The sequence below is a fragment of the Mycobacterium hippophais genome, assembly GCF_027529605.1.
Classification (GTDB): Bacteria; Actinomycetota; Actinomycetes; order Mycobacteriales; family Mycobacteriaceae; genus Mycobacterium; species Mycobacterium arseniciresistens.
This window is the reverse complement of the sequence record NZ_JAPZPY010000015.1, coordinates 1-55956: the sequence shown is the minus strand read 5'-3', so window position 1 is coordinate 55956 and position 55956 is coordinate 1. Positions and strand designations below refer to the sequence as shown.

The window sequence follows — 55956 nt, the reverse complement described above, 5'->3', positions numbered from 1 at the left end:
TGTCGCGGCGGACGATCGTCTGCTCACGCCCCGGGCCGACGCCGATACACGAAACATGGGCTCCGGCAAGCTCTTCGAGCCGAAGCACGTAGTCGCGAGCCTTGGCGGGCAGGTCGTCGAATTCGCGCGCCGTGGAGATGTCCTCCCACCAGCCCGGCAGTTCCTCGTAGATCGGTTCGGCGATCGCGATGTCGGACTGCGTCATCGGCATGTCGTCGGTGCGCTTGCCGTTCACCCGGTAGCCCACGCACACCGGCACGGTCTCCAGGCTGGACAGCACGTCCAGCTTGGTCAGGAAGTAGTCGGTGATGCCGTTGACGCGGGTGGCGTACCGGGCGATCACCGCGTCGAACCACCCGCAGCGCCGTGGCCGCCCGGTGGTGACTCCGACCTCGCCGCCGGTCTTGGCCAGATAGGCGCCGTACTCGTCGAACAGCTCGGTGGGGAACGGGCCCGATCCCACGCGCGTGGTGTAGGCCTTGAGGATGCCGAGCACCGTGGTGATGCGGGTCGGCCCGATACCCGATCCGACCGATGCGCCACCGGCCGTCGGATTCGAGGACGTGACAAAGGGATACGTGCCGTGGTCGACGTCGAGCAGCGTGCCCTGCGAACCCTCGAGCAGCACCGTCTCGCCGCGTTCGAGGGCCGCGTTGAGCAGCAGCCGGGCGTCGGCGATGCGGTGGGTGAACCCCTCGGCCTGGGCCAGCAGGTTGTCCACCACCTCGGCGGCGTCGAGGGCCTTGCGGTTGTAGATCTTCACCAGCATCTGGTTTTTGAGTTCCAGTGCCGCCTCGATCTTCTCGGTCAGCTGGTTGGGGTCGAGCACGTCGGCCACCCGGATGCCGATGCGCGCGATCTTGTCCTGGTAGCAGGGTCCGATGCCGCGGCCGGTGGTGCCGATCTTCTTGCTGCCCGCGTATCGCTCGACCACCTTGTCGATCGCCACGTGGTAGGGCATCAGCAGGTGGGCGTCGGCCGAGATGAGCAGCCGGTCGGTGTCGACGCCGCGGTCCTCGAGCCCGCGCAGCTCGGTGAGGAGCACCCCGGGGTCGACGACGACGCCGTTGCCGATCACGTTGGTCACCCCGGGCGTCAGGATGCCCGACGGGATCAGGTGCAGCGCGAAGTTCTCGCCCGTGGGCAGCACCACGGTGTGCCCGGCGTTGTTGCCGCCCTGGTACCGCACGACCCACTGGACGCGCCCACCGAGCAGATCGGTGGCCTTTCCTTTGCCCTCGTCGCCCCATTGGGCGCCGATGAGCACGATTGCCGGCATGGCTTCTCCGCTTCAGTGCGTGAAAATGACGTGTGCAGCCGGTGAGCTACCTTATCCGACCGGACACATACCCGTTTGCGAGGAGCTTCCTTGACCACCACCGACGTCGCGGTGCTGCGCTGCGGCGATCGCGCGGCGCCACGGCCGCTGCGGATGCTGCCGACGGTCGAACTCGACGAGGTCGACCGGTGCAGGCGCGTGGTCGTGAGTGGGGACGATGCGCAGCTGGCCGCCGTGCTGACCCGGCTGCTGCGCGCCGACCGGCTCGACGTCGAAGTCGCCGTCGCCGGCCGGTTCGGGGCGAGGCGCGCACTGACCGCGCCCGCGACGCTGGTGCCGCTGATCCGCGACGACACCGGTACCGCGCTGGTCGCAACGGCGTCGTGGACGGGTTCCCCCGAAGGCACAGTGCTCTTCGGCGAGGCCGTCGTCGACGACACCGTGCTGTTCGACGGCGACGTCCACGGGGTGCGGATCGAACCGACGGCGGCGCTGCCGGGTCTGCGCGCCGCGGTGCTCTCGCCGCGCGGGCGGCCGCGCGGCTGGGTGTCGGGGCGCGCCGTACAGCTCGGTACCCCGGGGGCGCTGCTGACCCGCGACGGCGTCGCGGCGCCGCGGCCGGTGAAACGCTCGACGTTCTACCGGCACACCACGGGCTGGCTGCGGGTCGGCTGACCCGCCGGCCTCAGCGCGACCTGGGCACCGCGGTCGACCACAGCGCCCAGGCCACCAGCACCGGCTGGAACACCAGCCGGACCAGGCGCTTGCGGTCGGAGTCCAACCCGAAGGCGTCGCGCTTGCCGAGGTACTGCGCGATGTTCCCGGGGAACACCGCGACGAAGAACGCCGCCAGCAGCCGCCCGACGAGCACCCGGTCGCGTCGCAGGACGGCCAGGCCGGCGCCCAGCATGATCTCCACGGCGCCGGACGCCACGACCACGCCGTCGGCGTCGATCGGCGCGGCCCTGGTCACCCAGCTGGGCACCTGGGCCTGGAAGTCTTTGCGTGCCCAGAACAGGTGGCTCACCCCGGCGAACACCATCGCGCCGGCGAGCAGCAGCCGGGCCGCCGTACGCATGGGCGTCGACGGCGGGGGGCCGGCCGGGACCGGCGGCGGCAGCGCAGGGGGCGGCGCGGGAGGCGCGATCGTCGTCATGGCTCCTTCTTACCGAAGATCGGTAGCGTCGAATCGTGAGCATCCGTACGCCGCGCCAGTCGGTGCGGCCGAGCCCGGTCTTCCTCGCCATCGTCGCCCTCACCGCGGCGGGCGGTGTGCTGGCGTGGCTGGCCGCCGACGCCGTAGAGCCGCTGGCCTATGCCGGCGTGTTCGTGTTCGTCATCTCCGGCTGGCTGGTGTCGCTGTGCCTGCACGAGTTCGGGCACGCCTTCACGGCGTGGCGGTTCGGCGACAAGAGCGTCGAGATGCGCGGGTACCTGACGCTGAATCCGCTCAAGTACACCCATCCGCTGCTGTCGCTGGGCCTACCGGTGCTGTTCATCGCCCTCGGCGGCATCGGGCTTCCGGGCGGCGCGGTCTATCTGCACACGTCATGGATGACCGCCCGGCAGAAGACGCTGGTCAGCCTGGCCGGGCCCGCGGCCAACGTGGCGCTCGCCATCGTGCTGCTCACGGTGACCCGGCTGCTGTACGACCCGGCGCACGCGGTGTTCTGGGCGGGCATGGCGTTCCTGGGCTTCCTGCAGGTGACGGGCGCGCTGCTCAACCTGCTGCCGGTACCGGGGCTCGACGGCTACGGCGCACTCGAACCGCACCTGAGCCCCGACACCCAGCGCTCGCTCGAGCCGGTCAAGGGGTGGGGCTTCCTCGTCCTGCTGGTGCTGTTGTTCGTGCCCGAACTGAACCAGTGGTTCTTCGGCGCGGTGTACTGGCTCTTCGAGCTCTCGGGCGTGCCCTCGGGGCTGAGTGCGGTCGGCAACCAGCTGACCCGGTTCTGGTCTGCCTGGCTCTAGGCAGGCCCTTGCGATATATGCGTCTTTACGCATAGATTGCTGGAATGGGCGCCGGACACGACCACAGTCACGGCGGCGGAGACACCCGGGTCAGCCGGATGATCATCGCCGCCGCGATCCTGTCCGCGTTCTTCGTCCTCGAACTGGTCACCGCGCTGTGGATCGACTCGATCGCGCTGCTCGCCGACGCCGGCCACATGCTGACCGACCTCGTCGCGATGTTCATGGGGCTGACCGCGGTGCTGCTCGCCCGGCACGGCAGCGCCTCGCCGGCCCGCACCTACGGCTGGCACCGCGCCGAGGTCTTCACCGCCGTCGCCAACGCGGTGCTGCTGCTCGGCGTGGCCGCGTTCATCCTGTACGAGGCGTTCGAGCGGCTCGGTGACGCGCCCGAGGTGCCCGGTGTCCCGCTGATCGTGGTCGCCCTGGCCGGCCTGCTCGCCAATGCGATCGTGGTGCTGCTGCTGCGCTCCCAGTCCGAGCAGAGCCTTGCCGTCAAGGGCGCCTACATGGAGGTCGTGGCGGACACCGTCGGCAGTATCGGCGTGCTGATCGCCGGCATCGTCACGGTCACCACGGCTTGGCCGTACGCCGACGTGGTGGTCGCCGTGTTCGTCGCGCTGTGGGTGCTACCACGGGCGTTCGCACTGGCCCGCGCGGCACTGCGGATCCTGTCGGAGTCCTCGCCCCAGCACATCGACGTCGAGGAACTGCGCTCGGCGCTGTGCGCGGTCGACGGCGTCACTGAGGTGCACGACCTGCACGTGTGGACCCTGGTGCCGGGGAAGGACATGGTCACCGCGCACCTCACGTCGGAGGCCGACTCTGCCCGGGTGCTCGACGACGCCCGCGCGGTGCTGACCGCCCGTGGACTCGACCATGCGACCGTGCAGGTGGAGCCGCCTGCGGGCGCCGCCGACTGCAACTGCGAGAACAGCAACTGGTAGCCCGGCCGCGCGGTTGCGGTCAGGCCAGACCGAACTCGCCGCGCGCCGACGGATCGCAGTCGTCGAGCAGGTCCAGGCAACGGGCGTACTCGTCGGTCTCGCCGATGGTGTCGGCGGCCTTGGCCAGCGCCGCCACACACCGCAGGAATCCGCGGTTGGGCTCATGGCGGAACGGCACCGGGCCGAAGCCCTTCCAGCCGTTGCGGCGCAGCTGGTCCAGACCCCGGTGATAGCCGGTCCTGGCGTAGGCGTAGGCCGCGACCGCCTGATCGCCGGCAAGCGCCTGTTCGGCCAGCGTCGCCCACGCCACCGATGCCGAGGGATGCGCAGCGGCCACGATGGACGGATTCTCGCCGGCCGCCAGTTCGGCCTCGGCGTCGATGTCGCCGGGCAGCAGCACCGGCTCCGGTCCCAGGAGGTCGCCCATCCGTGTCATGAGGCCATTGTGCCGTGTGGCCCCCGGGTGGCACTCCACGGCATCACCCCCCGCCGGGTCGATAAGCTTCCGGCGTAGGACGCGCGGAGGAGGAAAGCAGCAGGGATGTCGAACCCACCAGGGCCGCAACGAGGCGAAGAGCCGACCGAGCCGACGGCCGACGCGCAGGAGCAGACCCCGCCGGCCGAGCACGACGACCCGCCGGGCGCTGACGAGGCGACCACCGAGTCCGCCGCCGAGACCGAGATCATCGACGTCCAGCAGGCGGACGGCGGACACGAGCCGGCCACCGAGGTGATCGCGTCGACGCCGAGGGAGCCGGAACCACACGACGCCGAACCCGAGGACGCGGTCCTGGTGCCGGTGGAGCACGATCACGAGCCGGCGACCGAGGTCTTCGCGTCCACCCCGCAGTCCGCCGAATCGCAGACCGACCCGCAAGCCGGTGAGCGGCGGTTCACCGCGCCGTCCGGTTTCGACGCCGGCACCACGCAGAAGATCGACAGCCCGCAGGAACCGGCCACCGAGGTGTTCGCGACGTCCGCAGCCCCGGCAGGCGGCGAGGCGGCGGGTCAGCCGAAAGTCGCCACGCCGCAACTGATCCCGCCTCGCGGCGAGCAGCCTCGGCCGCCGCAGCCGACGAAGAAGCGCAGCTGGGGCTGGGTCGCGGCCGTCGTGCTCGTGATCGCCGCGCTGGCGGCCATCGCGATCCTCGGCACGTTGCTGCTCACCCGCGGGTCCGACGGTGGGGTGTCGCAGGAGGACCAGGTCCGCGCGACCATCCAGAACTACGACGCCGCCATGCAGAAGGGCGACCTCGCGATGCTGCGCAGCATCACCTGCGGCGCCACCCGCGACAGCTACGTCAAGTACAACGACCGGACCTGGGCCGACACCCACGCCCGGGTGTCGGCGGCCAAGCAGTATCCCGTCGTCGCCAGCATCGACCAGGTGGTGGTCAACGGCGATCACGCCGAGGCGAACGTCACCACCTTCATGGCCTTCGCGCCGCAAACGCGCTCCACGCGGAGTTTCGACCTGCAGTTCCGCGACGACCAGTGGAAGATCTGCCAGGCGCCCGCCAACTAGCCGGCGGTGACCGACTTGCCGTCGCTGTGCAGGTCCCGGCACGCCTCGACGACGCGCTCCGACATCGACGCCTCGGCCTTCTTCAGGTAGCTGCGGGGGTCGTAGACCTTCTTGTTGCCCACCTCGCCGTCGATCTTGAGGACGCCGTCGTAATTGGTGAACATGTGCGCGGCCACCGAGCGGGTGAACGCGTACTGCATGTCGGTGTCGACGTTCATCTTCACCACGCCGTACTTCAGCGAGTCCTCGATCTCCGACTTCAGCGATCCCGAGCCGCCGTGGAACACGAAGTCGAAAGGCCTTGCCTGCGAATCGAGTCCGAGCTTCGCAGCGGCCACCCGCTGCCCCTCGGCTAGCACCTCCGGCTTGAGCTTGACGTTGCCCGGCTTGTAGACGCCGTGCACGTTGCCGAACGTGGCGGCCAGCAGGTACTTGCCGTGCTCGCCGGCTCCGAGTGCGTCGACGGTCTTCTCGAAGTCCTCGGCCGAGGTGTAGAGCTTGTCGTTGATCTCGGCCTCGACGCCGTCCTCCTCGCCGCCGACGACGCCGATCTCTATCTCCAGCACGATCTTCGCGGCGACGGCCTGGGCGAGCAGCTCGCGCGCGATCGACAGGTTCTCGTCGATCGGCACCGCCGACCCGTCCCACATGTGCGACTGGAACAGCGGGTTGCGGCCGGCCGTCACCCGTTCGGCGGAGATCGCCAGCAGCGGACGGACGTAGGTGTCCAGCTTGTCCTTCGGACAGTGGTCGGTGTGCAGGGCGACGGTCACCGGGTAGCGCTCGGCGATCACGTGCGCGAACTCCGCGAGCGCAACGGCACCGGTGACCATGTCCTTGACGCCCAGGCCGGAAGCGAATTCCGCTCCGCCCGTTGACAACTGGATGATGCCGTCACTGCCTGCGTCGGCGAAGCCCTTGATCGCCGCGTTGACGGTCTCCGACGACGTGCAGTTGATGGCGGGAAAAGCGAACGAGTTCTCCTTGGCGCGGCCGAGCATCTCGGCGTACACCTCGGGCGTGGCGATCGGCATACGGGCCAGTATGCGCCGATCCGGCCGGCGTCACATCGCGAGTCGTCACATGGTGAGGACCATGCGGTAGCGCGCGCGGCCGGAGTCCATCGCCGCGTAGGCCTCGGCGGCCTCGGCCAGCGGCCGCTCCTCGATCATCGCCCGCACACCGGACTGCACCGCGAAGCGCATCGTCTCCTCGACGTCGCGCGACGTGCCCGACGGATGGCCGGTGACGCTGAGGCCGGGAGTTATCAGCTGCATCGGGCTGATCGGCAACGGGTCGGCGGTGACGCCGACGATGACCAGCTCGCCCTGTGCGGCGAGTCCACCGACGGTGTCGGCCATGGCCTGCGAATTGGCCGCCGTCGCGAGCACCACCGCCGCCCCGCCCAGCTTCTGCAGCGCCTCGCCGACGTCGCCGGCCGTGGAGTCGACGTAGTGGTGCGCGCCGAGGGCCTTGGCGTCGTCGGCCTTGCCTGCGCCGCGGGCGATCGCGACGGTCTCGAAGCCCATCGCCCTGGCCCATTGCACACCGAGGTGGCCGAGCCCGCCGATGCCGAGCACCGCGACCAGGTCGCCGGCCACGGCACGGGTCTGCCGCAGCGCGTTGAAGGTGGTCACCCCGGCGCAGCCCATCGGCGCGGCCTCGGCGAACGACAACTCGTCGGGGATGCGAGCCAGCGCGGTCGCCGGCACGGTGATCGACTCGGCGTAGCCACCGGGATAGCTCAGGCTGGGAATCTGGCCACGCTCGCACTGCATGAAGAAGCCCTTGCGGCAGGGCACGCAGCGGTTGCAGTTGCCACCGAACCAGCCGACCGCGACCCGGTCACCGACCTCGAAGCCCTCCACGCCGTCGCCGAGTTCGGCGACGGTGCCCGCAACTTCGTGACCCGGCGTCAGCGGCCACGTCATCCCGGGGAAGGCGCCGTTGACGAAGGCGTGGTCGGTGCCGCAGACGCCGCACGCGGCGACGTCGATGCGGACGTGGTCACGCCCGGGGGCGGTGGTCTCGACGTCGACGAGGGTCAGCTCCTCGCCGACGGCAGCCAGTTGGACGGCGGTGTGGGTAGGCATGAATACAACCCTAGCTATGCGAATAGCCTGATGGATTCCCGTTAGCAGGAAGTTCACCGGTCCGGGCCGCGCGGCTGAATTTCGGGAGGCCGTGGCCGCGCCGGTATCTTGGGGTGCCATGACCACCCCGACCACCCATCTGGCGCTGATGCCCGAATTCCTGGACCCGATGACCCTGCTCGGGTACTTCGGCACCTGGGCGCTCGTCGGACTGCTGGTGGTGATCTTCGTCGAGTCCGGGGTGCTGTTCCCGATCCTGCCGGGTGACTCCCTGCTGTTCGTGGCAGGCATGCTCGCCGCGGGCACCGCCGCGGCCGCCGAACAGGGCAAAGAAGTGCCCGACTTCCAGCTCTGGCAGCTGCTGGTGTTCATCCCGATCGCGGCGATCCTGGGCGGTCAGGTCGGTTACTGGATCGGCCGCAACATCGGCACCGCGATGTTCAAGCCGGACGCGCGCTTCCTCAAGCAGCGCTACCTCGACGAGGCGCACCTGTTCTTCGAGCAGCGCGGACCCTTCGCGATCGTGATGGCCCGGTTCGTGCCCATCGTGCGGACGCTCGCCCCGCTGACGGCGGGCGCCGCCCGGATGAGCTACCCGGTGTTCGCGCTGTACAACATCCTCGGTGCGGTGGTGTGGGGCGTCGGTCTGACACTGCTGGGCTTCTGGCTCGGCCAGTTCGAGATCATCCAGAAGCTGCTCGAACCGATCTTCATCGCGATCGTGCTGGTGTCGGTGCTGCCGATGCTGATCGAGTGGATCAAGCGGCGCCGCGCGGCCCGCCGCGCGGGCATCCCGGCCCCGCCGATCGAGCCGGCCGCCGACTAGGTCGACCGCGGCCCCCATACCGGTGCACCACGACCCCGCTGACCTGCTGTGACAGCGGACCACGCCCGGCGACTGCTGACGGCCGTCGGGCCCATCACGCACCTCCGAGTCGTCGAGCTCGCCTGTGGCGATGGAGAGTTGAGCCAAGCGCTGGCCGATGCGGTGGGTGCCGGCGGTCGAGTGCTGGCCGGCGACATCGCTGACGAGGCGGTGCGCCGCGCACGTGCGAGGTTGATTCGGCACGCGAACGTGACGGTCGCCCGGTTCGATGCACACCAGATCCCCTGCGCCGACGGCTCGGTCGACGTCGTGATCGCGGGCATGCTGCTGATGCTGACCGATCGCCCGCGCTCCGTGCTCGAGGACGTGCGCAGGGTGCTCAGGAGCGGCGGGCGGGTCGGCGCCTCGGTCTGGGGGATGGCGCAGGACAATCCCTGGCTCTCGCTGATCGGGGCTGCCCTGACCCGATCGGAGTTGGCTGTGCGCGCGGCGCCTGCCGCGCGCCCGGGCGGCCCGTTCGCACTCGCACGCCCGGACACCCTGCGGCGCCTGGTGAGCAGCGCCGGCTTCGAAGACGTTCACATCGAGCGCGTCGACTCCGTGCTGTCCTGCGCTGACCACCATGCATACCTGGAGTACACGCGGGCACGGCTGCCGTCCGTCGCGGCGGCGCTCGACCGCGCCGACGAACGACGACGTGCCCGTCTTCTGGAGGTCCTCGAGTCGGCGACGAGGCGTTTCCGATCCGACGGCGAGCTCCGACTGCCCGTCAGTGCGCTCGTGTGCACCGGATCGGTGCGATGAGCTGACGTCAGGCGGCGAGCGCCAGGATCCGGTTTTCCACCATCACCGAGACGAGCGCGATCCGCTGGTCGTCGTCGAGGTCGCCGGGCAACTCCCGAACGAAGAAGTGCCTGACGTCGGCCATGAACTCCAGCGCGGCCCGGGCCACCGGGTCGACTGCGAAGATCGGTTCACCATGGGAATCCAACAGTTCCACCATCCCGTCGTCGCCGTCGCGAAGTGTCAGGTCGTCAGCCCGGCTGAAGAGAATGCGGCGGGCGAGCGTCACATTGCGGTCGTCGTACCAGACGTCGGGCAGCGACTCATCGAACAGTTGCGCATATCGCTGCGCGAACATTTCGAACGTCGAGGGTTCCCGGACCGCGGCCAGCCGGATCTTCGGGGCGTTGCTGGGCGCGTGCTGGATGTATCCGCGGAAGTGTGCCCGGCAGTAGTCGATGTACTGGCGGGTGAACAAGACGAACTGGTGCCACACCGCGTCGACCTCCAGAGAATACATCGACCACGTGACGCCGGCATCGCACTCAGTGACGACGAAATAGCGCTTGATCTCCCGAAAGAGCAACTCGGCGTGGTCAACCGACTCGGCGACATGGTCCTTGACCAGTTTCTCGATCAGGTACGGCGCCTCGAACGCGAGCGCGTCGGCGTACCCGTCCGCGCTCGCTCGGGCGGGCTCTGCCATCGCGGTCATTGCATGCGGACGCAGTTGCAGGTGCATGGGACGCATTGCGTGCCGTCGCAGTAGTACTCGCACGTGCAGGTGTCGCGGGCCTGCGATCGCGTCCGCATCGTCAATCCCGAACGCCTCGTGGTCACCTGCTGGCCTGCCCGCCATCGCGCAAGGAAGTCCTCAACCGGCACAGTCACGCCGTGATGAATCAGGGCACCTCTGCGGACCCACACCACGGACGCCCCGAGGTCGAAGGTGGACAGCTCCGCGATCTCGACCACGTCGTCGCGCGACACCTCGACGCTGGCCTGCTTCTCGTCCAGTCCGAACAGCAGACGCAGGAAGTTCTGCCGCGCCGACTCCACCACGAAGCCGGTGAGCGCGACAGCACCCCCGTCCCCCACCGCGGCGAGCACCCTCGAGAAAACAGGGTTCGGGGTGAAGGCCTTGCCTTCCGCCCCTTCGTCATTTCCGTCGCTCATGGCGTCTTCCTCTCGTCGTGTGATGACGATTCAAGGGTTCGACGTGAGCGGCGAAAAGGCGTGAGTAGTCGCCTACCTCAAAGGCGGCTGAGGTGGCGGGAATCCTCTTCCCACTTTCGCGTCCGGCCAGGGGTGACGACTTGCCGCCGATCAGGGTTCGTCGTTTGAACCGGTGCCTCATGCAGAGGCAAGGTTGGTGCGAAAGAAGGTGGCCAATGTCTCGAAGGGGATGAGGTCGACCCGGTCGTACAGGTCGACGTGCCCGGCTCCGGGAACGAGCACCAGCTGCTTGGGTTCGGCGGCCAGCCGGTAGGCGTCCTCGCTGAACTCGCGCGAATGGGCCTGGTCACCGGAGATGAACAGCATCGGCCGAGGCGAAATGGTCTCGATGTCGGAGAACGGGTAGAAGTTCATGAACTTGACGTTGCTGGTGAGCGTGGGATGGGTGCTGGTGTCAGGGCTGTGTCCGCGTGCGGTGCGATAGAAGTCGTAGAACTCGCGGTCGATCGGGGTTGACGCCGCGGACAGTTCCTCGGGTGTACCGCCGGTGAATTCTGTCGGCGCACCGGCGAATTCGGCGTCGCGCTGCTGTGCGGCTTGCGCGAGGACCTCCCGGCGCTGATCGAGGCTGACGGCGTTGCGCAGCCCGTCGCGGTTTGCGGCGCCCATGTCGTACATGCTGACCGTCGCGACGGCCTTGATCCGCGGATCGATCTTCGCCGCGCTGATGACGAAGCTGCCGCTGCCGCAGATGCCGAGGGCGCCGATGCGTTCGCGGTCGACGAACGGTTGAGTGCGCAGATAGTCGACGGCCGCGCTGAAGTCTTCGGCGTAGATGTCCGGCGACACGGCATTGCGTGGCAGGCCGTCGCTTTCACCCCAGAACGACAGATCCAACGACATCGTGACGAACCCCTGTTCGGCCATCTTGGTGGCGTACAGGTTGGCGCTCTGCTCCTTGACCGCTCCCATCGGATGACCGACGACCATCGCCGCAGCCCTGGAGTCGGGTGCCATGTCCTTGGGCACGAACAGGTTTCCCACGACATTCATCTGGTACTGGTTCTTGAAGGTGACCTTCTGAACCGTCACCTGGTCGCTGCTGTAGAAGTTGTCCGCGCCTCGACTGGTGTCACCGGGTGGCAGATCCGGTGTCGCGGCCGCGGGCACCGACGGTGCAGGTGTGCCGCTGGGCTTGGCGGCCGTGCAACCGGCAGCGGCCAGAATTGCCACCGCCGATGCGGCGGCTGTCAGTGTGCGTCGGCGAAAGGTGTTGCGATCGATTGTCTTACGGTTTCGGTTGACGTCAATCGTCATGTCCACTCCTATCGTTGGTATTCGAATTGCCGGTCAGGCATTGACTTCGGCGTGCGGTGGAGGCGCCGACCATGCCCGGCCCAGCGGTTGGCGACGGCCAGTAGCGTCAGCGGCATCAGGGCGGAACCGGTGAGCAGTGCACCGAGGACGGCCGGTCCGGTCAGCCCCAGCGGTGTCGAGAGCATGGCGCCCGCGAGTGCGGATCCGCCCGCGGTGCCCATGTTGAACGCGGCAGTCGCCATCGAGGACGCCAGGGTCGAACCACCGCCGGCGTGACGAAGGACCTGGGCGATCAACACCGGGTTGGCGCCGAGTCCGCACGCGCCGAGCAGCACCACGAGAGTGACCGCGATCGTCGTGTGGCCGGCTGCGGCCGCAAGTGCCAGCATCGCCGCTGCCGATGACGTCGTCGCCAGGGCGATGACGGCCAGCGGATGACGGTCTCCGAACCGACCCGCGACGGCGGTACCGATCAGTGCGCCGATCCCCAGCCCCGCCAGCACGACGGGCACAAGCGCTTCGGGGACACCGGAGCGACCGGTCAACAACGGGCTGATGAAGCTGTAGGTGCCGAGGAAGCCGGCCTGGGCCAACACGATCGCCGCCAGCATCGCCCACGCCCGCCAAGGGCGTATCGCCTCGACCTCACCCCGGACGGACAGCTCGGCGGATCGGTCGCCGTTGGTGGCGGGCGCGAGTCGATGCACGGCGACAGCCACGATCACTGACAGGCCGGCCAGCAGCCAGAACGGAACCCGCCACCCCGTGAGCAGGCCGGCGAAGGTGCCCAGCGGCACACCAGCCACCACGGCCAGGCTCAAGCCCCCCGACATCACTGCCAGCGCTCGCGCACCGGCTGCGGGACCGGCCGCCGCGGCGGCCACCACCGCACCGACCGCCCAGAACGTCCCGGTGGCCAGCGCAGTGATGACGCGCGCCACGGTCAGCACGGCGAAGGACTCGCTGACCGCTGCCACCGCATGCCCGGCGGCGAACACCGTCAGCGCGCCGACCAGGGTGGCGCGCGCGGGCATCCGCAGTGTGGCCAACGCCATGACCGGTGGGCCGACGATCATGCCGACCGCGAACGCGGTGATGAGCAGTCCTGCCTTCGCGACGCTGACGCCGAGGTCGGCGGCCACCTCGGGAAGTACGCCGGCAAGCATGAATTCGGTTGTGCCCATGAGGAAGATCCCTGCGGCCAGGACGTGGACCAACAGCGGCAGCCGGGTGCTGCTGTCGCTGCGAGATGGGTGCATGTTTGTTCGGCTCCTCGGTTACCGGGTGATGCCCTTCGGCTTCTTCCGGTGACCACGAAACCCGTTCTCGTAGGCCGGTAACAGGTTCGGCTGTGCCATGTACTGGCAGGGCACCCCTGACCGGGCGGAGACTGCCTACCCTGGGCTCATGGACAGGAGCGACATCCGGGAATTCTTCGTGACCCGGCGCGCCAGGATCTCCCCTGAGCGGGTCAACCTGCCGTCGTATGGCACCCGCCGCGTGCCCGGACTGCGCCGTGAAGAAGTGGCCGCGCTGGCTGGGGTGAGCGTGGACTATTACAACCGCCTCGAACGGGGCAACCTCGCCGGGGTGTCGGAGACGGTGCTGGAGGCGATCGCCAACGCCCTGCAGCTGGACGAGGCCGAACGGCTGCACCTGCACCGCTTGGCCCGTGCCGCCAACGCCTCCCCGCGCAGCCGGACGGCGAGCGTGAAACGACAACGCCTGAGCCCCAGCATCCAGCGGGTGCTCGACGGAATGACCGGGGTCGCCTCGATCGTGCGGAACGGCCGCATGGATCTGCTGGCCGCCAACATGCTCGGCCAGGCGCTCTACTCACCGGCCTACGACGCCGAACCCGAGGTCCCGAACCTCGCCCGTTTCGCATTCATGAATCCCGCGGCCCGCGATTTCTACCCCGACTGGGACGGCGCGGCCAACGTCGCGGTCGCTCTGCTCCGCACCGAGGCCGGCCGGACTCCGGGGAACGCCGCGTTGTCCGCCCTCGTCGGCGAGTTGTCGACCCAGTCGGACGAGTTCCGTCAACGCTGGGCGACACACAACGTCCGCACCCACTACAGCGGCACCAAGACCTTCCGCCACCCCGCCGTGGGCGAGCTCGAGCTGGCCTACGACGTCATGGACATCCCTGGGGCCGCGGGCCTTTCGCTGACCGCCTACACCGCCGAACCGGCATCGAAGTCCGCCGACAACCTCACGCTCCTGGCCAGCTGGGCGGCGACCGACAACAGCCACCTCGATGTCCCGTCGGGCCTCCGGTCGACGACAGCCCGACCCGAGGGTGAGCCACAGTAGGACTTTCGCGGCCGAGCCGCCGGGCCGAAACGCCTCTTCCCACTCTCACTTTAGGGCAGGGGTGGGGGCTTGCCGCAAGACCCCGTTCGTGCTGCACAATCCTCCGGCCAGCAACGATCTATGGGGGTTGAGAGTGACGAACACGCCGAAACCGTTCGAGGTGCACCCGACGGGTGCGTACCTGCACGGCACCAGGGCCGACCTGTCGGTGGGCGATCTCCTGGTGCCCGGACGGGAATCGAATTACCAAGCGGGCCGCATCATGAACCACGTCTACGTGACGCAGACGCTCGACGCCGCGGTGTGGGGGGCCGAGATGGCGGCCGGCGAAGGCCCGTGCCGCATCTACATCGTGGAACCGGAAGGCGAACTGGAGGACGACCCGAACGTCACCGACAAGAAGCTGCCCGGCAATCCGACCCGCTCCTACCGCACCCGCCAGCCCGTGAAGATCGCCGGCGAGCTGACGGACTGGGTGGGGCACTCGGCCGAGCAGCTCCAGGCCATGCGCGACGGCCTCGCCGACCTGAGGCGCAAGGGGCTCGACGTCATCTACGACTAGAGCTTCACCCCAGCGGAAGTGCCTTGGCCAGTTCCCGCAGCGCGGGCCGCGGGTCGGCCATCGGGTTGTCCCCGAGCACCTGCACCACGACGTGGTCGGCGCCGGCGTCCAGATGCGCGGTGATCGAGGCCGCCGCATCCTCGACCGAGCCCATGCCGACGACGCCACGGGCCAGCCGGTCCGAGCCGCCGCGCACCAGGTCGGATTCGTCGAAGCCCTGCCGCAGCCACGAGTTGCGGTAGTTCGGCAGCCCGCTGTACACGTCGAGGTGCTGGTGCGCGCGCTGCAACTGGTCCTCGTCGGTGCCGCCGAACGCGACGGCCTGCTCGGAGACGATCCACTTGTCCGGCCCGAGGATGTCGCGGGTGGTCTGCGTCTGCGCCGGAGTGACGAGATACGGGTGCGCGCCGTCGGCGTGGGTGCCGGAGAGTTCGATCATCTTCGGGCCGAGCGCGGCCAGCAGGCGGGTGGGGCGGGGAGCGCCCGGCTCGATCATCTCGGACACCGCCGCCATCTTGTCGAGGTAGGTGCGCATCGTCGCCAGCGGCTTCGCATACGTTCCGCCCATCCCGTGTTCGACGAGCGGCGCGTGGCTCACGCCGAGGCCCAGCACGAAGCGATGGGGATACTGCGCGTTGAGGGTGCGGCCACCGGTCTCGGCGGCGGACGGCAGCCGGATGTGGATGTTCGCGATGCCGGTGCCCACCACCAGGCGGTCGGTCGCCGAGAGGAAGGCCGCCGACTGCGTCAGGCATTCCTTGCCGGTCACCTCGGGGATGAACAGCGAGCCGTAGCCGAGTGCCTCGATCTCCCGCGCCACGTCCTGCGCGTCGGTGATCGACCAGGTCTCGCTGGCCCACCAGACGCCGACGCGGGACGGGAATGCGATCTCGGGCTTACCGGAATCAGTCACCCGCTCAACCTAATCGACGGCTGTCGAGTCAGGCGATCGGGTGGGCCGCGAACCACTCGAGCAGCAGGTCCGACAGCTCGTCGGCCTTCTCCTCGGGAATCCAGTGCGAGACGCCGGGCATCACCTCGAAGCGGTAGTCCGCCGCGACGTATCGCTCGGTCTCGTAGGCGGCCTTCGGCAGCAGCGCCGCGTCGTTGTCGCTCCACACGTACATCGTCGGCACGGTGATCTTGCCGCCCGCCCGCCGCAGGTCGGTCAACGGCATGGCCCGGTACCAGTTCAGGCCTGCGGTCATCGCGCCCGGCTCGAGCATGGCGCGGGTGTCGCGTTCGGCGGCTTCCCGGGTCTGACCGATGCGCTGCAGCGACTTCGTCGACATGGCGCCGCCGTTGCGGGTGAGCAGGAACTCCGGCAGCCACGGCAGCTGGAAGACGTACATGTACCAGGACGCCAGGCCCTGCTTGCTGGTCGGCATGGACTTGAGGAACGCCGCGGGGTGCGGCACCGACACCGGTGACACCGTGGCGAGCCGGTCGGGGTACTCCGATGCGACACCCCAGGCGACGGCGGCGCCCCAGTCGTGGCCGACCACGTGCACCTTGTCCGCACCGCTGGCGTCGATCAGCGCGCCGACGTCGGCGATCAGTTCGGTGGTCTTGTAGTCGCGCCGCCGCCGCGGCCGGGCGCCGGGCGAGTAGCCGCGCTGATTGGGCGCCAGGCAGCGGAAACCCTGCGCGCTCAGCCGGGCGATGACGGCGTCCCAGCTGTCGTTGTGCTGCGGGAAGCCGTGCAGCAGCACCACCACCGGCCCGTCGGCGGGACCCACGTCCTTGACGTCGAACACCAGGTCGCCGCGGCGGTACTGTTCCATACCGCTCAGTGTCGTCTCTGGCCGATCATGAAGGCAAGACGCTGGGCTCGTCGTGCTCGTGATGAATGGGGCCGCCGGTGGCGCCGAGCGGTCGCCCGGTGCCGCCCCAGCGCCGCGCGATGATCTCCGCCGCGATCGACACCGCGGTCTCCTCGGGGGTCCGTGCGCCGAGGTCGAGGCCGATCGGGCTGGCCAGCCGTGCCAGTTCGGCGTCGGTGAGCCCGGCCGCCCGCAGCCGGTCGAGCCGGTCGGTGTGCGTGCGCCGCGATCCCATCGCGCCGATGTAGCCGACCTGCGGCAGCCGCAGCGCCACCTCGAGCAGCGGCACGTCGAACTTGGGGTCGTGGGTGAGCACGCAGATCACGGTGCGGCCGTCGACGGCGCCCGCCTCTGCCTGCGCCGCCAGGTAGCGGTTCGGCCAGTCGACCACCACGTCGTCGGCGGTCGGGAAGCGCGCGGGAGTGGCGAACACCGCCCGGGCGTCGCACACCGTGACGCGGTAGCCGAGCAGCGACCCCTGCCAGGCCACCGCCGCGGCGAAGTCGATCGCCCCGAACACAAGCATCCGCGGCCGCGGTGCGTGGCCGGCGACGAACACCTCCATACCCACGCCGCGCCGCTCGCCGTCGGGTCCGAAGGTCAGCACCTCGCTGCGGCCTGCGTCGAGCAGCCCGCGGGCGTCGTCGGTGACCGCCGCGTCCGCCCGGGCCGACCCGAGCGTGCCGGTGACGGGAGTGTCTGCGGAGTCGGGCCGGACCACCAGCCGCCGTCCCACCCACGACGGGTCGGGATGGGTGACGACGGTCGCGGTCGCCACCGGGCGATGGGCCTCGATGTCCTCGACCACCGCGTCGAAATCGGGGAACGTGTGCTGCGAGACGGCCTCGACGAACACGTCGAGGATGCCGCCGCACGTCAGACCGACGGCGAAGGCGTCATCGTCGCTGACGCCATAGCGCTGCAGCCGCGGCGTGCCGTCGGCGACGACCTCACCGGCCAGCTCGTACACCGCGCCCTCGACGCAGCCGCCGGACACCGATCCGCTGACCGTGCCGTCGGGCGCCACCACCATCGACGCGCCGGGCGGGCGTGGCGCCGAGCGGAAGGTCCGGACCACCGTCGCGAGCCCCGCGGTGCCGCCGTCGCGCCAGACCGCGAGCAGGTCGGCGAACACGTCCCTCACGCCGACCACGGTACTGGGCGGGTGCTCAGCGCCGAGCCTCGGTCACATCGCCTCCGCGGCCGGCTTCCAGCGCGCGGATCAGGCTGGCCGCATCCCACGGGCCCTTGTGCCGCTTGCCGTTGACGAAGAATGTCGGGGTGGAGTTCAGGTCCATCACCTCGGCGTCCTGCGCGTCGTCCTGCACCCGGTGCAGCACCTTCGACGCGTGCACCCGCACGTCCTGGTCGAAACGCTCGATGTCGAGGCCGACGCCGACCGCGTAGCGGTACATGTCCGACCACTCCAGGTCGTCCTGGTGGGCGAACAGTTCCCGGCCCATCTCCCAGAACTTGCCCTGCAGGGCGGCGCCCTCCACGGCTCGGGCGGCGTCGAAGGCCCGCGGATGTGCCCGCTCCAGCGGCAGGTGCCGCCACACGTAGATGAGCCGGTCGCCGAAATGTGCCCGCACCTCGTCGATCGCCCCGGTGGCCCTGCTGCAGAACGGGCATTCGTAGTCGCCGTACTCGACGAGACTCAGCGGCGCGTCCGGCCGCCCCTTGACGTGGTCGCGGTCGGGGTCGATCGGGCGGACGAGCTTCATGCCGACCGCCTCCGGAGGGCTGATCAGGTCGGTGATCCGGAAGAACGCCCATCCCAGCACGAAGGCCAGCACCGAGGCGATCAGCACGCCGACCCGCGCCTCGTCCTGCTTCAGCGGGTCGTCGATCGCGAGGTCGACGATGAACAGCGAGATGGTGAACCCGATGCCGGAGAGCAGCGCGCCGCCGGCCACCCGTCGCAGCGACATCCCCGGCGAGAGCTGGCCCAGGCCGGTGGCCCGCATCAGGGCGGTGGCCGCGGTGATGCCGACGAACTTGCCGAGCACCAGGCCCGCGACGATGCCCCACATCAGAGTGGATTGCAGCGCGGCCATGACGGTCGCCTCGTCCAGTCGGACGCCCGCGTTGGCCAGCGCGAAGATCGGCAGCACCAGGAACGAGACGTACGGGCCGACGGCGGTCTGCAGGCGCTCGTTGATCGAGATCGACTCGCGCAGTCCGCGGGTGACCGCGCGGGCGTACTCGGGGTTGGGTGACTGGCGGAACGCGCGGATCAGGTCGACGGTCTGTTCCACCTGGCGCCGTTCCGGCGTGAAGACGGGGATCAGCAGCGCGACGGCGACGCCGGCGAGGGTGGGGTGCACGTGGGCGATGTACAGCGCGATCCACAGCGCGAAGCCCAGCGCGGCGTACGCCGGGCCGCGCAGCCGGGGCAGGAACCGCACCCCGGCAAGGGCGCCGATCAGGACGATGGCGACGATCAGCGGGGTCACCCGCAGGTCGTCGGTGTAGAAGAGCGCGATGGCGCCGAGCGCGCCGACGTCGTCGACCACCGCAAGGGTCAGCAGGAAGATGCGCAGCCGCGCGGGGAATTTCGGCTTGATCACCGCCAGTGCGCCGACCAGGAAGGCGGTGTCGGTGGAGATCACCACACCCCAGGCCTGGGCGTCGTCGCCGGAGGGGTTGAAGGCCAAGAAGATCACGGCGGGCAGGATCAGCCCGGCGACGGCGGCGACCACCGGCACCGCGGCGCGCGATCGGTCGGTCAGCTCGCCGATCGCGAACTCGGCCTTGACCTCGAGGCCGACGATGAAGAAGAAGAACGCCATAAGGCCGTCGTTGACCAGGTGCTTGACCGACATCTCGGTGTGGTATTCGCCGAAGCTCAACCCGACGTCGGTGTCCCAGAACGCCGAGTAGGTCTCGGCCCATGGCGAATTCGCCCAACCGATGGCCAGCAGGGTGAACAGCAGCAGCAGTGCGGCCGCGGTGTTCTCGGTGGATCGCGGCGTGCTGGGGTCCCGGCTGAACCGGGTCGGCAGCAGGCGGACGATCCTCGGGAAGGCCGTCGTCACTGCGTGGGGGCCGGCGATTCGGCGACGGTGTGCGCGGCCTCCATCAGCATCCAGCCCGACAGCTGCACGGACAGGTCGCGCTCGGGGATCTCGGAGGCGTTGACGGCGCCCTCGACGAACTGCGCCTCCTTGCCGGCGACCGTCGGCACCTCGGCGGTGCGCTCCCAGAACGCGCCGAACAGCGGCAGGCTGTCGACGGTCTGCCGGTTGTCCCACGCGGCCTGCGCCGAGGTCAGCACCAGATCGCGGGCGGTGTCGCGGGCGGCGGCGTCCTCCGGGGTGCGCTGCGGAAGATCGGTGGCGACCAGGGCCAGGTAGCGCGCCAGGATGCCGTGGAACAGGCCGCCGTCGCCGCCGCCGGCCCCCTTGAGCACCCCGTCGGGCGCCATATGCTCGCGGACGGCGTCGACGAGCCGGTGTACCCGGGGTGCGTGGTCGTCGTCCTGGGTGCGCGCCGCGAGTTCCACCTCGAGTCCGAGCACGACGCCCTGGCAGTAGGTGTACTGGGCGCGCACCAGCGAACCGGCCTTGATGCCATCGAAGACGAGGTGGCTGTCGGGGTCGATGAGCACCTCGTCGATCCAGTCCGCCATCTGCTGGGCGCGGCGCAACCGGTCGTCGTAGCGCGCCAGGAAGATCGCGGCCGGGCCGTTCGCCGGGGCGTTGAAGAACTGGTCCTGCTTGCGCCACGGGATGCCGCCGCCGTCCTCGGGTACCCAGGCGTTGACGAGCTGATCGGCCAGTTTCTTGAGCGCCCGCGGCTTCTCCACTCCGGCCAGCCGGCAGGCCCGTTCCAGGGAAAGGGCCAGCCAGGCCATGTCGTCGTAGTAGTCGTTGACCCAGGAGCCGTTGTTGCGCAGGCGATGTGACCGGATCTGGCGGGCGATCCGGGCCTGCCGCTCCGGTTGGGGGTCGCGCACCTGCGCGTCGACGAGGCAGTCCAGCAGATGGGCCTGCCACCAGTAGTGCCAGGTGCCGAACCACGAGTAGCGCCGCGCCGACGGCCAGGCCACCACCCCGAGCTGGGTGCCCGGCAGGCCCCACAGCCGCTTGAGATGGCGCTTGGTGATCGCGGCTTCGGCACTGGCCGCGCGATTGGCCCACAGCTGATCCATGGCATTGATCCTGCCTCACCGGGCGGCCCGCGGGAGGGTCGCTCGGCGTAATGCCGTGAGACAAATTCGTCTCATTCGCGCTATAGTCGTCTCATGGCCGTTGATCGCGAGAACCTGCTGCGGGCGGCCGCGGACTTCCTCGGACGTCGGCCCAACGCCACCCAGGACGAGATCGCCGCGGCCGTCGGCGTCAGCCGCGCCACGCTGCACCGGCACTTCGCCGGCAAGCCCGCGCTCCTCGCCGCGCTGGACGACCTCGCCATCGCCGAGATGCGCGGTGCCCTGGACACCGCACGGCTGCAGGAGGATTCGGCCACCGACGCGCTGCGCAGGCTGGTGGCCGCGTGCGAGCCGGTGTCTCCGTATCTCGCGCTGCTATACAGCCAGAGCCAGGACGTCGACATGGACGCCTCGCTCGAGGGCTGGGCCGAGGTCGACGCCGAGATGACCCGGCTGTTCGAGCGAGGCCAGCGCGCCGGGGAGTTCCGTCCCGACCTCACCGCCGCGTGGCTGACCGAGGCTCTCTACAGCCTGGTCGCCGGCTACGGCTGGGCCAGCCAGGTGGGCCGGGTGCCGGCCCGCGACTTCAACCGGATGATCACCGAGCTGCTACTGAACGGAGTGAAGACCCCATGAGCCGCCGCTGGTTCGCACTGGGCATCCTGACCCTGGCGGTGCTGCTGATCGGCATCGACGGCACGGTGCTGGCGCTGGCCACCCCCTTCATCAGCCGCGACCTCGGCGCCACCGCCACCGAGATCCTCTGGATCGGTGACATCTACTCCTTCGTCCTGGCCAGCCTCCTCATCACGATGGGCAGCCTCGGCGACCGGATCGGGCAGCGCAGGCTGCTGCTCTTCGGTGCGATCGGATTCGGCGCCGTATCGGCGCTGACCGCCTACGCGCCGACCGCCGAACTGCTGATCGCGGGCCGCGCGCTTCAGGGTGTCGCCGGCGCGACGCTGGCGCCTGCCACGCTGGCGCTCATCCGGACCATCTTCGCCGAACCTCGCGAACGTTCACTGGCCGTCGGCATCTGGGCGGCGACGTTCTCCGCGGGCGCGGCGCTCGGCCCCGTGCTGGGCGGTGTGCTGCTCGAGCACTTCTGGTGGGGCTCGGTCTTCCTGATCAACGTACCGGTGATGGTCATGCTGGTGGTTGGCGGCGTGCTGCTGCTCCCGGAGCACCGCAATCCGCATCCTGGTCCGTGGGACCTGCCGTCGGTCGGGCTGTCGATGGCGGGGATCCTCGCCGTCGTCTACGCCATCAAAGAGACTGCCGCACATGGCTTCCGGATCGACGGCGCCCTCGCGGCGGTGCTCGGCGCCGCGGCGCTGACGTGGTTCGTGCGGCGCCAGTTGCGGCTACCCAGCCCGCTGATCGACGTACGGCTGTTCGCCAACCGCGCCTTCTCCGGTGTGGTCGGCGCGAATCTGCTCTCCGTGCTGGGACTTTCGGGCCTGGTGTTCTTCCTCTCGCAGTTCTTTCAGCTGGTTAAGGGGTACGGCCCGCTGCAGGCCGGGCTGGCCGAGGTGCCTGCGGCGGTGGCGGCCACGGTGTTCGGCGTGCTGGCCGGTGTCGCGGTGCGGTACCTGAGCCGGCGGGCGGTGCTGACGGCGGGCCTGACGATGGTCGGGCTGGCGATGGCGACGCTGACGCTGATCCGTCCCGACACGCCGTATCCGCAACTGGGCGTGACGTTGTTCATCGTCGGTGTCGGGCTCGGGCTCGCCTTCACCGTCGCCAGCGACGTCATCCTGGCCAGCGTGCCCAAGGAACGCGCGGGCGCGGCGGCCGCGGTGTCCGAGACCGCCTACGAGCTCGGCATGGCGCTGGGCATCGCCGTCCTCGGGTCGATCGTCACCGGCGTCTACCGCGGGTTCATCGTGCCGCCCGGCATTCCGGCGGCCGCGGCCGCGCACGCCCAGGACTCGCTGGCCGCCGCGGTACAGGTCTCCGAAGGACTGCCCGCCGGCCAGGGTGATGCGCTGCGCACGGCCGCGCAGGAGGCGTTCACCTCCGGGCTGGCCTTCGCCTCCGGCGTCGGCGCGGTGCTGATGCTGGTGTCGGCGCTCGGCGTGTGGCTGTTGCTGCGCAGCGCGCCGCTACCAGGCCAGGCCGAGGTCGGCGTGCTCGACGACCCAAGCGTGCATGGCGATGCCGGCGGCCACCGCGGCGTTGATGCTGCGGGTCGAACCGAACTGTGCAATCGAGACAGTTGATGCCGCACCGGCTTTCGCATCCCCGGTGATGCCTGGGCCTTCCTGCCCGAAGATCAGCAGGCAGTGCCGCGGCAGGGTCGCCTGCTCGAGGCGGGTCGCGCCCGGGACGTTGTCGACCGCGACGACGGTCAGGCCGGCGTCCGCCGCGAACGCCAGCAGTTCGGCGGTGCTGTCGTGGTGGCGCAGCCGCTGGTAGCGGTCGGTCACCATGGCGCCGCGGCGGTTCCAGCGCCGGCGGCCGACGATGTGCACGGTGTCGACGGCGAACGCGTTGGCCGTGCGCACCACCGCGCCGATGTTGGCGTCGTTGCCGAAGTTCTCGATCGCGATGTGCAGCGGATGGCGACGCCGGTCGATGTCGGCGATGATCGCGTCGCGCGTCCAGTACCGGTAGGCGTCGACGACGTTGCGGGTGTCGCCGTCGCGCAACAGGTCCGGGTCGTAGCGCGGATCGGTGGGCGCGTGCCCGGGCCACGGCCCGACCCCGGGCGTCGCGTGCCACTCGGTGGGTCCCGGCGCGTCGGAGTCAGCCACGGGTGGTCCACAGCGCGGCGTGGGTACCGACCACCGAGACCGTGGCGTAGAGCAGCGCGGCGTTCATGTTGCCCTGCGTGCACAGCGACGCGTTGAGTGCGACCGCGTCCCGTGAGGAATCCGGCAGCACCAGCACCGAGGACCCGTATGTCGAGCACGCATAGCTCAGTCCCGGCGGCGGGAGCGTGGGTCCGACGACCACCATCAGCGGGCCGCCGCGCCGCACGGCGTCGTCGCGGTAGCGGGTCGAAACGCTGGTGATATCCAGTCCCATCAGCATGTAGCCGTCGCCTGTGAACGCGTCCGGCTCACCGATGGCGGTCGGAGCGATCTGCGCGCCGTCGGCGTCGAAGGCGTCGACGCTGGTGGTCTTCAGGCTCAGCCCGGTGTCCGTGCCGGGGGTGGGCACCAGCCCGACCGGGAACGCGGCGGGATAGGCGACGGTGGTGCCGGGCACCCGGTCCTTGGGCGAATAGACGTAGACACCGCGCACCTGGCTCTGGTCGCGCATCGGGCCCAGACAGACGGTGCCGCTGAGCCGGTCGGGGGTCGGGGCCGCGGCGGGCCGGATGTCCAGCGTCGCGGCGTCCCGGCAGCCGCCGACCGCGTTGGCCTCGATCGGGTGGTACAGCGCGCCGTAGAGACCGAAGCGCAGGCTGTCCGCGGGGGCGGCGTCGTCGGCGTTGCGGGCGGCGTCGACGTCGACCAGCACGAAGTCGCCGTCGAACCGCAGGTTCGCCACCGAGAGGTTCCAGCCCAGCACCGACTGCGACTCGCCGATGGCCGCGGCCTGTGCGCCGTAGTGGTTCTCGTGGGTCGCAGCGTCATCGGAGCAACCGGACACCGCGGTGAGGAGCACGGCGGCGACGAGCGCGATCAGCCTACGCACTGGTGTTCACGGTCGGGGTCAGGTCCTGCCACGGCCCTTGCCCACCACTTTCGTCATGGCGCGCACCAGGTTTCGCGGAACCACCCGGCCACCGGTGGTGAGCGCCTTGTACTGCACACCCGGCACGATGAGGACCTTGTCCTTGGCGACGGCGGCAAGGCAGTCCCGCACCACGTCGTCGACCTCGAGCCACAGGAACGACGGGGTGCCTGCCATCTCGATGCCTGCGCGGGCGTGGAATTCGGTGCGCACGAAGCCAGGACACAGCGCGTGCACGCCGACGCCGGTTCCGCCGAGGCCGTTGGCCAGCCCCTCGCTGAACGCGATCACCCAGGCCTTGGACGCCGAGTACGTCGATCCGCGGCCCGGCAGCAGTCCTGCGACGCTGGCGACGTTGATCACGGTGCCGCGGTGGTCGGCGAGCATCGGCGGCAGCGCCGCGTGCGTCAGCTGCATCACCGCGGTGACGTTGACGTCCAGCTGGGACTGCAGCAGCGTGAGGTCGGCGGTCCAGAATTCGCCCGCGGTGCCGAATCCGGCGTTGTTGACCAGCACCTGGACCCCGGCGGCGAGCCGGTCGGCGACCCTGGCGCGGTCGTCGGCGACGGCGAGGTCGGCCGGGATCACCTCGACGGTGGCGCCTGCCTCGGCGCGCAACTCCGACGCGAGCTGTTCGAGGCGGCCCGCGTCACGGGCGACGAGCACCAGGTCGTAGCCGTCGACGGCGTAGCGACGGGCGAATCCCGCACCCAGTCCGGACGTCGGTCCGGTGATCAGTGCGACGGGGCGGGTCATGCCGACAGGTTACTTGGCGGCGTATGCCGCCCGACAACCGCGGAAGGTCAGCGGTGGTAGTGCGGCGACTGCCTGGCGTTGCGGGCCTGCGGCGGACGGCGCGACGGCTCGGCACGCACCGGGGACGGACCGCCGGCGCGTCCCGCGGCGGGGCCTTCGGCGCGAGCGGCCTCGGGCCGCTGGGGGTAGCGGGTGACGTCGGCGCGGCCGGTCGGCACGTCGGCGCGGCCCGCGGCCATCTCGGCACGGGGCGCGGGGGCCGGCTTGAGCGGACGGCTCGGCGAGCCGCTGCGCCTGGGCGCCGGCTGACTGGCGGCGGGCTGCGGGACGGGCGGCAGGACGCGTAGCAGGTCGTTGAACTGCCGCACGGTCCGCAGGCCCTCGTCCCACTGGGCGCGGGTGCTGGTGACCGGCATGCTGACCAGCGTCCAGTTCTGCTCGTTCCACATGATCTCGGCGCAGTCCGGCGCGGTGTGGGCGAACGTCACCATCCGGCGATCGCAGGCGCGCCGGGCGGCGTCGAGGTTGGTGGAGTAGACCATCCGCGGCCCGATGGCGCCGAGCAGCCAGATGTCGTTCTCGCGCGGTTCCTTGATGTCCTTGAGGCGCACGTCGACGACCACGTTCGTGCCGACCTTGCGGTGCAGCGCGATCACCGTCGCGACGTCCTCAAGGTCGAAGATGAAAACGGCCTCGCCGCGGATCTGTCCGAGCACCACGTTGCGGGCGTTGACGTCGCCGACGGTCGACATCACCCCGCGCTTCCAGCGCTTGAGGATGTCGGCGGACTCGTGTTCGTAGTCGAAGCCGTGCGATTTCGCCCATGACTTGCGGCGGCGGCCGAGCCCGCGTCGACGGTCGATGTCGACGTACAACAGCACGGCCGCACCCACGAAGCAGAGCGCGGACAGCGTGAACCAGAGCGGGACCATTGGTCCTAGCCTACTTGCTGGTACCGCTTTCGCTCGAACTCAAGTTGGTCACAACCGCGTCTCGTCGACTGTCATGCGTCTCTCCAGTCACACGAGTATCGCCCCCGAACGCGAAACTGCGGCCAGATCGCCCCTGAGTGGGAATTCGCGATCTGACCGCAGTCTCGGCGCTTCAGATCAGCCGAGCACCAGCCCGTCGCCGTCGGCGCTCACGTTGACGGGCACCACGTCGCCGTCGTGCACGTCACCAGCCAGCAACAGCTTCGCCAGCTGGTCGCCGATCGCCTGCTGGATCAGCCTGCGCAGCGGGCGGGCGCCGTAGAGCGGATCGAATCCGCGCTGGCGAGCCACTTCTTCGCAGGCAGCGACACCTCGAGGGTGAGGCGGCGCTGCGCCAGCCGCTTGGCCAGCTGCTGAAGCTGGATGTCGACGATCGAAACCAGCTCCTCGGGGTTGAGCCCGTCGAAGATGATGACGTCGTCCAGGCGGTTGATGAACTCAGGCTTAAAGGCCGAGCGCACCGCCGCCATCACCATCTCCTCCGAACCACCGGCGCCCAGGTTGGACGTCAGGATCAGGATGGTGTTGCGGAAGTCGACCGTGCGGCCCTGGCCGTCGGTCAGCCTGCCCTCGTCGAGCACCTGCAGCAGCACGTCGAACACATCCGGGTGGGCCTTCTCGATCTCGTCGAACAGGATCACCGTGTACGGCCGACGCCGTACCGCCTCGGTCAGCTGACCGCCCTGGTCGTAACCGACGTAGCCGGGAGGCGCACCGACGAGGCGGGCCACCGAGTGCTTCTCGCCGTACTCGCTCATGTCGATGCGGACCATCGCGCGTTCGTCGTCGAACAGGAATTCGGCCAGCGCCTTCGCCAGCTCGGTCTTACCGACACCGGTGGGCCCAAGGAACATGAACGAGCCGGTGGGCCGGTTCGGGTCGGCGACCCCGGCGCGGCTGCGGCGGACGGCGTCGGAGACGGCCTGCACGGCCTTCTTCTGGCCGACGACGCGCCTGCCCAGCTCGTCCTCCATGCGCAGCAGCTTGGCGGTCTCGCCCTCGAGCATCCGGCCGGCGGGGATGCCGGTCCACGCCGACACCACCTCGGCGATGTCGTCGGGCCCGACCTCCTCCTTGAGCATCACGTCCTCACGCGCCTCGGCTTGGGGCACCGCCGCGTCGAGTTTCTTCTCGACCTCGGGGATGCGGCCGTAACGCAGCTCGGCGGCCTTGGCCAGGTCACCGTCGCGCTCGGCGCGCTCGGATTCCTGTCGCAGCGCGTCGAGCTGTTCCTTGAGCTCGCGGACCGCGTCGATGGCGTGCTTCTCGTTCTGCCAGCGGGTGGTCAGCTCGGTCAGCTGTTCCTTCTTGTCGGCCAGTTCGGACCGCAGCTTCACCAGCCGGTCCTTAGATGCGTCGTCCTCTTCCTTGGCCAGCGCCATCTCCTCGATCTCGAGTCGGCGAACCAGCCGCTCGACCTCGTCGACCTCGACGGGCCGGGAGTCGATCTCCATCCGCAGCCGCGACGCGGCCTCGTCGACCAGGTCGATGGCCTTGTCCGGCAGGAACCGGGCGGTGATGTAGCGATCAGAGAGGGTGGCAGCGGAGACGAGAGCAGAGTCGGTGATGCGCACGCCGTGGTGCACTTCGTAGCGCTCCTTGAGGCCACGCAGGATGCCGACGGTGTCCTCGACCGACGGCTCGCCGACGTAGACCTGCTGGAAGCGGCGCTCCAGCGCGGCGTCCTTCTCGATGTACTTGCGGTACTCGTCGAGCGTGGTGGCGCCGACCAGCCGCAGCTCGCCGCGGGCCAGCATCGGCTTGATCATGTTGCCCGCGTCCATCGACGAATCGCCGGTGGAGCCGGCGCCGACGATGGTGTGCAGCTCGTCGATGAACGTGATGATCTGACCGGCCGAGTTCTTGATGTCGTCGAGGACGGCCTTGAGCCGCTCCTCGAATTCACCGCGGTACTTCGAACCGGCCACCATCGAGCCGAGGTCGAGCGAGACGACGGTCTTGTCGCGCAGGCTCTCCGGCACATCGCCGGCGATGATGCGCTGGGCCAGGCCCTCGACGATCGCCGTCTTGCCGACGCCGGGCTCGCCGATCAGCACCGGGTTGTTCTTGGTGCGACGGCTCAGCACCTGCACGACGCGACGGATCTCGGTGTCGCGACCGATGACGGGGTCGAGCTTGCCTTCCCGCGCGCGGGCGGTGAGGTCGGTGGAGTACTTCTCCAGCGCCTGGTAGGTCGCTTCGGGATCGGGGCTGGTGACCCGGGCGCTGCCGCGGACCTTGGTGAACGCCTCGCGCAGGGCCTGCGGCGACGCGCCCGCGCCGGTCAGCAGCTTGGCGACGTCGGAGTCGCCGGTGGCGAGGCCGACGAGCAGGTGCTCGGTGGAGACGTATTCGTCGTCCATCTCGGTGGCCAGCTGCTGGGCGGCGGTGATCGCGGTCAGCGACTCCCGGCTCAGCTGGGGCTGGCTGTTGGCGCCGCTGGCGCGGGGCAGCCGGTCGACGAGCCGTTGGGCCTCGGCGCGGATCGTCGCGGGTTCGACGCCGACGGCCTCGAGCAGCGGGGCGGCGATGCCGTCGTTCTGCGTGAGCAGCGACATCAGCAGATGCGCGGGGGCGATCTGCGGGTTTCCTGCGGCGGTGGCCGCCTGCAGGGCCGACGTGAGCGCGGCCTGCGTCTTGGTCGTCGGGTTGAACGAATCCACCACAACCTCCGATTCAGTCTTCTACGGGGTGGTCAAAATGCTTCTCGGCATGTTCAACGTCGTCAAGGTTGAGTGTGTTCCGCTCAAGTCTATATATTTTCCGACAGGCCGCACGAGGGCACGGTCGATCACCCGCGCGGCATCTGGGAGGCCGACGAGTCCATCGGGAGGCTATGACAGCGCGGCTGCCGATCTCGGACTCGTCCACGCACCCTGATGGCGGACCCACCGGGAATTCACGGCATGGAAGGCCAATCCGAATCGAGCGGCGACCGCCACCATTGCCAGCGCGGCCAACGTCACCGAGAGATCGTCGTCGCGGGCGAAGGCCGACACTCCCAGTGCGACGACGGCGCACCATACGGCCGACACCAGCGGCCCCCATCCGCCTGCCGTCCTCATCCGAACGGCGGCCGGCGCGGCCCAGCTGGCCACCGCGAGCAGTAGGAACGCGGCGGGCCAGCATGCATCGAGCAACGTGCCCTCCAGATACGAGCCTTTCGCGGTCTGGAAGAGGTAGATGGTGTCCGCGACCACCCATAGGACGAACGCCCCGACGATGAGTGCCCACCGGTAGCCTCCGCGCCACCCGAGGACGGCTAGCGTCCCCGTCGCCAGCGCGAGTAGCAGCAGCCCGCCGGCGGGATAGGCCAATCCGACCAGAACGGTGGCGGGCGAGCCACTCATCGCGGCGGCAATCGGTCCGGCGGTCAATGCAGCGGCGAGCGCTGCAGCGGTCAATCCGACGACCAGGGCGTCGAGCCGGAGACCGGCAGGCACCCACCGCACCTGCGCGCGGATCAACAGCACCAGGCCGGTGTAGACCAGCGGGTAGAACGCAAGGTAAACCGCATCGGCTATCGACGGCAGCGTCCCCTCGGGCACCCAGACGCCATAGACGACGCTGCCCATCGCCGTGGCGGTCATCCCGGCGGCGATGCACAGCCATGCACGACGTTCGGCTGAGACGCGCCAGGCACGCAGGGCCACCAGCCCGGCCGCGAGGAGCTCGAGCCCCACTTCCCACCAGCTGTCCAGCACGGTGATGCGGCCCGGTCCCGGCCGAACAAGTGTCGACAGCGCGAACAGCGCGACACCGGCCAGCAGGACGCCGAGGGCCACACGCACCATGGGTGGCGCCGCGACCCGCGGTGGACGCACGTTCGGTGCGGCCGCGAGCGGTTCGCCGTCCGGCGCCGACGAAAGCGGCCGCTCAGCGGACTCGGGCGAGCCCGGCGAGAAGGTGCGCACACACCCTCCGCCGTCGCGCTTGGCGGCGTACATCGCCAGATCCGCGCGCCGCAGCAGCGCGTCGACGTCGACGTGCACCATGTCGGGCGTGGCCACAGTCACTCCGATGCTGGGCCGCACGAGGATCGCCGCACCGTCTACCACGATGGGGGTTTCGAATTCGCCGAGGATTCGATCGGCCAGCTTCAGCGAGTCGGCCGAAGATCCCTCGATCAACACCGCGAACTCGTCACCGCCGAGCCGTGCGACGGTGTCTTCAGCGCGAACGCATGCCAGCAGACTGACGGCCACGCGCACCAGCAAGTCGTCGCCTGCAGGATGACCCATCTCGTCGTTGACGGTCTTGAAGTCATCCAGGTCCAGACACAACACCGCCAGGGAGACGCCGTCACGCCGGTGACGCTCGACCGCTTGTCCCAGGCGATGGAGCATGAGCGCCCGGTTGGCCAAGCCGGTCAGCGGGTCACGGAAGGCGAGCCGGGAAACGTCGGACAGCAGCCGCTGGTTCTCGATGAGTACCACGGCCTGGCGCGCCAGCACCGTGATCACGAGGATCACCGCCATGATCAACAGCGCGTTCTCCACGCTGGCGATCACCTGCGCAAACCAGGCAAAGACCGCGAGCGGCAACGGCAGGTACGGAAGCCACAACCGGACCTTGGACGCCGTGGGCAGCGGCGACGCCGCGACCGACGGCTCCTGGATGGCGCGTAATGCGGCCAGCGCCAGCAGACCCAAGGCTGCGACTCGACCCGAATCGAAGAGCACGCCGAGCCGGCCGGCTTCGAACAGGTAGGGCACCGGTATCGCCGAGATCGCCGCCAGAGCGATCCCAGCCGCCAGCAGCCCGACGTTTCGTCGTTGGGCCGGGCAGTCGCCGACCCATATCAGCGCGGTGATGGCGACAAGAAGGACTTGGGCGATCAGGTACACCAGCATCAGACCTGCGGTCAGGCGGGAATCACTCGCATGAATCATCCGCTCCAGCACAATCACCCAACACATCACGAAAAGCGACGCCGCCACGATCGCTGCATCGAGGGTCAACCGTGTCGTCGAAGTCCAGCTCGTGCGGGGAGAGAAGTAGAACAGCGAAATACCCGCACCAACGGCGAAGAGTACGAATGCGCAGCAGGTGATGACGGACAGCGCGGAGGCGCCCACACCCCACGCCGGGTGGAGAGCCCACATGAAGGCGCCCAACAGCCAAGCCACCAGGCCGGCGGTCATGGCCACCCAGCCCCGTCTCATCCTCCCCAGCGCCGAGCGCGCCGCCCGGGCCGTGCATCCTGCTGCGAAGACGGCACTCGCCAGCGAAATGGCATCGGCGACACCTGTGCCTGCCATCCCCGTCGCTGAGCTTTGCCACCAAGCCAGCCCGACGACAAGTACGGCGGCGATGTAGCCGCCCGCCACCGCGAGCAGGGTTCGTCGGGGCAACGCGGTGTGTGGACCACGAGCACAACGCTCCGAAAGCCTCATCGCCGCCTCTGTCGCTGTTCGCGGGCCAATGTACCCATATTCGAGATCGGTGCGGACACAACGGGCATGCGTGTCGGCTTTGGCGGTGCTCGGTGCCCTTGCCCGGGCCCGGGCAGCCTCGGTCAGCAACACGAGGCCGGCGCCGGGCCGGGGGCGCGCAAGCGGCGGGCCTCAGTAGACGGGCCGGAAGCCCCCGATGACGCCGATGACGTTGCCGTCCGGGTCGGCGATCTGTGAGAACCGCACGCCCTTGTTGGCCTCGACGATCTCGCCGGGATCGATGCCCCGGCCACTCAATTCAGCGAGGTGAGCGTCGAGGTCGTCGACCGCGACGTTGAGCTGCCCCTTCCCCGCCCGCTCGGGATCCACGAACACCTGAACCCATGCGCCCGGGTTCACTTGCCACTCGGTGAGGCTGGGCATCGGGTCGTTGTCCGCCGGTCGCCCGAACAGCGTGGCGTACCACTGCCGGCTCTTCTCGAGGTCGGACACCGGGACCACGGCCAGTACGTGCTCGATCGACATGTCGGGACTCCCATCTCGTAATCGTCGTCTGTAGGTAGACCCCTCGACACTGCCGAACTCATCAGATCAAGTTACAGAGCAAGCGCTCTGTTATGGTTGAAGCCATGCCCCGGCCCCGCGTGCACGACCTCGACCGCGTGCTCGACGCCGCCGAGGAGCTCGCGGTCACCGCCGGGCCCGCCGCGGTGACGATCCGCGCCCTGTCCGAGGCGACTTCGGTGTCCAACGGCGCGCTGTATCACGCATTCGGATCACGGGCCGGGCTGCTCGGCCGGGCGTGGGTACGGGCCGCAGAGAGCTTCCTGCAGCTCCAGCGCGATGTCGTCGAGCAGGCGCTCACCGGCGGCGACGACGCAGCCGGCGACGCGAGCGCGGTGGAAGCCGTTGTCGTGGCGGCACTCTGCCCGGCGTTGTTCTTCGACCGGAAGCCGACCTCGACGCGGTTCCTGCTGAACGTTCCCCGCGACGAACTACTCCGGTCCGCAGAGGTGCCGGACGGCGTCGCCGATCAGCTGCGCCGACTCGACACGGCGCTCGGCGAGCTCTTCGTGCGGTTGTCGCGCAGCCTGTGGGGCCGCGCGGACAGACAGTCCGTCGCTGTCATCCGCGACTGCGTCGTCGAGCTCCCGACCGCACTGCTGCTGCACGGCGACCGCACCGCCGACCCCGCCGCGCGTGAACGGCTGGCCGCCGCCGTGCGGGCCGTCCTGACCATTCCGCCGCCCACCCCCTGAACCCCCATCTCCACCCCCACGAAAGGACAACCCCCTCAATGCCCTCGACACTCGAGTACCGCGACACCATCGCCGTGCTGACCCTCGGCGACGACGAGAACCGCTTTTCCATCGACTGGCTGGACACCGTGAACACCCAGCTCGACGAGGTCACGGCCAACGCACAGGCGCTGATCACCACCGGAATCGGCAAGTTCTACTCCAACGGCCTCGACCTCGACTGGCTCGGCGCGAACGGCGATCGGCTGGGCTGGTACGTCGGCCGGGTGCAGGAACTCCTCGACCGGCTGCTGACGTTCCCACTACCGACCGTCGCCGCGGTCAACGGCCATGCGTTCGGCGCAGGCTCCATGCTCGCGGTCGCCCACGACTACCGCGTCATGCGCGACGACCGCGGCTACTTCTGCTTCCCCGAGGTGGACATCCGCATCCCCTTCACCCCCGGCATGGCGGCGCTCATCCAGGCCAAGCTCCCCCCACAGACTGCCGTCACCGCCATGACCACCGGGCACCGCTACGGCGGCCCGGAAGCAGTCGCCGCCGCCCTCGTCGACGACACCGCGCCCGAAGACGGCATCGTCGAGGCCGCGGCGCAACGGCTGCAACCGATACTCGGCAAGGATCCCGGCACGCTCGGGGCGATCAAGACCACCATGTACGCCACGGTCTCCGCAGCGCTGCGGATTCCGGGGTGACGACGCGCCACGTCGATCCCCGGTCCGGCAGCCGCACTTGCTAGGTTTCACACCATGACCGGGCGTTGGGTGTCGACACTGGTCGAACTGATTCCCCTGGCGCTCGTGATCGCGCTGTCACCGCTGTCGATCATCCCGGCGGTGCTCGTGCTCCGCTCACCGCGGCCGAGGCCCGCCGGCCTGTCCTTCCTCGCCGGCTGGCTGCTCGGACTCTTCGGACTCGCCGCGGTCTTCCTGCTGGTGTCCGGCCTGGTCGGCAGCTTCGACAAGCCGCCGTCCTGGGCGTCGTGGCTGCGGATCGTCGTGGGCGTCGTCCTGATCGGTCTCGGGGTGTTCCGCTGGACGCGGCGCGGCGACACGCACACGCCGAAGTGGATGACCTCGCTGACCGGGTTGTCGCCGGCCCGCTCGTTCGTCACCGCGCTGACGCTGGTGGTCGTCAACCCGAAGGTGTTCTTCATCAGCGCCGCATCGGGCATGGCGATCGGCAGCAGCGGCCTCGGCGTCGCAGGCGCATGGTCGGCGGTCGTCTACTTCGCCCTCGTCGCCGGGTCGACGGTGCTGCTGCCCATCGTCGCGTACTCGCTCCTCACCCACCGTCTCGACGGGACGCTGCGCGGTGTCGGTGACTGGATGGAGCGCAGGCACGCCGTACTCGTCGCCGGAATCCTCGTCGTCATCGGTATCTTGGTGCTCTACAAGGGAATTCACGGCGTGATGTAGTCGTCGGTCACCGCCGGGCGAGCGTCTCGAAGAGCAACAGCGTGGCGGCGTAGAGCACCACAATCACCGCCGCACCGGCCAGATTGCTCCGCCAGCCGGTGCCCTCCACCGGGTCGAGCCACCGCCGGAACGGCCGCGACACCCACGGCATCAGCCACCACTGCATCAGCGACACACTGACCACCTGGCTCAGCCACAACGCCAGCCACGGCGGCGCGAAGAGCCGGTCCAGCACGGGCCCCAGATACCGCGACAGCGTCCACACGGTCGGGTACAGCACCAGCAGCAAAAGCATCGCCGACTTCCAGTTCGGCGTCATCACGATGCGGCCGTGCTCGGTGCGCACGGTGGTGCCCAGCGGCGTGGTGCTCGCCATCGGCACGAAGTCACGGCTCAGGCTCGAACGCAGGTCGGGCAGGTCGGCGCCGCGTTGCGGCGACGACGTCCACGCCGCGAGCTGCCGGTCGGTGCGGAAGCGCAGCACCGACAGTGACTCACCGCCCGCGTCGTCGAGGAAGAGCGACGTCCCCTCGTATCCGCTGAACCCGGCCGCCGCATCGGTGAGCAGGCGCTGGGCGCCGAGGAATTCGGCGCGTCTGCCCGCGGCGACCCGGTGCCGGAACGCCGCGACGCCCGGTGGCGGTGGCGCGTCGGCGGCCAGGATCAGCACCGGCGCCGACGGCCACCAGCCCTGTTCCCTGCCCTCCCTCAGCACCTCGGCCCGGGCGGCGCCGTCCAGCCACCGGTCCAGCTGTTCCGCATCGGTGAAGGTGACGGCGACCGCGGGTTCGAACGGCCCACCCTCGACGGCGATGCGCGTCGAGACGCACCCGTCGGCGTCGGCCGTGCACGCCGTCAGGGAACGGGCCCACTCGCCGAACGGCGCGCCGCCGCCCGGGTGGAACACCGACACCGCGGTCACCTGGTCCATGGGTTCTCGATACTCAGGCGACCACGCGCCGGCCCCGCACGTACACCTCGGCGATCGACGACTCCCGCAGACCCATCAGCAGCGCGAAGAGCGTCTGATCCCGGGCCAGGCCGGCGTCGTCGGCGCGGAATGCGTTACGCAGCAATCCTTTCAGGGCGCCTGCGGGCTGCACCACCACGAAGTCGGCCTCCTTGCCCTCGTCGAAATTGCCGAACCTGTCCTCCATGTCGAGGGCCCGCGCGCCGCCGAGCGTGCCGAGGAACAGCAGTTCGGCGGGATGCAGCGAGACGCCGGCCGCGCCGTCCTCACTGATGTGCTGCTTGAACGCGTCACCGAGCACCCGCGGCACCAGCCACTCGTCTCCCCCACCGAAATCCGTTCCCGCGGCGACATTCACCCCACTGGCGATGGTCCGCTTCCACGGCATGGTTCCCGAGCCGAGGAACAGCTGCGACACCGGGCAGTGCGCGATCGAGGTGCCGGTCTCCGCCATCCGCGCCAGTTCGACGTCCTGGCAGTGCACGCAGTGCGCGAGGATGGTCCGCGGGCCCAGCAGACTCTTGCCACCGACCTGCGAGCCCCGAAGGAACTTCCCGTCGTAGGTGTCGAGGTAGCTGTCCACCTGGTACTCCCGCTTGGTGGAGTCGACCTCGCCGGTGCCCGGGCGGTCGTTCTCGTTGAGGTGGGTGTGCACGTAGACGCCGCGATCGCGGACCTCGTCGTACAGCTCGCCGAGGTTCCTCAGGGTCTCGGTGGTCACCGACAGCGAGAACCTGGGCACGATCGCCACGTGCAGCAGCGCGGTGTCCACGTCGCCCGTGTCGGCCGCGTGCCACTTCTCGATCTCCTCGCGCGTCAGCCGGATCGCGTCCTCCTCGGAGGTGATCAGCGGCTCTGCGCTGGCCGGGCCGCGGGTCTGGATGCCCCGGCCCGACACGATCCGCAGGCCCGCCTTCTGCGTCTGGCTGAACAACGCGTCCTGCGCGTGCGGGAACGCCGAGCCGAACACCATCGCGGCGGTGGTGCCGGCCGCGACCCGGCGCCGGGTGAACTCCACCGCCGCCTCCTGCGCGAATTCGGGTTCTGCATATCTGGATTCGGACGGGAAGATGCAATTGGTGAGCCACTCCAGCAGCTGACCGCCGCCGTAGGAGTCCCCCGCATACGTCTGGGGGAAGTGGATGTGAGTGTCGACGAACCCCGGCAGCAGGTAGCCGCCGCGCTGGTCGTGCACCGTCGCCGACGCGTATTCGGCCGGCACTGCGGCTCTTTCGCCGGCGAACAGGACCCTGCCGTCGGAACCCACCACCAACGCCCCGTCCGGGACGGACACCAGCGCGGCGGCCGCCTCGGCGACGGTCGGGCTGCCCGTCAGGTGGAAGATGTGCCCGTAGTGGACGTCAGTGGTCATGACCCCTCGCAGAAATGTGCACAGCCTTCAACCCCGGCCCGTCGCGGAACGTTATCCCGCTCGGACAGAACCGTCGACCGCTACGGGATCAGTCGGTGCGCTCCGCCGATGGCAGCCCGAGCTCGTCGGCGTCGGCGGTGAGGTAGCGCGTCACGGTGGGCGCGAGCACGCGAACCAGTTCGTCGCCCGACAGCGTGGCCAGCGGCGGGATCTTCATGACGTAGCGCAGCATCGCGGTACCGACGAGCGTGGTCGCGGCGAGCGTCGCGCGCAGGCGTGCCGATTCGCCGCCGCCGAGCACGCCGGCGACCGCAGTGAGCACGTAGTTCTGCATGAAGCTGCGGAAGGCCTCGTGCGCGTCGGTGTTGGACGTCGCCGACTGCAGCATCGTGACCATGCTCGGCCCGCTCTCGGGAGACTCCCAGATCTTCAGGTACACCCGCACCATCCGGGTGCCGACGTCGGCGGGGCCATCGTCGTCGGACAGCGCGTCGACGAGTAGCTGCGGCTCGAGGATCAGCCGCAGCGATTCGCGGAACAGGGCGAGTTTCGAGCCGAACAGGTAGAGCACCATCGACGGGTCGACGTGGGCGTCGTCGGCAATGGCGCGCAGGGTGGTGCGCTCGTACCCCTCGCTGGCGAACCGCTTCTTTGCCGCGGCCAGCACCGCGTCCCGCGACACCGGCTCACCCTGCCGCCGCCCGCGGCGGCGCGGCGTCTTCGCTGGTGAAGCCATGCAACGACAATATCATTTCAATAGATGTTGAAAATGTGCAGTCGCGGCGTTACGCTCGCCACACCGAATTCAACAAACAATGAAAAGGAGCGGTCATGGCGACGACATCCGCACCGCACGCCCAGCACGCGGTGCCCACCCACGAGCCGCCGGCGGCGCTGCGGGCCGCCGGGATCCTCGCCGTCCTCACGGTCGTGCTCGCCACCATCGCGATCGCCTTTGCACTACCCGCCACCAAGTCGGCGCCCCACGACGTCCCGATCGGCATCGCCGGGCCGCAGGCCGCCAACGGGCAGATCGCCGAACGGCTCGACCGCCAAGCACCCGGCGCCTTCGCGGTGACCTACTTCCCCGGTGAGACCGCCCTGCGGGACGCGATCCTCCACCGCGACGTCTACGGCGGCATCGCCATCGGACCCGACGGCCCGCGCCTGCTCATCGCCACCGGCGCAGGCCCGGCCGTCGCCCAGATGCTCACCCAACTCGGCAACGGTCTCGCCCAACAGACCGGTGCCCCCATCCCCACCGAGGACCTCGCCCCGCCCACCGCGGACGATCCCCGTGGCGTCGGGCTTCCCGCCTCGGCGCTGCCCATCACCCTGGCCGGCCTGCTGCCGGCAGTCGCGCTGGTGCTCGTGCTGCGCCGCGAGGTGTGGACGCGCCTGGCGGCCGTCGTCCTGTATGCGCCGGTGGCCGGCTTCACCGTCGCCGCCCTGCTGCGTTATGCCTTCGGCTCCATCGACCAGAACCTCTGGGGCGTGGCCGCCGGACTGACGCTCGGCGTGCTGGCATCCGGGCTGCTGCTGCTCGGCCTCGGATCGCTGTTCGGCCGGCCAGGCCTGATCGCCGGCGCCGCGTTGGCCGTGCTGCTCGGCAACCCGCTCTCGGGCCTGGCCTCCGCGCCGGAACTGCTGCCCAGCGGCTGGGGTCAGCTGGGCCAGCTCCTGCCGCAGGGCGCCACCGCGACACTGCTGCGGTCGACGGCGTTCTTCTCCGGCAACGGAGCCGGCACCGCGATCGCCGTCCTGACCTGCTGGGCCGCCTTCGGGGCGACGCTCGTGGTCATCGCCGCGATGCGCCGCAGCCGGGTCACTTAGACTCGAACGGCGTGGGACTCGACGACCGTGACGCGCTGATGCTGCTGCGTGACGCCGTCGACCCCGCCCTCGGCTCCGACGAGACGATCCGCCGGTTCTACACCCACTGGTTCGCCATCGACCTCTCGGCACGCGACCTGTTCCCCCCGGACATGGAGCAGCAGCGCAGAGTCTTCGCCCAGGCGATGACCTGGCTGTTCGGGGAACTGATCGCGCAGCGCGCCGAGGAGCCGGTGGCGTTCCTCGCTCAGCTCGGTCGCGACCACCGCAAATACGGTGTCACGCAGGGCCATTACGACTCCATGGCCCACGCGCTGTCCACCGCGCTTCGCGACCGGCTGAGCGACCGATGGGACGACCGGCTCGCCGAGGCCACCCACGACGCGGTCACCCTGGTCACCGGCGTGATGCGCGGCGCCGCTGACGCCGAGGCGGCGCCGGCCTACTGCGACGGCACGGTGATCGAACACATCCGGGCCTGCCGGGACGTGTCGGTGGTGCGGCTGCAGCTCGACCAGCCGCTCTTCTACCACCCCGGCCAGTACGTGACCGTGCAAGTGCCGCAATGGCCCAGGCGCTGGCGCTACCTGAGCCCGTCCATTCCCGCGGACCGCGGCGGGGCGATCGAGTTCCACATCCGGTCGGTGCCCGGCGGCATGGTCAGCACCGCCATCGTCGGCGAGACGCAGCCGGGCGACCGGTGGCGGCTGTCCAGCCCGCACGGCGGCCTGCACGTCGACCGGGCCGGCGGGGACGTGCTGATGGTCGCGGGAGGCACCGGGCTGGCGCCGCTGCGCACCCTGATCATGGACATGACCCGGTTCGGCGACAATCCGCGGGTGCACCTGTTCTTCGGCGCCCGATTCCCCTGCGAGCTCTACGATCTGAAGACGCTGTGGCAGGTCGCGTCGACCAACCCGTGGCTCTCGGTGACGCCGGTGTCGGAGTTCAGCACCGATCCGCCGTGGGCGGCCGACTTCCCCGACGTCCGACCTCCGCGTGGCCTGCACGTCCGGCAGACCGGCCTGCTGCCGGACGTGGTGACCCGCTACGGCAACTGGGGCGACCGGCAGATCCTGGTCTGCGGGGGGCCGCAGATGGTCGAGGCGACCAGGGCCGCACTCATCGCGAAAGGCGCACCGGCCGAACGGATCCAACACGACCCGCTCGCCGGCTGACCGTCCGTGAAAGACTCGGACGATGCCTGACCACACCCCTGTCACCCTGCGCGATCCGTCGTCCTCGCTGACCGCCACATACGTCCCGTCGGCGGGCATGATCTGCACGTCGCTGGCCGACGACGGCGTCGAGTTCCTCGGCCAGCGCCGCGGCGTGGAGGCCTACATCGCCGCGGGCAAGACGATGGGCATCCCGATCCTGTACCCGTGGGCCAACCGGTTGGGCGCCAACGAGTACGACGTCGACGGCACGCAGGTCGCCGTGACCCCGGGCGAGGCGGGGGTGCGCGCCGACGAACACGGCGCACCCATCCACGGTGTGCTCGCCGCCGATCCCGGCTGGGACGTCGTCGAACAGGACGGCCACCGGCTGGTCGCGAGCCTCGACTGGGGCGCGACGCCGCGGCTGATGGAGTCGTTCCCGTTCCCGCACGTCCTGACCATGTCGGTGACACTGGCCGACCGCAGGCTGACCGTGGCCACCACCGTGACGGCGTCCACCGACACCCCGGTGCCGCTGTGCTACGGCTACCACCCGTACCTCACGGTGCCCGGGGTTCCACGCGAGGAGTGGGAGCTGCAGACGCCGGCCATGCGGCGGCTGCCCACCGATGACCGCGGCATCCCGACCGGGGAACACGCCGAATGGGTCGCCGAATCCGAGCCGCTCGGACGCCGCGAACTCGACGACGGATTCGACGAGGTGCCCGAGGGCGCGGTGTTCGTGCTGTCCGGGGGCGACCGGCGTATCGAGGTCACCTATGTCCGCGGCTATCCCGCCGCGCAACTCTTCGCGCCGGGCAGCGATGCCGTCGTCGGCATCGAGCCGATGGCCGCGCCGACCGATGCACTGCGGCGTGGCGGGTACCGGACGGCGGAGCCCGGCACCGGGCCGCACTCCGGGGACACCGCCACGTTCACCATCGCCGTCGACTAGCGCTTGTGCCGCGGCTGCCAGACCACCAGTGCCTTGGTGGACGACACCGCGACATCGCGCCGCTGGCGGGCGCGCAGCTCGTCGATCTCGGCGGCCATCTCCTTGAGCCGTGACTGCAGTGCCTCGACCTGGTTGGTCAGCTCGATGATGCGCTTGATCCCGGCCAGGTTGACGCCCTCGTCCTGGGACAGCCGCTGCACTTCACGCAGAAGATCGACGTCGCGCTCCGAATACCGCCGTCCGCCACCGGAACTGCGCTGCGGACTGACCAGACCGAGCCGGTCGTACGTGCGCAGCGTCTGCGCATGCATGCCCGCGAGTTCAGCGGCCACCGAGATCAGGAACGTGCGGGCGTCGTCGGCACGCTTGGGCATCACGCACCCGCCCATCCCGCCCGCGGGTCGAATCCGCTGGCGCGTTCGGCTTTCGCGTACGCCTCCAGTGCCTCGGCGGCCTCACCCTCGAGATTCGGTGGCACCGCGACCTTCACCGTGACCAGCAGATCGCCATGGCCACCCGACCGCTTGGGCACACCGCGCCCGCGCACCCGCAGGATGCGGCCGTCGGAGGTGCCACGGGGCACCCGCACGCCGACCTTGCCCTCCAGCGTCGGCACCGAAAGCGTTGTGCCGAGAGCGAGCTCGTGGAAGCTCACCGGCACCGTGACGGTCAGGTCGTCACCGTCGCGGCCGAACACCTTGTCCGCGCGGACGTGCACGGTCACGTACAGGTCACCCGATGGCGCCCCGCGCAGCCCCGCCTCACCCTGGCCGGCCAGCCGGATGCGCTGACCGTCCTCGACACCCGGTGGGATCCGGACGTTGATGGTCCGGGTGCGGGTGGTGACGCCGGAACCGCTGCACTCGCCGCAGGGGTGCTCGATGATCGAGCCGCTGCCCTTGCACTCGGTGCACGGTTCGGAGAAGCCGAACGCCCCCTGGTTGCGGTTCACCACGCCCGAGCCGTTGCAGTTCGGGCACACCTTCGGGCTGGTGCCCGGGCGTGCGCCGCTGCCATGGCAATTCGTGCAGGGCGCCTGGCTGGTCAGCCGAAGCGGCATCGCCACGCCCTTGGTGGCCTCCAGGAACGACAGCTCGGCCTCGGTCTCGAGGTCGTTGCCGCGCCGCGGCCGGGTCGGCCGTGGCTGGGCGGCGCCCCGGCCGAACAGCCCGCCGAACAGGTCGCCGATGTTCGCGCCGCCGGTCTGGCCGGCCGCGTCGAAGAGGTCGTTGAGGTTGAACTCGGCACCGTCGCCGCCGTTGCCGAACGTGCTGCCGCTGAACCGGCCGCGACCGAAACCGCCACCGGCGAACAGCCTTCGGGTCTCGTCGTACTCCTTGCGCTTGGCCGTATCCGACAGCACGCTGTGGGCCTCCGACACCGCCTTGAACCGCTCGGAGGCGGCCGGATCGGGATTGGTGTCGGGGTGCAGGTCGCGGGCCAGCTTGCGGTAGGCACGCTTGATGTCGTCGGCGCTGGCGTCAGAGGAGACGCCGAGCTCCTTGTAGAAGTCCTTCTCGACCCATTCTCTTTGGGCCATCAGCGCGTCACCCCCTTACCTTTCTAGAGTCGGGTGTTGTTCGATTGTGCTGCCTTGCGGGCCCGCCGGCCGGGTTTCCGGTTCGACGTGCCGCTCCTGCCCGCCGGAAGAGCGGCGGCCGGGAGCCTTCGACTCCCGACCGCCGGTGCTCATTCCGCGTCCTGGGCGGAGCCGGCCTGCTCACCGGCGTCGTCGGCGGGTGCCTCGGGAACCGTGTCCACCACGCCGACGAGCGCGTGGCGCACCACCTGCTCGCCGACCCGGTATCCGCGTCGCATCACCGTGCCGACGATCGGGTGGGTGCCTTCGCCCTCGTGCTGCACGGCTTCGTGCAGCGCCGGGTCGAAGGGGTCGCCCTCCTCGCCGAATCCGGAGAGTCCCAGCCCTTCCAGCGCGGTCGCCAGCTTGTCGGCGACCGACTTCAGCGGGCCGGACTCCAGATCACCGTGGCTGCGCGCCCGGTCGAGGTCGTCGAGCACGGGCAGCAGCTGGGTGACGGCCGAGACCTTGGCCCGCTCGGCGATGAGCTGCTGATCGCGCAGCGTCCGCTTGCGGTAGTTGTCGTACTCGGCCTTCACCCGCTGCAGGGTGCCCTTGAGTTCGGCGACCTCGTCGGTGTCCGACTCGGGGCCGGGGGCGGCGGGCGCCGGCTCACTGGGAGCCGGCGCCTCGCGGACCTCACCGGTGTCGGGATCGATGCGCCGTTTGTCGGTGATGGTCACCGGCTCGTGCGGATCGTTCTCACTCACTTGTTCTCCCGGTCATCCTCGACGACCTCGGCATCGACGACGTCGTCATCGCTGTTGGTGGAGCCGCCGGCAGCGCCGCCCGCGGCCTGCTCGGCCTGGGTGGCCTCGTAGATCGCCTGGCCCAGCGCCTGACTCTCCTCGCCCAGCTTCTCCATCGCGGCCTTGATCGCCGAGATGTCGGTGCCGGCAAGCGCCGACTTGGCGTCGGCCACCGCGGAGTCCACCTTGGTCAGCGTGTCCTCGGGGACCTTCGAGCCACCTTCGGCCTCGCGCTGCTCCTTGACGAACTTCTCCGTCTGGTAGACCAGCGACTCGGCCTGGTTGCGGACGTCGGCCTCCTCGCGACGCTGGCGGTCCTCCTCGGCGTGCGCCTCGGCGTCCTTGATCATCCGGTCGATCTCCTCCTTGGACAGGCCGGAGCCCTCCTGGATGCGGATCGTGTTCTCCTTGCCGGTGCCCTTGTCCTTCGCGGTGACGTGCACGATGCCGTTGGCGTCGATGTCGAACGTCACCTCGATCTGGGGCACGCCGCGCGGAGCCGGCGGGATGCCGGTCAGCTCGAAGGAGCCGAGCAGCTTGTTGTGCGAGGCGATCTCACGCTCACCCTGGAACACCTGGATCTGCACCGACGGCTGGTTGTCGTCGGCCGTGGTGAACGTCTCCGACCGCTTGGTCGGGATCGTGGTGTTGCGCTCGATGAGCTTGGTCATCACGCCGCCCTTGGTCTCGATGCCGAGGCTCAGCGGGGTGACGTCGAGCAGCAGGACGTCCTTGACCTCACCCTTGAGCACGCCGGCCTGCAGGGCCGCGCCGACCGCGACGACCTCGTCGGGGTTGACGCCCTTGTTGGGCTCCTGCCCACCGGTCATCTCCTTGACGAGCTCGGAGACCGCGGGCATCCGGGTGGAGCCGCCGACCAGCACCACGTGATCGATGTCGGACACCGAGATGCCGGCGTCCTTGATCACCTGCTGGAACGGCTTGCGGGTGCGGTCCAGCAGATCCTGGGTGATGCGCTGGAATTCCGAGCGGGTCAGCTGCTCGTCGAGGAACAGCGGGTTCTTGTCCGCGTCGACGGTGATGTAGGGCAGGTTGATCGAGGTGCTCTGCGAGCTCGAGAGCTCGATCTTCGCCTTCTCGGCGGCCTCACGCAGCCGCTGCATCGCCATCTTGTCCTTGGTCAGGTCGATGCCGCTGGTGCCCTTGAACTTCTCGACGAGCCACTCGACGATCCGGTCGTCCCAGTCGTCGCCACCGAGGTGGTTGTCACCCGAGGTGGCGCGCACCTCGACGACGCCTTCGCCGATCTCCAGCAGGGACACGTCGAACGTGCCGCCGCCGAGGTCGAAGACCAGGATGGTCTGTTCCTTCTCGCCCTTGTCCAGGCCGTAGGCCAGGGCGGCCGCGGTGGGCTCGTTGACGATGCGCAGCACGTTCAGCCCGGCGATCTGGCCGGCTTCCTTGGTGGCCTGCCGCTGGGCGTCGTTGAAGTACGCAGGCACGGTGATGACCGCGTCGGTGATGTCCTCACCCAGGTAGCTCTCGGCGTCGCGCTTCAGCTTCTGCAGGATGCGCGCGCTGATCTCCTGGGGGGTGTAGTTCTTGCCGTCGATCTCCACGGACCATTCCGTGCCGATCTCACGCTTGACCGAACGGATGGTCCGGTCGACGTTGGTGACCGCCTGGTTCTTGGCGGGCTGGCCGACGAGCACCTCGCCGTTGCGGGCGAATGCGACGACCGACGGTGTGGTGCGCGAGCCCTCCGAGTTCGCGACGACGACGGGATCGCCGCCCTCGAGCACCGCGACCACGGAGTTGGTGGTCCCGAGGTCGATTCCGACCGCACGAGCCATGGTGTTGCCTCCTGATTAGATACGTAGGGTCTGAGCGGACCGCACTCAAGACTGCAACCGCTGACCGCTTCGTGTCAACCCAGACTTGAGCCTAATTCACTCAACTTGTTCGAATGGCTCAACGGGGCTGCCCGCCGATTTGTTCCCGGCGGCGTATCCGGTCCGAAACGGTCGCGGTCGGCGGACCATCGATTGATGGACACCGTTGTGGACGAGATCGGGCCCGGCTTCTTCCGGCTGTCGACCTGGATCCCCGACATCACCGAGCACGGCTTCACGATGAACCAGTTCCTGCTGACCGGCGACGAACCGTTCCTCTTCCACTGTGGACAACGCCTGCTGTTCCCGCTGGTGTCCGCGGCGCTGCGCCGGGTCATGCCCGTCGAGGAGCTGCGGTGGATCTCCTTCGGCCACGTGGAGGCCGACGAGTGCGGAGCGATGAACCACTGGCTGGCGGCCGCACCGCACGCCGAGGTGATCCACGGTCCGCTGGCGTGCATGCTGTCGCTCACCGACATGTGCGACCGCCCGCCGGTGGCCGCCACGGACGAGCCCCTCGACATCGGGGGTCACGTCCTGCGATTCCTCCCGACGCCCCATGTCCCGCACAACTGGGAGGCCGGCCTCTGGTTCGACGAGAGCACCGGCACGCTGCTGGCCGGTGATCTGTTCACCCACGCAGGCAGATGCCCCGCGCTTACGGAGTCCGACCTTGTGGGACCGGCCCTGCAGGCCGAGGAGTTCTTCCACGCGACGGGTCTGACCGCCACGCTCGGGCCGACACTGACCACGCTGGCCGATCTGCGCCCGACGACGCTGGCGACGATGCACGGGGCCTCGTTTGCCGGCGACGGCGCGGCGCAACTGCACGCACTCGCCGACGGATACGCCCAGATGGCGCGCGCCTGACGGGCGCCGGTGGTCAGGGCCGCATCTCGTAGGCGCCGTCGTAGGACACCACCTGCGCCCACACCCGGTCGAATCGCTCGGCGTCGGCCACCGGCTTGCGCAGCGCGGACACCGCCCAGCCCTGCTGGGCGTCGGTCGAGCTCGGCTTGCCGTGCAATGCGACGGCGTAGCCGGAGAAATCGCGGATCGCGACGTCGAAGATCTGATCGAGCAGGTCGCCGTCGAGGCCGGTGATCTCGGCCTGCTCGAGGATCAGCTGGCCGTAGACCACCAGGGAGAACAGGTGGCCCACGACGAGCACGAAGTCCAGGTCGCGCTGCTGGTTCACGTCGGGCGGTGACGTCGTCAGCAGGTCTTTCAGCGCCTGTACCTGCTCGTAGAACACCGCCACGTTGGGCACGCCGAGGTGGCGTTCGTACACCGGCGCCCAGTCGGCGAACTGGACTCTCGATGCGCCCCGGGCCGGACCCTGCGACCAGAAGAAGACGTCGTCGGCCGGGTCACGGCGGGTGCCGACCTCTGGATAGCTCGCCGGATTGAACATGTAGTTGGGCATGAACTTGAGGATCTGCGCGACGTTGACGTGCACGGTGCCCTCGAGCCTCGGCAGTGCGCCGATCAGGCGGGCGACCTCACAGAAGTAGGTGTTCCGTTCGAAACCCTTGGCGGCGAGGATGTCCCACAGCAGCGTCACCACCTTCTCGCCCTCCGAGGTCACCTTCGACTTCGTGACGGGGTTGAACAGCAGGTAGCGACGGTCGTCGAGACTCGCGCTGCGGAAGTAGTCGACGGCGCGGTCGCTGAAGAGTTTCATCGCGATCAGGCGGGCGAACGCCTCGACGAAACCCGCTCGCACATGCGGGAAGTCGGTGACGGGGTTGCCGTACAGGATGCGGTTGTTGGCGTGGGTGATCGCCTCGTAGAACGCGTGCTCGCACATCCCGATGGAGCCGCTGCAGAGGTTGAACTTGCCGACGTTGACGGTGTTGAGGGCCGCGGAGAACGCGTCCGGTCCGGTGCACAGGATGTCCTCCTCGTGCACCGGGTATTCGTTGAGCCGGAAGTTGCTCACGAACATCTGGCCGTGCACCACGTTGCCGATCAGCTCGTAGGCGTCGTGCCCGGAGTCCGCGACGAACCACACGTATCCGTCGGCCCCCTCGACGTCGGTGCGGCGCGAGAACACCGAGACCATGCCCGCCACGTTGCCGTTGCCGATGTAGTACTTCTCGCCCGATGCGCGGAACACGACGCCCTCGTCGTCGTCGGCGCCCGCCGGCGTCAACAGCAGGTCGGTGTTGTAGATGTCGGCGCCGTGTTCGCGTTCGGAGAGCGCGAACGCCATCACCCCGCCGTCCTCGAGCTGCGCGGCGGCCTTCTCCTTGGCCTTGATGTTGTCGCTCTGCCAGATCGGCCCGAGCCCGAGGATGGTGACCTGCTCGGCGTACCAATAGGCCAGCCCGTAGAAGCCGAGGATCTCGCTCAGCGCGGCGTTGCGGGAGGTGTCCCAGCGCTTGTCCGGATCGCCGCCGCCGTACTCCGACGGGGTCAGGAACGTCGCGAACAGCCGTTCGCGCTTGACGAAGTCGAGGAAGTCCGACACCCAGGCCGCCTGCAGATCGTCGTCGAGGAGCCTGTTCTTCCCGCGCTCCTCGAACCAGTCGATCAGCGCCCGGAGCAGCCGCCGCGTCTCGGCGTCGAAATGTTGCGGGTCATAGGCGTTGGGATCGAGCAGCAGTCCGCTCTCCGGCATGGTGGCCCCTTCCGTCGGGCGGTCGGCGTCGAATCTACGGCCCCGCGGGCCCGCGTCGACCGGAACCGCCACGATGGCCGGGACCACCGCGAGGGAGCCGGGGCGATCTAGCCTTCGCTCTCTTCGCCGTCTTCCTCAGTGTTCACGGCTTCACCTTCGAGGTACGGGAGGCCGAGTTCCTCGTCGGTTTGATCGGGCACTCCTTGCGAGGCGCCTTCCGGTCCGCCACCCTCGCCGCCTGCCGAGTCGCTGCCGTCGCCACTGGGCAGCGGCTGACCGGCCTGCACCCAGGTCAGCACATCCCCGGCCCCGTTGTTGTAGACCACGCTGTTCGGCGCCTCACCGACGACGGCGAAGTAGATCTGACCCTTTCTCGTATCGCCCTGCAGGAGTGGGAATGTGCTGAGATTCGAGACGCCGGCCAGGACGGGATAGGTGGCACCACTCGCCGAGCGGGCGGTGAAGGACGGCACCGCCGGAATGACCGTGCCCTGCAGTGCCTTGGCCATCACCGTGGCCTCGTACAGCTGACCGCCGGCCGGGGGCGCGACGGGGGCCGAGCTCGGCACGATCCTGCTCACGGTGTACGCGACTTCGGTGCCGTTCTGACTCGCGGACGCCTCGCTTCCTGCGACCAGGATGCTGCTCTCTGCTGCCGCCGGCGACGCGGTACCGATGCCGATCATGACTGCGCCGGCAGTGACAACGCCCGCCAGTTTCGTAGTGTCCACGGTGTACTCCCTTGCCGTTGTGTTTGGTAGACGGCGTTACCCGAGGAAGAGGCATTCAAACTCCGCAGTCAGCACCGCCCGCCTCTGCGCCACGCCGTGACATGGTGGCTCACATGACGCCCGGTCCCGATCGCGAACCACTCGATCCGTACGTGCGCGTCCGGGGATCGCGGGTGCACAACCTGCGCTCCGTCGACGTGGCCGCACCACGCGACGCCTTCGTGGCCTTCACCGGCGTATCGGGTTCCGGCAAATCGTCGCTGGCGTTCGGCACGATCTACGCCGAGGCGCAGCGCAGGTATTTCGAGTCCGTCGCTCCGTACGCCCGGCGGCTGCTGCTGCCCGCGGGCGCTCCGAAGGTCGACGACATCACCGGACTCCCTCCGGCGGTGGCGCTTGCGCAGCGACGGGGTTCGTCCTCTTCGCGCTCGACGGTCGGTACGGTGACGACGCTGTCGAACCTGTTGCGCATGTTGTTCTCCCGGGCCGGCACCTACCCGCCGGGGAGCACCGAACGACTCGACTCCGACGCCTTCTCCCCCAACACCGCCGTCGGCGCGTGCCCGGAATGCCACGGGCTCGGCCGCGTCCACCGGGTCACCGAGGACACCCTGGTGCCCGATCCGTCGCTGAGCATCCGCGAGGGCGCGGTCGCGGTGTGGCCGGGCGCGTGGCAGGGGCAGAACCTGCGCGACATCCTCATCACGCTCGGCTACGACATCGACAGACCTTGGCGCAAACTGCCCAAGCGGCACCGGGATTGGATTCTCTTCACCGACGACCAGCCGACCGTCGAGATCGATCCGGGCGTGCACCCGGTGACGGCCGACTACTACTACAACGGCACCTTCTCCAGCGCCGAACGCCATGTCCGCCACACGCTGGCCAACTCACAGAGCGCCGCCATGCGCCGCCGGGTGCTGCAGTACGTCGACAGCGCCGAGTGTCCGGTCTGCCACGGCGCCGGGCTGCGCCCCGAGTCCCTGGTTGTGTCCTTCGCGGGCCGCTCCATCGCCGACTACGTCGCCATGCCGCTGGCAGAGCTCGCCGAGGCGTTGCGGCCCACCGCCGTTCGGACGGACTTCGCACCCGCCTACGAGTCGACGGAGTCCGGTGAGCTCACCGAGGTGGCCACGATGATCGCCGCCGATCTGGTTGCCCGGATCGCGATCCTGGTGGACCTCGGGCTGGGCTACCTGAGCATGGACCGCCGCACACCGACGGTGTCGCCGGGTGAGCTGCAGCGTCTCAAGCTCGCCACGGAGTTGCGGTCCGGACTGTTCGGCGTGCTCTACGTGCTCGACGAACCGTCGGCGGGGCTGCACCCGGCCGACGCCGAACCGCTGCTCGAGGTGCTGGACAGGCTTCGCCGCGCCGGCAATTCGCTCTTCGTCGTCGAGCACGACATGGATGTGGTGCGCCGCGCCGATTGGATCGTCGACGTCGGACCGGGTGCGGGTGAGCACGGCGGCGAGGTGCTCTACAGCGGACCGGTGGCGGGGCTGGCCGATGTCGCCGCGTCGACCACGCGCCGCTACCTGTTCGACGACGCGACACGCGAGGCCGGGAGGCGACGGACGCCGCGGAGCACACTGGAACTTCGCGGCATCGACTTCCACAACCTGCACGGCCTCGACGTCGACCTGCCGCTCGGCGTGTTCACCGCGGTGACGGGCGTCTCCGGGTCGGGAAAGTCCACTCTGGTGTGCAAGGTGCTGGGCGACGTGGTCGCGCGCCACCTCGGATCCGGCGGCACGGCAATGCAATCCGCCGAGGACGTCGACGACGCCGACCAGATGCTCGACATCGACCTCGACGCGAGCGTCGGGGTGAGCGCCGACGGCGTCGAAATCATCGACCGGCTGATCAGCGTCGACCAGCGTCCGATCGGTCGCACGCCGCGGTCGAACCTCGCCACCTACACCGGCATGTTCGACGCCGTCCGGCGCGCGTTCGCCGAGACCGAGGAGGCCAGGCGGCGGGGGTGGTCGGCGGGCCGGTTCTCGTTCAACGTCGCCGAGGGACGCTGCCCCACCTGTCAGGGCGAGGGGTTCGTCGCCGTCGAACTGCTCTTCCTGCCCGGCACCTATGCCACGTGTCCGACCTGCCACGGCGCCCGCTACTCCGACGAGACGCTCGAGGTCATCTACCGCGACCGCACCATCGCCGATGTCCTCCAGATGACCGTCGACGAGGCAGGCGACTTCCTGGCCGACCTTCCCGGCGCGGCCCGCAGCCTCGCCACGTTGCGCGACGTCGGGCTGAGCTACCTGCGGCTCGGGCAGCCCGCCACCGAACTGTCCGGCGGCGAGGCCCAGCGCATCAAGCTGGCGTCGGAACTGCAGCGGAGTCGGCGCGGCCACACGCTCTACGTGCTCGACGAACCCACCACGGGTCTGCACCCCGCCGACGTCGAGCGGCTGGAAGAACAGCTGCACCAGCTGGTCGACGCGGGGAACACGGTCGTCGTCGCCGAACACGACATGAACGTCGTGGCGGGCGCCGACTGGGTGATCGACCTGGGCCCCGGCGCCGGTGACGACGGTGGCCGCGTGGTCGCCGCGGGCACCCCGGACGCGGTGGCCGCATCGCGACGAAGCAGGACCGCGCCGTACCTGGCCACCCGACTCTGACGCCATTCCACGCGCGTCACTTCCGTCACTGCCGCCCCACACTCGGTAGCCTGGGCGGATGAGGCTCGCCCCGGCGATCGCAGCCGTCCTGGCCATCGGTGCGCTCGTCACGGGCTGCCAGAGCACCCCCGAGGCGCCACCGCGGATCAAGCCGATCTCGCCGACGGAGCCGACGTTCCCGACGCCGCGGCCCAGCCGGACCCCGGCCGCCAAACCGCCGACATCCACGCCGCCTGCGCCGCCTGCGCCGCCGCCGGCCCAGGAATTGCCCGCCGAGAACGGCTACGTCTTCATCCAGACGAAGTCCGGCAAGACCCGCTGCCAGCTCGACACCGACGAGGTCGGCTGCGAAGCGCCGTTCACCGACGCCCCCGAGGTCGACGGCGCGCCCGCCAACGGGGTGCGCGTGAGCGCAGGCGGCGGCATCGAATGGGTGGTCGGCAACCTCGGCGACATCCCCGCCGTCACCCTCGACTACCGCAGCTACCGCGCCGTCGGCTGGACCATCGAGGCCACCCCAGACGGCACCCGGTTCACCAACGACGGCACCCGGCACGGCATGTTCGTCGCCGTGGAACGGGTCGACACTTTCTGACGTTCTTCCTCACACCTGTTTTGCCGCGACGCCTGCCGGGCAACTCACCAGCGTGCACCCCCACGAAGCCAGCATCGGCCCAGCCGCATGACCGCCGACGACCGGCCGCCGCCGCAGGTGTTCGTACTCTTCGGCGCGACCGGCGACCTCGCCGAGCGCAAGCTCTTTCCCGGCCTCTACAAGTTGGCCGCCGCGTCGCGCCTGCCCGCTGACTACGCGGTGATCGGGTCCGGGCGCCACTCTCCCGGCAGCGACGACGAATTCCGGGACACCGTCCGCGACGGCCTGCGCGACACCGTCGACGACATCGACGACGACGTGTTGTCGGATCTGGTGCAGCGCATCACCTTTCAGACATCGGACGCCGACGACGGCAGCGACCTCGCCGACGCCGTCCGGCAGGCCCGCGACAAGCTGGGCGAGGACGCCCGCATCCTGATCTACCTGTCGGTGCCGCCGACGGCGATGCGGCCGATGATCGGCATGCTCGGACGCGAGCACCTCACCGACGACGCCCGCATCGTGGTGGAGAAGCCGTTCGGCACCGACCTGGAGTCGTCGCGCGAACTCGACGCGGCGCTCAAGGAGGTCGTCGACGAGGAGCAGGTGTACCGCATCGACCACTTCCTCGGGAAGGAAGCGGTGCAGAACATCCTGGCGCTGCGCTTCGCCAACGGCCTGATCGAGCCGGCATGGAACCGCGACCACCTGGAGTCGGTGCAGATCGACGTGCCCGAGGAACTCACCGTCGAGGGCCGCGGCAGCTTCTACGAGTCGACCGGTTGCTTCCGGGACATGATCTCCACACATCTGTGCCAGGTGCTGGGGTTCGTCGCGATGGAGCCGCCGGTGCACCTCGACGCGACGTCGCTGCGCAACGAGAAGGCCAAGGTGTTCCAGGCGATGCGGCCGCTGGACCCGGAGCGGGTGGTGTTCGGCCAGTACGAGGGATACCGCGACGAGGACGGCGTCGCCGACGACTCCGACGTCGAGACCTACGTCGCCCTCGAGGCCTACGTCGACACCGAACGCTGGCAGGGGATGCCCTTCTACCTGCGCACCGGCAAGGCGATGGGCGGCACCCGCCGCACCGTCACGCTGACCTTCCGCAGCCCCCCAATGGGACGCTTCGGCGACCAGACCTACGGGTCGAACCAGCTGGTGCTCGAACTCAGCGACGACGCCGCGGTCGGCGCGCACCTGATGGCCAAGCGCCCGGGCCCCGACCTGTCGCTCATGCCGGTGAGCCTGCACGTCGACCTCGCCGAGGCCGATCCCGACGGCGACAGCCCGCTCGAGGCCTACGAACGCCTGCTGCTGGACGTGATGCGCGGCGACCAGACGCTGTTCACCCGCGCCGACGAGGTGGACCGGCTGTGGCAGGTGTGCCAACCGGTGCTCGACGCGCGGCCGCCGGTCCGCCCCTACGCCGAGGGAAGCTGGGGACCCGACGAGGCGCTCGCCCTACCGGGAGTCTCCGGCTGGCGGCTGCCGGATGAGTCAGGAGAATGACACCATGACCGCTGCCCAGCGCGAACGCGCCGCACTCGTCGAGACGATGCGGGCCACGGACCCGGGGGACGCCACGCTGTGCGAGGGGTGGGACACCCGCGACCTCGCCGCACACCTGGTGATCCGGGAGTACCGGCTCGACGCCGCGCCCGGTATCGCGATCCCCTTCTTCGCCGGCCGGACCGACCGGATCCAGGAGCAGGTCGCGCAGTCCACCGACTGGAATCGGATGCTGGACAAGATCGCCGCGGGTCCGCCGGTCTGGTCACCGTTCAAGCTGCTCGACCCGGTGGCCAACCTGGCCGAGATGTTCATCCACCACGAGGACGTCAGGCGGGCGCACCCCGGCTGGGAGCCCCGCGATCTCGACGCCGACGCCGTCAAGGGACTCACCCGCACGCTGTCGCTGTTCGCGCGTCTGACGCTGGCCAAGGCGCCCACCCGGACCGCGCTGCGGACGCCCGCAGGCAAGACGCTGGTCACCGCCGGAAAGGGTGCGCCGGTCACGGTGACTGGCCGGCCCGAGGAGTTGCTGCTGTTCGCGGCGGGCCGGGAGGCGCGGGTGGATCTCGACGGCGATCCGCAGGCGGTGCAGGCGCTGCGTGACGCGCCGAAGGGTCTGTAGGTTCGACGAACGTGGACCTCGCCGACTTCCGTGTCTTCGTCGAGCCCCAGCAGGGGGCGACCTATGCCGATCAACTCGCGGTCGCCAGCACCGCCGAACAGCTGGGCTACTCGGCCTTCTTCCGATCCGACCACTACGTCGCGATGAGCGGGGACGGCCTGCCCGGGCCGACCGACTCGTGGATGACGCTCGCCGGGATAGCGCGGGAGACGACCTCGATCCGGCTGGGCACGATGGTCACCTCCGCCACCTTCCGCCATCCAGGCCCGCTCGCGATCTCCGTCGCCCAGGTCGACGAGATGAGCGACGGCCGAGTCGAATTGGGCCTCGGCGCCGGCTGGTACGAGGCGGAGCATCGCGCCTATGCCATCCCGTTCCCGCCGCTGGGCGAGCGGTTCGACCGGCTCACCGAGCAGCTCGACGTGATCACCGGACTCTGGGCGACGCCTTCGGGTGAGACGTTCGACTACGCGGGCGAGCACTACACCGTCGCGGAGTCGCCCGCCCTGCCGAAACCGGTGCAGTCGCCACGGCCGCCGATCATCATCGGTGGCGCCGGTCCGAAGCGGACGCCCGCACTCACCGCGCGGTTCGCCGACGAGTTCAACATCCCGTTCGTGCCGCTGGACACGCTGAAGACCCAGTACGGCCGGGTGGCCGCGGCACTCGCCGACGCGGGCCGGCCGGAGGACTCGCTGGTCTATTCGGCGGCCTTCGTGCTGTGCGCCGGCCGCGACGACGCCGAGGTGGCGCGGCGAGCGGCCGCGATCGGGCGGGAGGTCGACGAGCTGCGCGGCAATTCGCCGGTGACGGGAACCCCCGCGGAGATCGTCGACAAACTCGGCCCGTTCGTCGAGGCCGGGGTGCAGCGGGTGTACCTGCAGATGCTCGACATGTCCGACCTCGACCACTTGGCGCAGTTCGCTGCGGAGGTCATCCCACAGCTGAACTGACCGGATGGCCGGGCATGGATAGGATCGGTGCCCGTGACCGGCGACGACGATGACCGCGACCGGCAGGACCCCGCGGAGCCGCCGTGGCACGAGTCGACCTCCAAGTTGCTGGGGGCGAGTGTCGCCGGGCTGGCCGCCATCGCCCTCGTCGTCTGGGGCGTGACGGCCGTGTCCCGGGACGAACCCGACAACACGCCCGCCGACTTCGTGGATTCGACGTTCTCGAGTTCCTCGCCCTCGGATTCGGCGACCTCGACCACCTCGACGATCACCACCACCCGGTCGATTCAGACCACCGAGATCAACCCCGTTGACCCGGCACTGACGCCGCCACCTCCGACTTCGGCTCCGGAGTCTTCGAACACCCGGTCCCGCGCACCCCGCACGAGGGAGAGCGAGGACGACGAACCGACGTCGACGCGCCGCCGGCCGCGCCTCAACGAGACCCGCTCCCTGTACCCCGGCGCCAACTGAGGGCCTACTATCGATGCCCGTGGCGCGTGATCCGAACAACTACAGCGACGACGATCCGACGCAGTACGGCAGCCAGGCCTACGGCAGTGAGGCCTACGGCAACGAGCCGACGCAGTACAGCGATTACGGCGGTGGTTACGGCGAACCGCCCGGCGGTGGTGCGCCCCCGCCGGAGGAGCCGCAGCCCTGGTATCGCAAGCCTGCCGCGCTGGTCGCTCTCGGTGCGCTGGTCGCGCTGCTGATCGCGTTGATCATCTGGCTGGTGATCCAGCTGACGTCCGACGACTCCACATCGGGCGAGACCACCACGACGACCACCACGACGACGTCGTCGACCGACGAGACGTCGGCGCCCGTGGGCCCGCCGCCGACCGAGACGGTGACCGAGTCGTCGTCCGCGCCGGAGACCACGACGACGGCGCCGACCACCACGACCACGACCACCCCGCCGACCACCACCACGACGACGACACCGCCGACCACCACCACGGTCGAGACCAGCACGAGCACCAGCACGGTGACGATCACCGTGCCGACGCTGGTCCCGCCCGGCGGCTGATCCGCGCTGGCTTCGCGTCCCTACGGACGAGAGCGCGCTGAGGGCTGTGCACAGCCATGTGCGCGGTGTCGTGTGTAGGCGCCCGGCGGATCAGTGCCTCCGAGGAGGCGCCGAGTCAGCAGGTCGTCTCGGCTGAGGGCACGCACTCGGCCGGCGCCTCGGCCGCGGGCGCCGGCTCCGGTGCGGGCTCAGGAGCAGGTTCCGGCGCGGGCGCGGGCTCCGGCTCGGGCTCCGGGGCGGGTTCGGGCTCGGGCTGAGGTTCCGGCTCAGGCTGAGGTTCCGGCGCTGGCTCCGGCTCCGGCTGGGGCGCGGGCTCCTGCGGCGCAGGCTCCTGCGGCGCGGGGTCCTGCGGCGACGGCAGCTGCGGGAAGTCCACCGGGATCTGTGGCCATGCGATCGGCAGTTGCGGCACTGCGGGCGCGGGTGCGGCCGGGGCGGGCGCGGGCCGCGGGACGGCACGGGGCGCCGGGCGCGGCGCAGCAGGGCGCGGCGCACCGGCGGCCA

The 55956-nt window shown here is 69.6% G+C and carries 54 protein-coding genes and 1 pseudogene (1 of these 55 only partly in view); 25 read left to right on the top strand and 30 right to left on the bottom strand.

Annotated elements, in window-relative coordinates:
- Nucleotides 1–1279, bottom strand: partial view of an adenylosuccinate synthase gene (locus tag O6P37_RS24925; protein WP_269896596.1) — the 5' portion only. The gene continues 17 nt to the left of window position 1, outside the view; 1279 of the gene's 1296 nt are visible here — the first part of the coding sequence; it begins with the start codon at nucleotides 1277–1279; its stop codon lies beyond the left edge, outside the window.
- 90 nt (nucleotides 1280–1369) lie between these two features.
- Between O6P37_RS24925 and O6P37_RS24920 the strand changes: the two genes are divergently transcribed.
- The gene (locus O6P37_RS24920) at nucleotides 1370–1954 is read left to right on the top strand and encodes a hypothetical protein (protein ID WP_269896595.1); all 585 of its coding nucleotides are present in this window, start codon (nucleotides 1370–1372) and stop codon (nucleotides 1952–1954) included.
- Nucleotides 1955–1964: 10 nt separating this feature from the next.
- Here the strand turns inward: O6P37_RS24920 and O6P37_RS24915 are convergent, their stop codons facing one another.
- The gene (locus O6P37_RS24915; protein WP_269896685.1) at nucleotides 1965–2357 is read right to left on the bottom strand and encodes a DoxX family protein; all 393 of its coding nucleotides are present in this window, start codon (nucleotides 2355–2357) and stop codon (nucleotides 1965–1967) included.
- Between the two features lie 113 nt (nucleotides 2358–2470).
- Between O6P37_RS24915 and O6P37_RS24910 the strand changes: the two genes are divergently transcribed.
- Both O6P37_RS24910 and O6P37_RS24905 read left to right on the top strand, forming a co-directional pair.
- A complete protein-coding gene (locus O6P37_RS24910; protein ID WP_269896594.1) occupies nucleotides 2471–3250 on the top strand; it encodes a site-2 protease family protein in 780 nt (259 codons plus the stop codon).
- A 44-nt stretch (nucleotides 3251–3294) separates the two neighbouring features.
- Nucleotides 3295–4197 carry a cation diffusion facilitator family transporter gene (locus O6P37_RS24905; protein WP_264015623.1) on the top strand — a complete coding sequence of 301 codons (903 nt, stop codon included), beginning with the start codon at nucleotides 3295–3297 and terminating at the stop codon, nucleotides 4195–4197.
- 19 nt (nucleotides 4198–4216) lie between these two features.
- Here O6P37_RS24905 and O6P37_RS24900 read toward each other — a convergent pair whose 3' ends face one another.
- Nucleotides 4217–4633 carry a DUF3151 domain-containing protein gene (locus tag O6P37_RS24900; protein WP_264015624.1) on the bottom strand — a complete coding sequence of 139 codons (417 nt, stop codon included), beginning with the start codon at nucleotides 4631–4633 and terminating at the stop codon, nucleotides 4217–4219.
- Nucleotides 4634–4738: 105 nt separating this feature from the next.
- On the opposite strand from O6P37_RS24900, the gene O6P37_RS24895 reads away from it, so the two are divergent.
- Nucleotides 4739–5722 carry an Rv0361 family membrane protein gene (locus O6P37_RS24895; protein ID WP_269896593.1) on the top strand — a complete coding sequence of 328 codons (984 nt, stop codon included), beginning with the start codon at nucleotides 4739–4741 and terminating at the stop codon, nucleotides 5720–5722.
- Here the strand turns inward: O6P37_RS24895 and fbaA are convergent.
- Together fbaA and O6P37_RS24885 are read right to left on the bottom strand one after the other, a co-directional pair.
- Nucleotides 5719–6756 (bottom strand): class II fructose-bisphosphate aldolase, encoded by a 1038-nt coding sequence (gene fbaA, locus O6P37_RS24890; protein ID WP_269896592.1) that lies wholly within the window; start codon nucleotides 6754–6756, stop codon nucleotides 5719–5721. The genes O6P37_RS24895 and fbaA overlap by 4 nt on opposite strands.
- A gap of 45 nt (nucleotides 6757–6801) precedes the next feature.
- The gene (locus O6P37_RS24885; RefSeq protein WP_269896591.1) at nucleotides 6802–7815 is read right to left on the bottom strand and encodes an alcohol dehydrogenase catalytic domain-containing protein; all 1014 of its coding nucleotides are present in this window, start codon (nucleotides 7813–7815) and stop codon (nucleotides 6802–6804) included.
- A 118-nt stretch (nucleotides 7816–7933) separates the two neighbouring features.
- Between O6P37_RS24885 and O6P37_RS24880 the strand changes: the two genes are divergently transcribed.
- A complete protein-coding gene (locus tag O6P37_RS24880; protein WP_264015628.1) occupies nucleotides 7934–8641 on the top strand; it encodes a VTT domain-containing protein in 708 nt (235 codons plus the stop codon).
- A gap of 48 nt (nucleotides 8642–8689) precedes the next feature.
- A complete protein-coding gene (locus O6P37_RS24875; RefSeq protein ID WP_269896590.1) occupies nucleotides 8690–9445 on the top strand; it encodes a class I SAM-dependent methyltransferase in 756 nt (251 codons plus the stop codon).
- A 7-nt stretch (nucleotides 9446–9452) separates the two neighbouring features.
- On the opposite strand, the gene O6P37_RS24870 is transcribed toward O6P37_RS24875, so the two are convergent.
- From O6P37_RS24870 to O6P37_RS24855, 4 genes are all read right to left on the bottom strand, one after another.
- Complete coding sequence (locus O6P37_RS24870; RefSeq protein WP_269896589.1) at nucleotides 9453–10130, bottom strand: glycine-rich domain-containing protein; 678 nt, start codon at nucleotides 10128–10130, stop codon at nucleotides 9453–9455.
- Between the two features lie 5 nt (nucleotides 10131–10135).
- A complete protein-coding gene (locus O6P37_RS24865; protein WP_269896588.1) occupies nucleotides 10136–10600 on the bottom strand; it encodes a hypothetical protein in 465 nt (154 codons plus the stop codon).
- A 177-nt stretch (nucleotides 10601–10777) separates the two neighbouring features.
- Entirely contained in the window at nucleotides 10778–11917 is a 1140-nt protein-coding gene (locus O6P37_RS24860; RefSeq protein ID WP_269896587.1) for an alpha/beta hydrolase, read from the bottom strand.
- 8 nt (nucleotides 11918–11925) lie between these two features.
- Nucleotides 11926–13101 carry an MFS transporter gene (locus O6P37_RS24855; RefSeq protein WP_269896586.1) on the bottom strand — a complete coding sequence of 392 codons (1176 nt, stop codon included), beginning with the start codon at nucleotides 13099–13101 and terminating at the stop codon, nucleotides 11926–11928.
- On the opposite strand from O6P37_RS24855, the gene O6P37_RS24850 reads away from it, so the two are divergent.
- The 3 genes from O6P37_RS24850 (at nucleotide 13100) to arr (ending at nucleotide 14795) form a co-directional block, all read left to right on the top strand.
- A complete protein-coding gene (locus O6P37_RS24850) occupies nucleotides 13100–13228 on the top strand; it encodes a hypothetical protein (protein WP_269896585.1) in 129 nt (42 codons plus the stop codon). The two genes, O6P37_RS24855 and O6P37_RS24850, sit on opposite strands and share 2 nt — an antisense overlap.
- A 96-nt stretch (nucleotides 13229–13324) precedes the next feature.
- Nucleotides 13325–14233 carry a helix-turn-helix transcriptional regulator gene (locus O6P37_RS24845; protein WP_269896584.1) on the top strand — a complete coding sequence of 303 codons (909 nt, stop codon included), beginning with the start codon at nucleotides 13325–13327 and terminating at the stop codon, nucleotides 14231–14233.
- 133 nt (nucleotides 14234–14366) lie between these two features.
- On the top strand, nucleotides 14367–14795 hold the full coding sequence (arr, locus tag O6P37_RS24840; protein WP_269896583.1) for an NAD(+)--rifampin ADP-ribosyltransferase: 429 nt from the start codon (nucleotides 14367–14369) through the stop codon (nucleotides 14793–14795).
- A 4-nt stretch (nucleotides 14796–14799) separates the two neighbouring features.
- Here arr and O6P37_RS24835 read toward each other — a convergent pair whose 3' ends face one another.
- The 5 genes from O6P37_RS24835 to O6P37_RS24815 are packed head-to-tail and all read right to left on the bottom strand — an operon-like array spanning nucleotide 14800 to nucleotide 20771.
- Nucleotides 14800–15708, bottom strand: coding sequence for an LLM class F420-dependent oxidoreductase (locus tag O6P37_RS24835; protein ID WP_269896582.1), 909 nt, complete (start codon nucleotides 15706–15708; stop codon nucleotides 14800–14802).
- Between the two features lie 28 nt (nucleotides 15709–15736).
- Nucleotides 15737–16579, bottom strand: coding sequence for an alpha/beta fold hydrolase (locus O6P37_RS24830; protein WP_269896581.1), 843 nt, complete (start codon nucleotides 16577–16579; stop codon nucleotides 15737–15739).
- A 25-nt stretch (nucleotides 16580–16604) separates the two neighbouring features.
- Nucleotides 16605–17762, bottom strand: coding sequence for an XdhC family protein (locus O6P37_RS24825; RefSeq protein ID WP_269896580.1), 1158 nt, complete (start codon nucleotides 17760–17762; stop codon nucleotides 16605–16607).
- Between the two features lie 25 nt (nucleotides 17763–17787).
- Entirely contained in the window at nucleotides 17788–19656 is a 1869-nt protein-coding gene (nhaA, locus tag O6P37_RS24820; RefSeq protein WP_269896579.1) for a Na+/H+ antiporter NhaA, read from the bottom strand.
- Complete coding sequence (locus O6P37_RS24815; protein ID WP_269896578.1) at nucleotides 19653–20771, bottom strand: glycoside hydrolase family 76 protein; 1119 nt, start codon at nucleotides 20769–20771, stop codon at nucleotides 19653–19655. Before O6P37_RS24815 ends, nhaA begins: the two co-directional genes overlap by 4 nt.
- Nucleotides 20772–20864: 93 nt before the next feature.
- On the opposite strand from O6P37_RS24815, the gene O6P37_RS24810 reads away from it, so the two are divergent.
- Nucleotides 20865–21407 (top strand): TetR/AcrR family transcriptional regulator, encoded by a 543-nt coding sequence (locus O6P37_RS24810; protein ID WP_269896577.1) that lies wholly within the window; start codon nucleotides 20865–20867, stop codon nucleotides 21405–21407.
- A complete protein-coding gene (locus tag O6P37_RS24805) occupies nucleotides 21404–22993 on the top strand; it encodes an MFS transporter (RefSeq protein ID WP_269896576.1) in 1590 nt (529 codons plus the stop codon). Before O6P37_RS24810 ends, O6P37_RS24805 begins: the two co-directional genes overlap by 4 nt.
- Here O6P37_RS24805 and O6P37_RS24800 read toward each other — a convergent pair.
- From O6P37_RS24800 to O6P37_RS24770, 7 genes and pseudogenes are all read right to left on the bottom strand, one after another.
- On the bottom strand, nucleotides 22877–23527 hold the full coding sequence (locus tag O6P37_RS24800) for a TrmH family RNA methyltransferase (protein WP_269896575.1): 651 nt from the start codon (nucleotides 23525–23527) through the stop codon (nucleotides 22877–22879). The genes O6P37_RS24805 and O6P37_RS24800 overlap by 117 nt on opposite strands.
- Entirely contained in the window at nucleotides 23520–24416 is an 897-nt protein-coding gene (locus tag O6P37_RS24795) for a hypothetical protein (RefSeq protein ID WP_269896574.1), read from the bottom strand. The genes O6P37_RS24800 and O6P37_RS24795 overlap by 8 nt, the downstream gene beginning before the upstream one ends.
- 18 nt (nucleotides 24417–24434) lie before the next feature.
- Nucleotides 24435–25211, bottom strand: coding sequence for an SDR family NAD(P)-dependent oxidoreductase (locus O6P37_RS24790; protein ID WP_269896573.1), 777 nt, complete (start codon nucleotides 25209–25211; stop codon nucleotides 24435–24437).
- A gap of 47 nt (nucleotides 25212–25258) precedes the next feature.
- Nucleotides 25259–26143 (bottom strand): trehalose monomycolate transport factor TtfA, encoded by an 885-nt coding sequence (ttfA, locus tag O6P37_RS24785; protein ID WP_269896572.1) that lies wholly within the window; start codon nucleotides 26141–26143, stop codon nucleotides 25259–25261.
- A 177-nt stretch (nucleotides 26144–26320) separates the two neighbouring features.
- Nucleotides 26321–28866 (bottom strand): annotated as a pseudogene (clpB, locus tag O6P37_RS24780) (ATP-dependent chaperone ClpB).
- A gap of 171 nt (nucleotides 28867–29037) precedes the next feature.
- Nucleotides 29038–31347, bottom strand: coding sequence for a diguanylate cyclase domain-containing protein (locus tag O6P37_RS24775; RefSeq protein WP_269896571.1), 2310 nt, complete (start codon nucleotides 31345–31347; stop codon nucleotides 29038–29040).
- 423 nt (nucleotides 31348–31770) lie between these two features.
- Entirely contained in the window at nucleotides 31771–32124 is a 354-nt protein-coding gene (locus O6P37_RS24770) for a VOC family protein (protein WP_269896570.1), read from the bottom strand.
- 104 nt (nucleotides 32125–32228) lie between these two features.
- On the opposite strand from O6P37_RS24770, the gene O6P37_RS24765 reads away from it, so the two are divergent.
- Genes O6P37_RS24765 through O6P37_RS24755 form a run of 3 tightly spaced genes read left to right on the top strand, consistent with a single transcriptional unit; the run spans nucleotide 32229 to nucleotide 34276 of the window.
- On the top strand, nucleotides 32229–32858 hold the full coding sequence (locus O6P37_RS24765; protein WP_269896569.1) for a TetR family transcriptional regulator: 630 nt from the start codon (nucleotides 32229–32231) through the stop codon (nucleotides 32856–32858).
- A gap of 38 nt (nucleotides 32859–32896) precedes the next feature.
- Nucleotides 32897–33553, top strand: coding sequence for an enoyl-CoA hydratase-related protein (locus tag O6P37_RS24760; RefSeq protein WP_269896568.1), 657 nt, complete (start codon nucleotides 32897–32899; stop codon nucleotides 33551–33553).
- 54 nt (nucleotides 33554–33607) lie between these two features.
- Nucleotides 33608–34276 (top strand): GAP family protein, encoded by a 669-nt coding sequence (locus tag O6P37_RS24755; protein WP_269896567.1) that lies wholly within the window; start codon nucleotides 33608–33610, stop codon nucleotides 34274–34276.
- A gap of 7 nt (nucleotides 34277–34283) precedes the next feature.
- Here O6P37_RS24755 and O6P37_RS24750 read toward each other — a convergent pair whose 3' ends face one another.
- From O6P37_RS24750 to O6P37_RS24740, 3 genes are all read right to left on the bottom strand, one after another.
- Complete coding sequence (locus tag O6P37_RS24750; protein ID WP_269896566.1) at nucleotides 34284–35207, bottom strand: antibiotic biosynthesis monooxygenase; 924 nt, start codon at nucleotides 35205–35207, stop codon at nucleotides 34284–34286.
- Nucleotides 35208–35220: 13 nt separating this feature from the next.
- A complete protein-coding gene (locus tag O6P37_RS24745; RefSeq protein ID WP_269896565.1) occupies nucleotides 35221–36618 on the bottom strand; it encodes an amidohydrolase family protein in 1398 nt (465 codons plus the stop codon).
- A gap of 88 nt (nucleotides 36619–36706) precedes the next feature.
- The gene (locus O6P37_RS24740) at nucleotides 36707–37354 is read right to left on the bottom strand and encodes a TetR/AcrR family transcriptional regulator (RefSeq protein ID WP_269896564.1); all 648 of its coding nucleotides are present in this window, start codon (nucleotides 37352–37354) and stop codon (nucleotides 36707–36709) included.
- 95 nt (nucleotides 37355–37449) lie between these two features.
- Between O6P37_RS24740 and O6P37_RS24735 the strand changes: the two genes are divergently transcribed.
- Genes O6P37_RS24735 through O6P37_RS24725 form a run of 3 tightly spaced genes read left to right on the top strand, consistent with a single transcriptional unit; the run spans nucleotide 37450 to nucleotide 40566 of the window.
- The gene (locus tag O6P37_RS24735; RefSeq protein ID WP_269896563.1) at nucleotides 37450–38451 is read left to right on the top strand and encodes an ABC transporter permease; all 1002 of its coding nucleotides are present in this window, start codon (nucleotides 37450–37452) and stop codon (nucleotides 38449–38451) included.
- Between the two features lie 11 nt (nucleotides 38452–38462).
- Complete coding sequence (locus O6P37_RS24730) at nucleotides 38463–39629, top strand: FAD-binding oxidoreductase (protein WP_269896562.1); 1167 nt, start codon at nucleotides 38463–38465, stop codon at nucleotides 39627–39629.
- A 22-nt stretch (nucleotides 39630–39651) separates the two neighbouring features.
- The gene (locus tag O6P37_RS24725; protein WP_269896561.1) at nucleotides 39652–40566 is read left to right on the top strand and encodes an aldose 1-epimerase; all 915 of its coding nucleotides are present in this window, start codon (nucleotides 39652–39654) and stop codon (nucleotides 40564–40566) included.
- Here O6P37_RS24725 and O6P37_RS24720 read toward each other — a convergent pair.
- The 4 genes from O6P37_RS24720 to dnaK form a co-directional block, all read right to left on the bottom strand.
- Complete coding sequence (locus tag O6P37_RS24720; RefSeq protein ID WP_269896560.1) at nucleotides 40563–40940, bottom strand: heat shock protein transcriptional repressor HspR; 378 nt, start codon at nucleotides 40938–40940, stop codon at nucleotides 40563–40565. The genes O6P37_RS24725 and O6P37_RS24720 overlap by 4 nt on opposite strands.
- On the bottom strand, nucleotides 40940–42106 hold the full coding sequence (gene dnaJ, locus O6P37_RS24715) for a molecular chaperone DnaJ (RefSeq protein ID WP_269896559.1): 1167 nt from the start codon (nucleotides 42104–42106) through the stop codon (nucleotides 40940–40942). The genes O6P37_RS24720 and dnaJ overlap by 1 nt, the downstream gene beginning before the upstream one ends.
- 149 nt (nucleotides 42107–42255) lie before the next feature.
- Nucleotides 42256–42855, bottom strand: a complete 600-nt coding sequence (grpE, locus tag O6P37_RS24710) for a nucleotide exchange factor GrpE (RefSeq protein WP_269896558.1) — start codon at nucleotides 42853–42855, stop codon at nucleotides 42256–42258.
- Nucleotides 42852–44708 (bottom strand): molecular chaperone DnaK, encoded by a 1857-nt coding sequence (gene dnaK / locus O6P37_RS24705; protein ID WP_269896557.1) that lies wholly within the window; start codon nucleotides 44706–44708, stop codon nucleotides 42852–42854. The genes grpE and dnaK overlap by 4 nt, the downstream gene beginning before the upstream one ends.
- A gap of 195 nt (nucleotides 44709–44903) precedes the next feature.
- On the opposite strand from dnaK, the gene O6P37_RS24700 reads away from it, so the two are divergent.
- Nucleotides 44904–45617, top strand: a complete 714-nt coding sequence (locus O6P37_RS24700; RefSeq protein ID WP_269896556.1) for an oxygen-binding di-iron domain-containing protein — start codon at nucleotides 44904–44906, stop codon at nucleotides 45615–45617.
- Nucleotides 45618–45630: 13 nt separating this feature from the next.
- Here the strand turns inward: O6P37_RS24700 and O6P37_RS24695 are convergent, their stop codons facing one another.
- Nucleotides 45631–47370 (bottom strand): acyl-CoA dehydrogenase family protein, encoded by a 1740-nt coding sequence (locus tag O6P37_RS24695; protein ID WP_269896555.1) that lies wholly within the window; start codon nucleotides 47368–47370, stop codon nucleotides 45631–45633.
- Between the two features lie 107 nt (nucleotides 47371–47477).
- Nucleotides 47478–48101, bottom strand: coding sequence for a DUF1942 domain-containing protein (locus O6P37_RS24690; RefSeq protein WP_269896554.1), 624 nt, complete (start codon nucleotides 48099–48101; stop codon nucleotides 47478–47480).
- Between the two features lie 113 nt (nucleotides 48102–48214).
- Here O6P37_RS24690 and O6P37_RS24685 point away from each other — a divergent pair, with 113 nt between their 5' ends.
- From O6P37_RS24685 to O6P37_RS24655, 7 genes are all read left to right on the top strand, one after another.
- Nucleotides 48215–50734, top strand: coding sequence for an excinuclease ABC subunit UvrA (locus O6P37_RS24685; RefSeq protein WP_269896553.1), 2520 nt, complete (start codon nucleotides 48215–48217; stop codon nucleotides 50732–50734).
- Nucleotides 50735–50792: 58 nt separating this feature from the next.
- The gene (locus O6P37_RS24680; RefSeq protein ID WP_269896552.1) at nucleotides 50793–51329 is read left to right on the top strand and encodes a hypothetical protein; all 537 of its coding nucleotides are present in this window, start codon (nucleotides 50793–50795) and stop codon (nucleotides 51327–51329) included.
- Nucleotides 51330–51416: 87 nt separating this feature from the next.
- Entirely contained in the window at nucleotides 51417–52841 is a 1425-nt protein-coding gene (zwf, locus tag O6P37_RS24675; protein WP_269896551.1) for a glucose-6-phosphate dehydrogenase, read from the top strand.
- Nucleotides 52842–52845: 4 nt separating this feature from the next.
- A complete protein-coding gene (locus O6P37_RS24670) occupies nucleotides 52846–53466 on the top strand; it encodes a TIGR03085 family metal-binding protein (protein ID WP_269896550.1) in 621 nt (206 codons plus the stop codon).
- An 11-nt stretch (nucleotides 53467–53477) separates the two neighbouring features.
- Nucleotides 53478–54419 carry an LLM class F420-dependent oxidoreductase gene (locus tag O6P37_RS24665; RefSeq protein ID WP_269896549.1) on the top strand — a complete coding sequence of 314 codons (942 nt, stop codon included), beginning with the start codon at nucleotides 53478–53480 and terminating at the stop codon, nucleotides 54417–54419.
- A gap of 33 nt (nucleotides 54420–54452) precedes the next feature.
- The gene (locus O6P37_RS24660) at nucleotides 54453–54893 is read left to right on the top strand and encodes a hypothetical protein (protein WP_269896548.1); all 441 of its coding nucleotides are present in this window, start codon (nucleotides 54453–54455) and stop codon (nucleotides 54891–54893) included.
- Nucleotides 54894–54906: 13 nt separating this feature from the next.
- Entirely contained in the window at nucleotides 54907–55452 is a 546-nt protein-coding gene (locus tag O6P37_RS24655; RefSeq protein ID WP_408633249.1) for a hypothetical protein, read from the top strand.
- The last annotated feature ends 504 nt before the right edge of the window (nucleotides 55453–55956 follow it).

Coding starts and splice junctions, on each gene's coding strand:
- O6P37_RS24830 (WP_269896581.1), bottom strand. CDS start 16,579: ATGGAACAGTACCGCCGCGGCGACCTGGTGTTCGACGTCAAGGACGTG.
- O6P37_RS24915 (WP_269896685.1), bottom strand. CDS start 2,357: ATGCGTACGGCGGCCCGGCTGCTGCTCGCCGGCGCGATGGTGTTCGCC.
- O6P37_RS24745 (WP_269896565.1), bottom strand. CDS start 36,618: ATGACCACTGACGTCCACTACGGGCACATCTTCCACCTGACGGGCAGC.
- O6P37_RS24720 (WP_269896560.1), bottom strand. CDS start 40,940: ATGCCCAAGCGTGCCGACGACGCCCGCACGTTCCTGATCTCGGTGGCC.
- O6P37_RS24790 (WP_269896573.1), bottom strand. CDS start 25,211: ATGACCCGCCCCGTCGCACTGATCACCGGACCGACGTCCGGACTGGGT.
- O6P37_RS24700 (WP_269896556.1), top strand. CDS start 44,904: ATGGACACCGTTGTGGACGAGATCGGGCCCGGCTTCTTCCGGCTGTCG.
- O6P37_RS24865 (WP_269896588.1), bottom strand. CDS start 10,600: ATGAGCGACGGAAATGACGAAGGGGCGGAAGGCAAGGCCTTCACCCCG.
- O6P37_RS24810 (WP_269896577.1), top strand. CDS start 20,865: ATGGCCGTTGATCGCGAGAACCTGCTGCGGGCGGCCGCGGACTTCCTC.
- O6P37_RS24855 (WP_269896586.1), bottom strand. CDS start 13,101: ATGGGCACAACCGAATTCATGCTTGCCGGCGTACTTCCCGAGGTGGCC.
- O6P37_RS24845 (WP_269896584.1), top strand. CDS start 13,325: ATGGACAGGAGCGACATCCGGGAATTCTTCGTGACCCGGCGCGCCAGG.
- O6P37_RS24880 (WP_264015628.1), top strand. CDS start 7,934: ATGACCACCCCGACCACCCATCTGGCGCTGATGCCCGAATTCCTGGAC.
- O6P37_RS24775 (WP_269896571.1), bottom strand. CDS start 31,347: ATGACCGCCGGCCTGGTGGCTTGGCTGTTGGGCGCCTTCATGTGGGCT.
- dnaJ (WP_269896559.1), bottom strand. CDS start 42,106: ATGGCCCAAAGAGAATGGGTCGAGAAGGACTTCTACAAGGAGCTCGGC.
- O6P37_RS24805 (WP_269896576.1), top strand. CDS start 21,404: ATGAGCCGCCGCTGGTTCGCACTGGGCATCCTGACCCTGGCGGTGCTG.
- O6P37_RS24760 (WP_269896568.1), top strand. CDS start 32,897: ATGCCCTCGACACTCGAGTACCGCGACACCATCGCCGTGCTGACCCTC.
- O6P37_RS24685 (WP_269896553.1), top strand. CDS start 48,215: ATGACGCCCGGTCCCGATCGCGAACCACTCGATCCGTACGTGCGCGTC.
- O6P37_RS24765 (WP_269896569.1), top strand. CDS start 32,229: ATGCCCCGGCCCCGCGTGCACGACCTCGACCGCGTGCTCGACGCCGCC.
- O6P37_RS24735 (WP_269896563.1), top strand. CDS start 37,450: ATGGCGACGACATCCGCACCGCACGCCCAGCACGCGGTGCCCACCCAC.
- O6P37_RS24750 (WP_269896566.1), bottom strand. CDS start 35,207: ATGGACCAGGTGACCGCGGTGTCGGTGTTCCACCCGGGCGGCGGCGCG.
- O6P37_RS24695 (WP_269896555.1), bottom strand. CDS start 47,370: ATGCCGGAGAGCGGACTGCTGCTCGATCCCAACGCCTATGACCCGCAA.
- fbaA (WP_269896592.1), bottom strand. CDS start 6,756: ATGCCGATCGCCACGCCCGAGGTGTACGCCGAGATGCTCGGCCGCGCC.
- O6P37_RS24755 (WP_269896567.1), top strand. CDS start 33,608: ATGACCGGGCGTTGGGTGTCGACACTGGTCGAACTGATTCCCCTGGCG.
- O6P37_RS24770 (WP_269896570.1), bottom strand. CDS start 32,124: ATGTCGATCGAGCACGTACTGGCCGTGGTCCCGGTGTCCGACCTCGAG.
- dnaK (WP_269896557.1), bottom strand. CDS start 44,708: ATGGCTCGTGCGGTCGGAATCGACCTCGGGACCACCAACTCCGTGGTC.
- O6P37_RS24885 (WP_269896591.1), bottom strand. CDS start 7,815: ATGCCTACCCACACCGCCGTCCAACTGGCTGCCGTCGGCGAGGAGCTG.
- O6P37_RS24860 (WP_269896587.1), bottom strand. CDS start 11,917: ATGACGATTGACGTCAACCGAAACCGTAAGACAATCGATCGCAACACC.
- O6P37_RS24815 (WP_269896578.1), bottom strand. CDS start 20,771: ATGGATCAGCTGTGGGCCAATCGCGCGGCCAGTGCCGAAGCCGCGATC.
- O6P37_RS24905 (WP_264015623.1), top strand. CDS start 3,295: ATGGGCGCCGGACACGACCACAGTCACGGCGGCGGAGACACCCGGGTC.
- O6P37_RS24895 (WP_269896593.1), top strand. CDS start 4,739: ATGTCGAACCCACCAGGGCCGCAACGAGGCGAAGAGCCGACCGAGCCG.
- O6P37_RS24725 (WP_269896561.1), top strand. CDS start 39,652: ATGCCTGACCACACCCCTGTCACCCTGCGCGATCCGTCGTCCTCGCTG.
- O6P37_RS24655 (WP_408633249.1), top strand. CDS start 54,907: ATGCCCGTGGCGCGTGATCCGAACAACTACAGCGACGACGATCCGACG.
- O6P37_RS24740 (WP_269896564.1), bottom strand. CDS start 37,354: ATGGCTTCACCAGCGAAGACGCCGCGCCGCCGCGGGCGGCGGCAGGGT.
- O6P37_RS24670 (WP_269896550.1), top strand. CDS start 52,846: ATGACCGCTGCCCAGCGCGAACGCGCCGCACTCGTCGAGACGATGCGG.
- O6P37_RS24850 (WP_269896585.1), top strand. CDS start 13,100: ATGAGGAAGATCCCTGCGGCCAGGACGTGGACCAACAGCGGCAGCCGG.
- O6P37_RS24870 (WP_269896589.1), bottom strand. CDS start 10,130: ATGGCAGAGCCCGCCCGAGCGAGCGCGGACGGGTACGCCGACGCGCTC.
- O6P37_RS24680 (WP_269896552.1), top strand. CDS start 50,793: ATGAGGCTCGCCCCGGCGATCGCAGCCGTCCTGGCCATCGGTGCGCTC.
- zwf (WP_269896551.1), top strand. CDS start 51,417: ATGACCGCCGACGACCGGCCGCCGCCGCAGGTGTTCGTACTCTTCGGC.
- O6P37_RS24900 (WP_264015624.1), bottom strand. CDS start 4,633: ATGACACGGATGGGCGACCTCCTGGGACCGGAGCCGGTGCTGCTGCCC.
- ttfA (WP_269896572.1), bottom strand. CDS start 26,143: ATGGTCCCGCTCTGGTTCACGCTGTCCGCGCTCTGCTTCGTGGGTGCG.